This is a genomic window from Alteriqipengyuania sp. (genome assembly GCF_964222115.1).
In the GTDB taxonomy this organism is placed as follows: domain Bacteria; phylum Pseudomonadota; class Alphaproteobacteria; order Sphingomonadales; family Sphingomonadaceae; genus Alteriqipengyuania.
In genome coordinates this window covers 1-54,475 of the sequence record NZ_CAXQBM010000065.1, presented here as the reverse complement: position 1 = coordinate 54,475, position 54,475 = coordinate 1, and the positions used below count along the sequence as shown (strand labels likewise).

The 54,475-nt window shown below is 62.8% G+C and carries 60 protein-coding genes and 1 tRNA gene; 31 read left to right on the top strand and 30 right to left on the bottom strand.

The features are described from left to right. Positions 1 to 17: 17 nt before the first annotated feature. Positions 18 to 1,763 (top strand): acyl-CoA dehydrogenase, encoded by a 1,746-nt coding sequence (locus tag ACEQXE_RS10135; protein WP_370178998.1) that lies wholly within the window; start codon positions 18 to 20, stop codon positions 1,761 to 1,763. A gap of 8 nt (positions 1,764 to 1,771) precedes the next feature. Here ACEQXE_RS10135 and ACEQXE_RS10130 read toward each other — a convergent pair whose 3' ends face one another. Next, positions 1,772 to 3,235, bottom strand: coding sequence for a sorbosone dehydrogenase family protein (locus tag ACEQXE_RS10130; protein WP_370178997.1), 1,464 nt, complete (start codon positions 3,233 to 3,235; stop codon positions 1,772 to 1,774). A 70-nt stretch (positions 3,236 to 3,305) separates the two neighbouring features. Here ACEQXE_RS10130 and ACEQXE_RS10125 point away from each other — a divergent pair, with 70 nt between their 5' ends. Together ACEQXE_RS10125 and ACEQXE_RS10120 are read left to right on the top strand one after the other, a co-directional pair. Further along, entirely contained in the window at positions 3,306 to 3,788 is a 483-nt protein-coding gene (locus tag ACEQXE_RS10125) for a GAF domain-containing protein (protein ID WP_370179052.1), read from the top strand. A 133-nt stretch (positions 3,789 to 3,921) separates the two neighbouring features. Then, entirely contained in the window at positions 3,922 to 4,809 is an 888-nt protein-coding gene (locus ACEQXE_RS10120) for a hypothetical protein (RefSeq protein ID WP_370178995.1), read from the top strand. 46 nt (positions 4,810 to 4,855) lie between these two features. Here the strand turns inward: ACEQXE_RS10120 and ACEQXE_RS10115 are convergent, their stop codons facing one another. The 6 genes from ACEQXE_RS10115 to ACEQXE_RS10090 all read right to left on the bottom strand — a co-directional run bounded on the left by ACEQXE_RS10115 (position 4,856) and on the right by ACEQXE_RS10090 (position 10,719). After that, positions 4,856 to 5,842, bottom strand: coding sequence for a ParB/RepB/Spo0J family partition protein (locus tag ACEQXE_RS10115; RefSeq protein ID WP_370178993.1), 987 nt, complete (start codon positions 5,840 to 5,842; stop codon positions 4,856 to 4,858). Then, entirely contained in the window at positions 5,839 to 6,618 is a 780-nt protein-coding gene (locus tag ACEQXE_RS10110; protein WP_370178991.1) for a ParA family protein, read from the bottom strand. Before ACEQXE_RS10110 ends, ACEQXE_RS10115 begins: the two co-directional genes overlap by 4 nt. Next, on the bottom strand, positions 6,615 to 7,253 hold the full coding sequence (rsmG, locus tag ACEQXE_RS10105) for a 16S rRNA (guanine(527)-N(7))-methyltransferase RsmG (RefSeq protein WP_370178989.1): 639 nt from the start codon (positions 7,251 to 7,253) through the stop codon (positions 6,615 to 6,617). Before rsmG ends, ACEQXE_RS10110 begins: the two co-directional genes overlap by 4 nt. Next, positions 7,250 to 9,109, bottom strand: coding sequence for a tRNA uridine-5-carboxymethylaminomethyl(34) synthesis enzyme MnmG (gene mnmG / locus ACEQXE_RS10100; protein WP_370178987.1), 1,860 nt, complete (start codon positions 9,107 to 9,109; stop codon positions 7,250 to 7,252). The genes rsmG and mnmG overlap by 4 nt, the downstream gene beginning before the upstream one ends. A gap of 61 nt (positions 9,110 to 9,170) precedes the next feature. Then, positions 9,171 to 10,451: a tRNA uridine-5-carboxymethylaminomethyl(34) synthesis GTPase MnmE gene (mnmE, locus tag ACEQXE_RS10095; RefSeq protein WP_370178984.1), complete on the bottom strand. Its 1,281-nt coding sequence runs from the start codon at positions 10,449 to 10,451 to the stop codon at positions 9,171 to 9,173. Between the two features lies 1 nt (position 10,452). After that, positions 10,453 to 10,719 carry a DUF6489 family protein gene (locus ACEQXE_RS10090; protein WP_370178981.1) on the bottom strand — a complete coding sequence of 89 codons (267 nt, stop codon included), beginning with the start codon at positions 10,717 to 10,719 and terminating at the stop codon, positions 10,453 to 10,455. Positions 10,720 to 10,810: 91 nt separating this feature from the next. On the opposite strand from ACEQXE_RS10090, the gene ACEQXE_RS10085 reads away from it, so the two are divergent. Both ACEQXE_RS10085 and ACEQXE_RS10080 read left to right on the top strand, forming a co-directional pair. Continuing rightward, positions 10,811 to 11,509, top strand: a complete 699-nt coding sequence (locus tag ACEQXE_RS10085; protein WP_370178978.1) for a dienelactone hydrolase family protein — start codon at positions 10,811 to 10,813, stop codon at positions 11,507 to 11,509. After that, positions 11,506 to 11,907, top strand: coding sequence for a nuclear transport factor 2 family protein (locus ACEQXE_RS10080; RefSeq protein WP_370178976.1), 402 nt, complete (start codon positions 11,506 to 11,508; stop codon positions 11,905 to 11,907). The genes ACEQXE_RS10085 and ACEQXE_RS10080 overlap by 4 nt, the downstream gene beginning before the upstream one ends. On the opposite strand, the gene ACEQXE_RS10075 is transcribed toward ACEQXE_RS10080, so the two are convergent. The 4 genes from ACEQXE_RS10075 to hemE form a co-directional block, all read right to left on the bottom strand. Continuing rightward, complete coding sequence (locus tag ACEQXE_RS10075) at positions 11,902 to 12,414, bottom strand: AAA family ATPase (RefSeq protein WP_370178975.1); 513 nt, start codon at positions 12,412 to 12,414, stop codon at positions 11,902 to 11,904. The two genes, ACEQXE_RS10080 and ACEQXE_RS10075, sit on opposite strands and share 6 nt — an antisense overlap. A 9-nt stretch (positions 12,415 to 12,423) precedes the next feature. Beyond that, positions 12,424 to 13,689 (bottom strand): transcription termination factor Rho, encoded by a 1,266-nt coding sequence (gene rho / locus ACEQXE_RS10070; RefSeq protein WP_370178973.1) that lies wholly within the window; start codon positions 13,687 to 13,689, stop codon positions 12,424 to 12,426. Positions 13,690 to 13,850: 161 nt separating this feature from the next. Next, the gene (locus ACEQXE_RS10065; protein WP_370178972.1) at positions 13,851 to 14,294 is read right to left on the bottom strand and encodes a CopD family protein; all 444 of its coding nucleotides are present in this window, start codon (positions 14,292 to 14,294) and stop codon (positions 13,851 to 13,853) included. 17 nt (positions 14,295 to 14,311) lie between these two features. Further along, complete coding sequence (gene hemE, locus ACEQXE_RS10060) at positions 14,312 to 15,343, bottom strand: uroporphyrinogen decarboxylase (RefSeq protein ID WP_370178971.1); 1,032 nt, start codon at positions 15,341 to 15,343, stop codon at positions 14,312 to 14,314. 315 nt (positions 15,344 to 15,658) lie between these two features. Between hemE and ACEQXE_RS10055 the strand changes: the two genes are divergently transcribed. The 10 genes from ACEQXE_RS10055 (at position 15,659) to ACEQXE_RS10010 (ending at position 22,142) form a co-directional block, all read left to right on the top strand. Next, positions 15,659 to 16,495 (top strand): pyruvate, water dikinase regulatory protein, encoded by an 837-nt coding sequence (locus ACEQXE_RS10055; RefSeq protein ID WP_370178969.1) that lies wholly within the window; start codon positions 15,659 to 15,661, stop codon positions 16,493 to 16,495. Then, entirely contained in the window at positions 16,495 to 17,079 is a 585-nt protein-coding gene (locus tag ACEQXE_RS10050; protein ID WP_370178968.1) for a Maf family protein, read from the top strand. Before ACEQXE_RS10055 ends, ACEQXE_RS10050 begins: the two co-directional genes overlap by 1 nt. After that, entirely contained in the window at positions 17,076 to 17,933 is an 858-nt protein-coding gene (aroE, locus tag ACEQXE_RS10045) for a shikimate dehydrogenase (RefSeq protein ID WP_370178966.1), read from the top strand. The genes ACEQXE_RS10050 and aroE overlap by 4 nt, the downstream gene beginning before the upstream one ends. Next, a complete protein-coding gene (gene coaE, locus ACEQXE_RS10040; protein WP_370178965.1) occupies positions 17,930 to 18,538 on the top strand; it encodes a dephospho-CoA kinase in 609 nt (202 codons plus the stop codon). The genes aroE and coaE overlap by 4 nt, the downstream gene beginning before the upstream one ends. Positions 18,539 to 18,575: 37 nt before the next feature. Then, positions 18,576 to 19,274 (top strand): DNA polymerase III subunit epsilon, encoded by a 699-nt coding sequence (gene dnaQ, locus ACEQXE_RS10035; protein WP_370178963.1) that lies wholly within the window; start codon positions 18,576 to 18,578, stop codon positions 19,272 to 19,274. Between the two features lie 51 nt (positions 19,275 to 19,325). Then, entirely contained in the window at positions 19,326 to 19,892 is a 567-nt protein-coding gene (gene hpf / locus ACEQXE_RS10030) for a ribosome hibernation-promoting factor, HPF/YfiA family (protein ID WP_370178961.1), read from the top strand. Positions 19,893 to 20,089: 197 nt separating this feature from the next. Then, positions 20,090 to 20,473, top strand: coding sequence for a PTS sugar transporter subunit IIA (locus tag ACEQXE_RS10025; protein ID WP_370179049.1), 384 nt, complete (start codon positions 20,090 to 20,092; stop codon positions 20,471 to 20,473). Then, positions 20,460 to 20,930 carry a PaaI family thioesterase gene (locus tag ACEQXE_RS10020; protein ID WP_370178960.1) on the top strand — a complete coding sequence of 157 codons (471 nt, stop codon included), beginning with the start codon at positions 20,460 to 20,462 and terminating at the stop codon, positions 20,928 to 20,930. Before ACEQXE_RS10025 ends, ACEQXE_RS10020 begins: the two co-directional genes overlap by 14 nt. Further along, positions 20,927 to 21,265: a DUF1491 family protein gene (locus ACEQXE_RS10015; RefSeq protein ID WP_370178958.1), complete on the top strand. Its 339-nt coding sequence runs from the start codon at positions 20,927 to 20,929 to the stop codon at positions 21,263 to 21,265. Before ACEQXE_RS10020 ends, ACEQXE_RS10015 begins: the two co-directional genes overlap by 4 nt. A gap of 214 nt (positions 21,266 to 21,479) precedes the next feature. After that, positions 21,480 to 22,142 (top strand): cell wall hydrolase, encoded by a 663-nt coding sequence (locus ACEQXE_RS10010; RefSeq protein ID WP_370178956.1) that lies wholly within the window; start codon positions 21,480 to 21,482, stop codon positions 22,140 to 22,142. A 33-nt stretch (positions 22,143 to 22,175) separates the two neighbouring features. Here ACEQXE_RS10010 and xth read toward each other — a convergent pair whose 3' ends face one another. The 3 genes from xth to ACEQXE_RS09995 are packed head-to-tail and all read right to left on the bottom strand — an operon-like array spanning position 22,176 to position 23,788. After that, a complete protein-coding gene (gene xth / locus ACEQXE_RS10005; RefSeq protein ID WP_370178954.1) occupies positions 22,176 to 22,952 on the bottom strand; it encodes an exodeoxyribonuclease III in 777 nt (258 codons plus the stop codon). A 38-nt stretch (positions 22,953 to 22,990) separates the two neighbouring features. Beyond that, positions 22,991 to 23,320 carry a HesB/IscA family protein gene (locus ACEQXE_RS10000; RefSeq protein ID WP_370178952.1) on the bottom strand — a complete coding sequence of 110 codons (330 nt, stop codon included), beginning with the start codon at positions 23,318 to 23,320 and terminating at the stop codon, positions 22,991 to 22,993. 36 nt (positions 23,321 to 23,356) lie between these two features. After that, positions 23,357 to 23,788 (bottom strand): CBS domain-containing protein, encoded by a 432-nt coding sequence (locus ACEQXE_RS09995; RefSeq protein WP_370178950.1) that lies wholly within the window; start codon positions 23,786 to 23,788, stop codon positions 23,357 to 23,359. An 89-nt stretch (positions 23,789 to 23,877) separates the two neighbouring features. Between ACEQXE_RS09995 and ACEQXE_RS09990 the strand changes: the two genes are divergently transcribed. After that, the gene (locus ACEQXE_RS09990; protein WP_370178947.1) at positions 23,878 to 24,168 is read left to right on the top strand and encodes a hypothetical protein; all 291 of its coding nucleotides are present in this window, start codon (positions 23,878 to 23,880) and stop codon (positions 24,166 to 24,168) included. On the opposite strand, the gene ACEQXE_RS09985 is transcribed toward ACEQXE_RS09990, so the two are convergent. Genes ACEQXE_RS09985 through ACEQXE_RS09965 form a run of 5 tightly spaced genes read right to left on the bottom strand, consistent with a single transcriptional unit; the run spans position 24,165 to position 29,348 of the window. Continuing rightward, on the bottom strand, positions 24,165 to 24,551 hold the full coding sequence (locus ACEQXE_RS09985) for a ferredoxin (RefSeq protein WP_370178945.1): 387 nt from the start codon (positions 24,549 to 24,551) through the stop codon (positions 24,165 to 24,167). The genes ACEQXE_RS09990 and ACEQXE_RS09985 overlap by 4 nt on opposite strands. Beyond that, positions 24,548 to 26,677, bottom strand: coding sequence for a prolyl oligopeptidase family serine peptidase (locus tag ACEQXE_RS09980; protein WP_370182673.1), 2,130 nt, complete (start codon positions 26,675 to 26,677; stop codon positions 24,548 to 24,550). The genes ACEQXE_RS09985 and ACEQXE_RS09980 overlap by 4 nt, the downstream gene beginning before the upstream one ends. Before the next feature lie 58 nt (positions 26,678 to 26,735). Next, entirely contained in the window at positions 26,736 to 27,200 is a 465-nt protein-coding gene (locus tag ACEQXE_RS09975) for a DUF2497 domain-containing protein (protein WP_370178941.1), read from the bottom strand. 28 nt (positions 27,201 to 27,228) lie between these two features. Further along, positions 27,229 to 28,728, bottom strand: coding sequence for a TolC family outer membrane protein (locus tag ACEQXE_RS09970; RefSeq protein ID WP_370178939.1), 1,500 nt, complete (start codon positions 28,726 to 28,728; stop codon positions 27,229 to 27,231). A 2-nt stretch (positions 28,729 to 28,730) separates the two neighbouring features. Next, on the bottom strand, positions 28,731 to 29,348 hold the full coding sequence (locus ACEQXE_RS09965) for a protein-L-isoaspartate O-methyltransferase (RefSeq protein ID WP_370178937.1): 618 nt from the start codon (positions 29,346 to 29,348) through the stop codon (positions 28,731 to 28,733). Between the two features lie 166 nt (positions 29,349 to 29,514). Here ACEQXE_RS09965 and ACEQXE_RS09960 point away from each other — a divergent pair, with 166 nt between their 5' ends. The 3 genes from ACEQXE_RS09960 (at position 29,515) to ACEQXE_RS09950 (ending at position 33,107) form a co-directional block, all read left to right on the top strand. Then, a complete protein-coding gene (locus ACEQXE_RS09960; RefSeq protein WP_370179046.1) occupies positions 29,515 to 31,032 on the top strand; it encodes a fumarate hydratase in 1,518 nt (505 codons plus the stop codon). A gap of 73 nt (positions 31,033 to 31,105) precedes the next feature. Further along, the gene (locus tag ACEQXE_RS09955; RefSeq protein ID WP_370178936.1) at positions 31,106 to 32,371 is read left to right on the top strand and encodes a sensor histidine kinase; all 1,266 of its coding nucleotides are present in this window, start codon (positions 31,106 to 31,108) and stop codon (positions 32,369 to 32,371) included. Then, complete coding sequence (locus tag ACEQXE_RS09950; RefSeq protein ID WP_370178934.1) at positions 32,361 to 33,107, top strand: LytR/AlgR family response regulator transcription factor; 747 nt, start codon at positions 32,361 to 32,363, stop codon at positions 33,105 to 33,107. Before ACEQXE_RS09955 ends, ACEQXE_RS09950 begins: the two co-directional genes overlap by 11 nt. A gap of 98 nt (positions 33,108 to 33,205) precedes the next feature. Here ACEQXE_RS09950 and ACEQXE_RS09945 read toward each other — a convergent pair whose 3' ends face one another. The 9 genes from ACEQXE_RS09945 to ACEQXE_RS09905 all read right to left on the bottom strand — a co-directional run bounded on the left by ACEQXE_RS09945 (position 33,206) and on the right by ACEQXE_RS09905 (position 41,355). After that, a complete protein-coding gene (locus tag ACEQXE_RS09945; protein WP_370178933.1) occupies positions 33,206 to 33,616 on the bottom strand; it encodes a DUF3035 domain-containing protein in 411 nt (136 codons plus the stop codon). 2 nt (positions 33,617 to 33,618) lie between these two features. Beyond that, positions 33,619 to 34,146, bottom strand: coding sequence for a signal peptidase II (lspA, locus tag ACEQXE_RS09940; protein WP_370178931.1), 528 nt, complete (start codon positions 34,144 to 34,146; stop codon positions 33,619 to 33,621). Beyond that, positions 34,146 to 37,076: an isoleucine--tRNA ligase gene (gene ileS / locus ACEQXE_RS09935; RefSeq protein ID WP_370178930.1), complete on the bottom strand. Its 2,931-nt coding sequence runs from the start codon at positions 37,074 to 37,076 to the stop codon at positions 34,146 to 34,148. The genes lspA and ileS overlap by 1 nt, the downstream gene beginning before the upstream one ends. A gap of 314 nt (positions 37,077 to 37,390) precedes the next feature. After that, positions 37,391 to 38,320, bottom strand: coding sequence for a bifunctional riboflavin kinase/FAD synthetase (locus ACEQXE_RS09930; protein WP_370178928.1), 930 nt, complete (start codon positions 38,318 to 38,320; stop codon positions 37,391 to 37,393). Next, entirely contained in the window at positions 38,307 to 38,807 is a 501-nt protein-coding gene (locus tag ACEQXE_RS09925; protein WP_370178926.1) for a dihydrofolate reductase, read from the bottom strand. The genes ACEQXE_RS09930 and ACEQXE_RS09925 overlap by 14 nt, the downstream gene beginning before the upstream one ends. Beyond that, positions 38,807 to 39,877, bottom strand: coding sequence for a 5-(carboxyamino)imidazole ribonucleotide synthase (locus ACEQXE_RS09920; protein ID WP_370178924.1), 1,071 nt, complete (start codon positions 39,875 to 39,877; stop codon positions 38,807 to 38,809). Before ACEQXE_RS09920 ends, ACEQXE_RS09925 begins: the two co-directional genes overlap by 1 nt. A 96-nt stretch (positions 39,878 to 39,973) precedes the next feature. Further along, positions 39,974 to 40,462, bottom strand: coding sequence for a 5-(carboxyamino)imidazole ribonucleotide mutase (gene purE / locus ACEQXE_RS09915; protein WP_370178922.1), 489 nt, complete (start codon positions 40,460 to 40,462; stop codon positions 39,974 to 39,976). Continuing rightward, complete coding sequence (gene gpmA, locus ACEQXE_RS09910; protein ID WP_370178921.1) at positions 40,462 to 41,148, bottom strand: 2,3-diphosphoglycerate-dependent phosphoglycerate mutase; 687 nt, start codon at positions 41,146 to 41,148, stop codon at positions 40,462 to 40,464. Before gpmA ends, purE begins: the two co-directional genes overlap by 1 nt. Before the next feature lie 33 nt (positions 41,149 to 41,181). Then, entirely contained in the window at positions 41,182 to 41,355 is a 174-nt protein-coding gene (locus ACEQXE_RS09905) for a hypothetical protein (RefSeq protein ID WP_370182681.1), read from the bottom strand. 124 nt (positions 41,356 to 41,479) lie between these two features. Between ACEQXE_RS09905 and ACEQXE_RS09900 the strand changes: the two genes are divergently transcribed. The 3 genes from ACEQXE_RS09900 to ACEQXE_RS09890 all read left to right on the top strand — a co-directional run bounded on the left by ACEQXE_RS09900 (position 41,480) and on the right by ACEQXE_RS09890 (position 43,781). After that, a tRNA-Thr gene (locus ACEQXE_RS09900) sits at positions 41,480 to 41,554 on the top strand. A gap of 122 nt (positions 41,555 to 41,676) precedes the next feature. Next, complete coding sequence (locus ACEQXE_RS09895) at positions 41,677 to 42,183, top strand: PH domain-containing protein (protein WP_370178917.1); 507 nt, start codon at positions 41,677 to 41,679, stop codon at positions 42,181 to 42,183. Then, complete coding sequence (locus tag ACEQXE_RS09890; RefSeq protein WP_370178915.1) at positions 42,180 to 43,781, top strand: PH domain-containing protein; 1,602 nt, start codon at positions 42,180 to 42,182, stop codon at positions 43,779 to 43,781. The genes ACEQXE_RS09895 and ACEQXE_RS09890 overlap by 4 nt, the downstream gene beginning before the upstream one ends. Positions 43,782 to 43,787: 6 nt before the next feature. Here ACEQXE_RS09890 and ACEQXE_RS09885 read toward each other — a convergent pair whose 3' ends face one another. Next, positions 43,788 to 44,123 (bottom strand): GNAT family N-acetyltransferase, encoded by a 336-nt coding sequence (locus ACEQXE_RS09885; protein ID WP_370182683.1) that lies wholly within the window; start codon positions 44,121 to 44,123, stop codon positions 43,788 to 43,790. A gap of 29 nt (positions 44,124 to 44,152) precedes the next feature. Here ACEQXE_RS09885 and ACEQXE_RS09880 point away from each other — a divergent pair, with 29 nt between their 5' ends. Both ACEQXE_RS09880 and ACEQXE_RS09875 read left to right on the top strand, forming a co-directional pair. Beyond that, entirely contained in the window at positions 44,153 to 45,160 is a 1,008-nt protein-coding gene (locus ACEQXE_RS09880) for a low specificity L-threonine aldolase (protein ID WP_370178911.1), read from the top strand. Between the two features lie 13 nt (positions 45,161 to 45,173). Beyond that, a complete protein-coding gene (locus ACEQXE_RS09875) occupies positions 45,174 to 46,130 on the top strand; it encodes a DMT family transporter (RefSeq protein WP_370178909.1) in 957 nt (318 codons plus the stop codon). 146 nt (positions 46,131 to 46,276) lie between these two features. Here ACEQXE_RS09875 and ACEQXE_RS09870 read toward each other — a convergent pair whose 3' ends face one another. Further along, positions 46,277 to 47,059, bottom strand: coding sequence for an SDR family NAD(P)-dependent oxidoreductase (locus ACEQXE_RS09870; protein ID WP_370178907.1), 783 nt, complete (start codon positions 47,057 to 47,059; stop codon positions 46,277 to 46,279). 44 nt (positions 47,060 to 47,103) lie between these two features. Between ACEQXE_RS09870 and pepN the strand changes: the two genes are divergently transcribed. The 7 genes from pepN to ACEQXE_RS09835 all read left to right on the top strand — a co-directional run. Next, positions 47,104 to 49,746: an aminopeptidase N gene (gene pepN, locus ACEQXE_RS09865; protein ID WP_370178905.1), complete on the top strand. Its 2,643-nt coding sequence runs from the start codon at positions 47,104 to 47,106 to the stop codon at positions 49,744 to 49,746. After that, complete coding sequence (pgeF, locus tag ACEQXE_RS09860; RefSeq protein WP_370178903.1) at positions 49,739 to 50,506, top strand: peptidoglycan editing factor PgeF; 768 nt, start codon at positions 49,739 to 49,741, stop codon at positions 50,504 to 50,506. The genes pepN and pgeF overlap by 8 nt, the downstream gene beginning before the upstream one ends. Before the next feature lie 208 nt (positions 50,507 to 50,714). Next, positions 50,715 to 51,293 (top strand): ubiquinol-cytochrome c reductase iron-sulfur subunit, encoded by a 579-nt coding sequence (petA, locus tag ACEQXE_RS09855; protein ID WP_370178901.1) that lies wholly within the window; start codon positions 50,715 to 50,717, stop codon positions 51,291 to 51,293. A 12-nt stretch (positions 51,294 to 51,305) separates the two neighbouring features. Beyond that, positions 51,306 to 52,595, top strand: a complete 1,290-nt coding sequence (locus tag ACEQXE_RS09850) for a cytochrome bc complex cytochrome b subunit (RefSeq protein ID WP_370178899.1) — start codon at positions 51,306 to 51,308, stop codon at positions 52,593 to 52,595. A gap of 43 nt (positions 52,596 to 52,638) precedes the next feature. Continuing rightward, positions 52,639 to 53,514: a cytochrome c1 gene (locus ACEQXE_RS09845; protein WP_370178897.1), complete on the top strand. Its 876-nt coding sequence runs from the start codon at positions 52,639 to 52,641 to the stop codon at positions 53,512 to 53,514. A 25-nt stretch (positions 53,515 to 53,539) separates the two neighbouring features. Next, entirely contained in the window at positions 53,540 to 54,091 is a 552-nt protein-coding gene (locus ACEQXE_RS09840; protein ID WP_370178895.1) for an adenine phosphoribosyltransferase, read from the top strand. A 90-nt stretch (positions 54,092 to 54,181) separates the two neighbouring features. Next, positions 54,182 to 54,475: cation:proton antiporter (locus ACEQXE_RS09835; protein WP_372524237.1), on the top strand; the 294-nt coding region annotated here is incomplete at its 3' end.

Sequence of the window (54,475 nt, the reverse complement as noted above, 5' to 3'; positions counted from 1 at the left end):
GAGAATTCCAAGAGGACATGCCCATCGTGAGTACCTATCGCCCCGCCACACCGGACCAGCTGCTCGCTATCCGAGCCAATGCAGGTATCGCGGAAATCGCCCAGAGCGAGCGGTACGCCGCCGCCGAGCCCGATCTGGTCGAAGCAATCGTGGAGGGCGTCGGCCAGTTCGCTGCCGGAGAATGGGCGCCGCTCAACCGCGCCGGCGACCTCGAGGGTGCAAAGCTGGAAAATGGTGTGGTCCGCCTGCCCGATGGCTTTGCCGAGGCATACCATAGCTACGTCGATCAGGGCTGGAACGCGATTGCCGGCAGCGCAGAGCATGGCGGGCAGGGCCTGCCCTTCACGCTCGCCTGCAATGTCCTCGAGAACCTCGGCACCGCCAACATGGCCTTCAACTTGCTGCCGATGCTGTCTGTCGGCGCGATCGAGGCTCTGGAGGCGCATGGTACGGACGTTCAACAGGCGCGATACCTCCCAAACCTGATCAGCGGGCAATGGTCGGGCACGATGAACCTGACCGAGCCGCAGGCGGGCAGCGATGTCGGCGCCCTGCGCACAACCGCACACCCGATCGAAGATGGCGAACACGCTGGCAAGTACCGGATCAAGGGCCAGAAGATCTACATCACTTGGGGCGAACACGATCTGGCCGAGAATATCATCCACCTCGTCCTTGCACGTCTCCCAGACGCGCCCGAGGGTAGCCGCGGAATTTCGCTGTTCCTCGTGCCTAAATACCACCTGAAGGACGATGGCACGCCCGGTCCGCGCAACGATCTGCGTTGCGTCAGCATCGAGCACAAGCTCGGCATCAATGCCTCGCCTACTTGCGTGATGTCATACGGCGATAATGACGAGTGCATCGGCGAGCTGGTCGGGGCCGAGAATCGCGGTCTCGCCGCCATGTTCACGATGATGAACAATGCGCGGATCAATGTCGGCTCGCAGGGCGTGCAGATAGCCGAACGCGCAACCCAGCAGGCGGTCGCCTATGCACTGGAACGCGTGCAGTCGGCGCGTGCCGGAGCCGGAGACCGCACGCCTGTTGCCATCAGTGAACATCCCGATGTGCGCCGTATGCTGGTGCGCATGCGCAGCCTGACCGAGGCGATGCGCGGCCTGCTGTACTATACCGCAGGGCAGGTCGATCGCGGCGATATCGGCGATGCGGCGGCAGGTGCCCGCGCAGAAGTGCTTGTCCCCATGCTGAAAGCCTGGGGGACCGATGCCGGGATCGAGGTCGCCTCGCTCGGCATCCAGGTGCATGGCGGGATGGGCTTTATCGAGGAAACCGGCGCCGCGCAGCACTGGCGCGACAGCCGGATCGCCCCGATTTACGAAGGTACTAACGGAATCCAGGCGGCCGACCTCGTGACCCGCAAGCTTGGCCTGGACGATGGCGAGGCCTTGCAGTCGCTACTTGCCGATATTGCCCGGGAAGCAGCGGAGGAGCCGCATCTCAAGGCATTGGCCGGAGAATGCGCGGCGATCGCCAAGTGGATGCGCGAAGACGCGTCGCTCGACGATCGACTGGCTGGCAGCGTGCCCTTCACCCAGATGTGCGCGGTGGCGGTGGCGGGCTGGTGTCTGCTCCAGCAGCTGGGCACTCTTGGCGACGGTGATCCGCGCAAGCCCGCAAAGCACGTTACTACACGCTATTTCATCGACCACGTGGTGCCGGAGGCTGTCGGTCTGAAAGCCTCGGCGACAGCCGGTGCGGCGGTCTTGTACGAGCTGGCTGCGGATGCGCTTGCGGGCTAAGCCCAGGCTCAATTGCCCATCGGGTTGAATTTCTTCGCAAATTCATCGGTGAAGGCTTCGCGCGGATCGCCTTTAAGCTCGGTCTGCGGTTTAAGCGACTTGCCGCGCACCTGCTTCACAGCTGGCGCCGGTTCAGCCTTGGGCGCAATTACGTGCCAGATGATTCCGGCGGTATCATCGCTGACCAGCAGGCCACCTTTGTCAGTCCACTCGACCCATGTCGGCCGGCCGCGCGTTTCGCCATCGCCGTTCAGGAAACTGCCGAGGACAGGCACTGGCTTGCCGACAGGATTTCCGCGCTCGTCGAACCGGATGAACACCACATCGTAGCCCGACGGAGGCTTGCGATTCCATGATCCGTGGCGCGCGACAAAGGCTCCACGTGCGAATCCGCTCCCCATCCGGTGGCCCTCATTGGTGAAGGTCAGGCCCAGTGCCGCCACATGCGGACCCAAAGCATATTCGGGATAGCGCGCGTACTCGGTCAGGAAATTCGGCATCGGCGCCTCGACCCGGCGGTCGATCGTGTTCTTGTAGTAGACCCAGGGCCAGCCGTAATTCGCACCAATGGGCACATTGGTGAGATAGTCGGGCACCAGATCGCCGCCGAGCATGTCGCGTTCGTTCACCGTGGTCCACAACTCGCCCGACAGCGGGTTCCAGGCGAGCCCGTTGGCGTTCCGCAGGCCGGTGGCATAGGGGCGGCTCGATCCTTCTTCCAGATCGTGCTCCCAGATCATGGCGCGGCCTTCCTCAGCCTCCATGCCCTGCTCGCCAATATTGCTGGCAGAGCCGACCGCGACATAGATCTTGCTGCCATCGGGCGAGAGGATGATGTTGCGCATCCAGTGATTACCCGCGGCAGGGAGGTCCATCAGTTTGCGCGGCTTGCCCGTGATCGTGGTTGAGCCAAGCTCGTAATCGAAGGCGAGCAGCGCGTCGTGGTTGGCAAGATAGAGCGTGCCGTCCCGCCAGGCGATGCCCGACGGGGAATCGAGACCGCCCTCGCGCAGCACCTGACGCGCGTCTGCACGCCCATCGCCATCCGAATCGCGCAGCAGCACCAGCTGGTTGGGCGACGGCTCGCCCGCTCCTGCGCGCCCCATCAGGGTCTTCATGATGAAGCCCTCTATCCCGCCGACATCGCGCGGCGGGCTGTTGGTTAGCGTGACCAGGATATCGCCATTGGGCAGGCGATAGATGATGCGGGGATGGTCTAGCCCTTCGGCAAAACGCACGACCTGCAGGCCTTTTGCGGCCTCCGGTTTCTCTCCGTCGGCCCAACCCACCGGTTCGGCCACTCTTATGGTCGGAAACCACTCCGAGTTCGGTTCGGCCAGTGTGGGATCGGTCCCGGTCACTTCCTCGACCGTCAATTCTGCCTTCGATCCGCGGAGCAGAAGGGCAATGCCGATCGCAGCGAGGACGAGGATGACGAGTACGGCAATGCCGATATTGCGAAGTATGGTCATGCACCCGAAATAGGGGGCGACAGTGCCTGCGGCAATCGCCAATGCCCGCACCTTCCATTCAGGAGATACGATGTTCGATTTTTCGTTTCCCGCCGATACTCCCGATGAAGAGCGGTACCGCGAACTTGCCAATGCTGCCGATGCACTGACCGAGGGTGAAGCCGATGGCGTGGCGAATATGGCCAATCTCGCGGCACTAATCTGGAGTTTTGTACCCGATCTCAACTGGGCGGGGTTCTATCGGGTGGTCGACGCCGAACTTGTGCTCGGCCCGTTTATCGGGCGCCCCGCCTGTATTCGCATACCTCTGGGCCAGGGGGTCTGCGGCACCGCTGCTGCGACGGGAGAGACGCAACTGGTGGCCGACGTTCATGCCTTCCCCGGCCACATTGCATGCGATTCAGCCAGCGAATCGGAACTGGTCGTCCCGGTCGTCAGGGATGGCATGGTGGTGGCAGTAATTGACCTCGACAGTCCGCGCAAAGCCCGCTTCAAAGAGGCCGACGCGAAAGGGATAGAAGCCTTGGCAGCACGGATTGCCACGCGAATTTAGCCGGTCAGGCGCTGCCCCAGCGCGGGACAGGGGATTTCTGGTGGCATTCGTATCCGGATCGAAAATGGTAACCCTTTCTTAAGACATTGTGAGGGGCCGCTTCGAAGTCCTTCGCAGGAAGGGCTCACCGATCATGCGTAAGATCATCCTCACCAGCAGCATTGCGCTCACCTGCATAGCGGCGCCTGCGTCCGCACAGTATTATCAGGCCCCTACGCAGTACTACGCGGCGCCTCCGGCCTATGCGCAGCAGCCCGTTCATGCCTATCCGACGCCGACAATGCCGCCGGCCTATGATCGGGACGATTGGGTCAAGCAATGCCGTGCCTTTTTGCGCGACCGGCGTCGGCGGGGTGAAACCGGCGGTGTTATTGGCGGCCTCATCGGCGGGACCGGTGGTGCAATCCTGGGCGACGAGCTTGCCGAAGATGGATCGCGGCTGGCCGGATCGCTGATCGGGGGCGGAATTGGCGGGATCGCCGGCGTCGCGATCGGCACGGCGATCGGGCTCGCCGGCCGCGACGAGGAACGCCGCGACTGCAAGGCGTGGTTGCAGCACTACGAACGTGCCGCCGCAGCGCAGTCTGCGAATGGGTACGGGTATCAGTATGGCGATGGATATGGCCATCGTGGTGATGGCTACTCAGCCGATGGATACGCCTATCAGGGGCACTACCCGCGCAGAGGAGAGTACAGCTACGGATACTCGTCACCCCCCGCTTACCGCGGAAACTACGGCTATTCCCAAGGCGGCAGCTATGGCGGAGGATACGCCTACGGTCATGGCGGCGGTTACACGACCACGACCCAGTCAGGTGGTGTGGTGGTCGTGATAGAGGAGCAGCGCGGCGAGCGCTATGTTCCTGTTATTGTTGAGGAAATAGTCGAAGAAGTCTACGAGGTCCAAGAGACCGAAATCATCCGCGAACGGGTGATCGAGGAAGTACCGGTCGAGTACTATCCGCAGCCGCAACCCCAGCCGCGGCGCGACAAGCGGATCAAGTATAGCAAGCAGCGCTAGGCGCGAGTACGCGGAGCAACCTGAAGCACACCTCTCTGACTGAAGCTCAGATTTCGCCGCCTGTCAGACGCTGACAAAGCAGGTCGAGCTGGTCGAGCGTCTTGTACCGGATCGTAATGGCGCCCGAGCGAGGATCAGCATCGGGTTTGATATTGAGCGACATCCCGAGAAATTCTTCCAGATGGCGCTCCACCGCCTCGATATCGGCGTTCGTGCCCGCAGCAGCGCCATTTTTGCCCTTGGACGAGGGCTTTGCCCCGTCTCCCTTGGCGCGCGCACGCTTTTCGACTTCGCGAACCGACAGGTTCTTGGCCACCGCTTCTTCGGCAAGGGCTTCAGCCCGATCATGCCCGATCAGAGCGCGAGCATGGCCCATGCTGAGCTTGCCCAGTTCCACCAGCTGGATCACAGCTTCGGGTAGTGTGAGCAGCCGCTGCAGGTTCGCCACATGGCTGCGCGACTTGTCGACGAGTGCAGCGATCTCCGCCTGACTCATCTGCTCTTCTTCCGCGAGGTGATGATAGGCACGTGCCTCTTCACTCGGGTTGAGATCTTCGCGCTGGATATCCTCGATCAGCGCGCTCGCCATGACTTCGCGCTGGTCGAGGTCGCGGATGATTGCCGGAATCTCATGCAGCTTCGCGCGCTGGGCCGCCCGCCACCGGCGCTCGCCAGCTACCAGTTGATAACGGCCCTTACGCGCCAATGGGCGAACGATGATCGGCTGGATGACCCCGCGCTGCGCGATGGACTGCGCCAGCTCTTCCAGTGCCTCATCGTCGAAGATCTTGCGTGGCTGACCGGGCAGTGGCTCGATTCGCGCAACCGGGATGGAGGAGAGCCCGCTCTGCGGCGCCTTGCCAGGCTCACCGCTCTGGCCAGTGCTGGAGATGGTCGTGCCACCCTCGGCCGGAGCAATGCTCTCCTCGCGCTGGGTTTCGCCCAACAGGGCACCCAGCCCCCGGCCCAGCTTGCGCTTGGATCGGTCAGGTACGGCCTGACTGTCAGTCTTGCTCTGCGCGTTCGTGCTCACGCCGCTTTCCTTTCCGCGGGCAACCGGCCCAGCAATTCGCGCGCCAGCGACATGTAGGCTCGGCTACCGGCACAGGAATGATCGTAAATAAGGGCTGGCAGGCCATGGCTCGGAGCCTCGGACAGCCGGACGTTGCGCGGGATCACCGTATCGAACACAAGCCCGCCCAGCACCTCGCGCACATCCTGCGCCACCTGATCGGTCAACCGGTTACGGCGATCGAACATGGTCAGGGTAACACCGATGATCTTGAGCGAAGGGTTGATGCCTTGCTGCACCCTTTCGACCGTCTGCAAGAGCTGGCTCAACCCTTCCAGAGCAAAGAACTCGCATTGTAGCGGGACCAGCAGCGAATCGGCGGCACTCAGGGCGTTGAGCGTCAGCAGGCCGAGCGATGGCGGACAATCGATGAAGCAGACGTCATAAGACCCGTTCACTTCGGAGAGCGCGCTCTTCAGTCGATCGATCCGGTCTGCCTCACCCACTAGCTCCACTTCAGCGCCACTCAGATCCTGAGTCGCCGGGATGATGTCGAGCTTGGGGATACGGGTCTTCTGGACACACTGGGCTGCAGATCCCTCGCCCAGCAGCAGATCGTAAGTGGAATAGTCCCGATCATGCGAGGGAATGCCAAGGCCAGTCGACGCATTTCCTTGTGGATCCATATCGATCAGGAGCGTGCGCCAGCCTGTCGCCGCAATCGCTGTCGCGATGTTGATTGCCGTAGTGGTCTTCCCCACCCCGCCCTTCTGGTTGGCAATCGCTATGCGAATCATCTGCGGCTCCCGGTTTTGGGCCGACCGGTGCCGACCAGAATTGCAGCGTCAGAGCTGGTGACCGATTGTTTCACGTGAAACATCCTGCGCCACGCAGAATCGAGCTCATCCCTTTCTTGCTTTGCCGAGCGGCCCTTCGGCAAGAGCCAAGTGGTCCGGTCGGTGGAAAAGCGTGCGGACAAGCTGATGAGTTCTTGTAGCGGCGCGAATGCCCGCGCGGTGATGACACCCGCTTCGAAGCTCTCGACGAGCTGCAAACGCGATCCCAACACCTTGCAGTTCGGCAACTCAAGAAGGGCGATTGCGCGCTCAAGCCATTCGATACGCCGCTTGCGCGATTCGACAAGGACATGCGGAACGTCAGGCCGCATGATTGACGTCACCAGACCCGGAAAGCCGGCACCAGTCCCAAGGTCGAGCCAAAGCCCATCCGTTTCACGTGGAACATGGTCCAAGAGCTGTGCACTGTCGGCAAAATGCCGTTGCCAGAGCAAAGGCATCGTCGAGCGGGAGATCAGGTTCTGTCGTTCCGCTTCGATCAGCAACGCATCAGCGAACCTATCGAGTAAAGCCAACGCATGGGCCGAGCATCTCTCTGCGACGAACTGCCGCGCCTCTTCCTCGGAACCGATCATGCAGCGGTCTTCTCGGCGTGCTGCCGCGCGAAGACCAACAGCGCTGCCATAGCAGCGGGGGTGATGCCCGGCACCCTGGCGGCCTGTGCGAGTGTTTCCGGTTGCGATAACGTCAAGCGCTCGACCATCTCATTCGACAGTCCCGGCACCTTGGCGAATGGAAATCCGCGCTCCAGACCGACCCGCTCATTGGACCGAAGTTCACGGAGTTCCGCATCTTGTCGCGCCACATAGGGCGCATAGCGGATATCCTCTGCGATTTCGTTCCTCAGTGACGCCTCTGTTTCACGTGGAACGAGACCCAATTGCCCAAGCCGTTCGAGATCGTAATCCGGATACCGCATCCAGTCCGCAAGGCTTTGGCGCCCCGCGTCGTCGGGTGCAGTCAAGCCAAGGTTGCGCATATCTGCCGGGGCGTATTCGGTCTGGAGATGATCTTCGAAAGATGCTCGGGCTTGCTGGCGATCATCAAACCACTTGCGGCGTTTTCCAGAAATGCACCCGATATCCTCCGCGAGTGGCGTAAGACGTGTCGTGGCATTGTTGGCCCTCAGCCGCAGCCTGTACTCGGCCCGCGCCGTAAGCATGCGGTAAGGTTCGCTAACACCGTGCAAGGTGAGATCATCCACCATAACCGCGATGTAGCTGTTCGCGCGATCCAAGGCGGGCGGTTCCCTGTCCATCGCTACGCACGCGGCATGCAATCCAGCGACCAGCCCCTGCGCAGCCGCTTCTTCATACCCGGTCGTGCCATTGATCTGGCCCGCGCAATACAGACCTTTGAGGCCCCGCATCTGCAACCAGCGATCGAGCGAGCGAGGATCCACGTGATCGTATTCGACCGCATAGCCGGGCTCGGCAACCCGAACACTCTCGAGACCCTCAATCGCGTGCAGGAAATCCTCCTGCACATCCACCGGAAGAGACGTGCTGATACCGTTCGGATAGACGAGATGCGTGTCGAGCCCTTCTGGCTCAAGGAATATCTGATGCCCATCACGATCCCCGAACCGGTCGATCTTGTCCTCGATCGAAGGGCAATATCGCGGCCCTTTCGCGTCGATCGCCCCCGAGTAGAGCGGTGACCGCGCAAGATTGGCACGGATGATATCGTGACAGGCAGGATTGGTTCGGGTAATCGCGCAATAGATCTGCGGGTTGCGCCGCTCACGAACCAGCGGCGACATAGTCCACTGGTCCTGGTCGGAGGGCTGTTCGACAAGCCGCGCCCAATCGATGGTGCGTCCATCCAGCCGCGGCGGAGTGCCGGTCTTCAGCCTCGCCATGGGCAAGGCAGCTTCGCGCAGTTGTGCTGCAAGAACCGAAGCTGAGCCCTCCCCTATCCGCCCACCTTGGAACCTCTCCTCACCCCTGAAAAGAACACCGCCCAGGAATGTGCCTGTGCACAGGATCGCAGCGTCGCAAGCCAGTTCAACCCCGCTGCCCAACCTGACACCATGCACCGATCCGCTCTCGATGCTCAGGCTCGCGACCTCTCCCTCAATAACTTCGAGCGTTTGCTCCGCCGCTACCTGCGCTCGCACTGCGGCACCGAAGAGTTTGCGATCGGCTTGTACCCGCGGGCCCCAGACCGCACTGCCCTTCGACCGGTTGAGCATCCGGTAATGAATTGCGCCTGCATCTGCAGCGACACCCAACACGCCATCGAAAGCATCGACCTCTCGGACGAGATGGCCCTTCCCCAAGCCACCAATAGCCGGATTGCAGCTCATCGCGCCGATCTTGCCTGCGTCCATCGTCACCAGTGCGACACGCACACCCATCCGGGCTGCGACGCAGGCCGCTTCCACGCCGGCGTGGCCGCCGCCGATAACAATGATCGGGTAGTGCTGCATGGCACCCCTATAATGGGTGCTACAGGCTGCCGCTAGGGGTCGATCTGTTCCACGTGGAACATTACTTGCCGATGCAGAAGCGGCCGAAAAGCGAGTCGAGCATATCCTCGGTCGCGACATTTCCGAGCATCGCATCCATGTCGTGTCGCGCCTGTCGCAAGCCCTCGCCCGCAAGCAGTAGGTCATCCATCTGCGCCGCACTGTCCAACGCCTCACACGCATCCCCCAAGTGTTCGCGGTAGCGCTGCGAGATCGCTACCTGACCCGGCTGCGGAAGGAGATCGCGACCGAGGGTGGAAATCGCCTGCATCAACTCCGCGATCCCTTCACGCGTCTCCGAAGAAACATTCTTCGCGCCCGCGCCCTTCGGAGCGTGCTCCGGCAGATCCTTCATGCTGGCTACTTCGAGAGCGTGTTCTGGGCCCTCCCCCTCAGGCCCCAGCCACAGCACGATATCGGCACGTGCGACCTCGGCCTCGGCACGCGCGATGCCGATAGCCTCGATCTCCTCGGCTCCCTCATCTCGCAAGCCCGCAGTATCGACGAGAATGAATGGAACGCCGTCGATAGCAATAGGACGCTCGATCGCGTCACGCGTCGTGCCGGCAATCGGAGAGACAATCGCGGCAGCTTCGTCCAGCAGCGCATTGAACAGGCTCGACTTGCCCGAATTCGGAGGACCCGCCAGCACGATGCGCAGGCCTTGCCTCAACCGGTCTGCAGAGGGCGTTGCAAGCCATACGCGCATCTCGTCGACGGCTTCCAATACCGTTTCTCGCCAAGCAGAAGCAGGAGCAACCCCCTCCTCATCCTCATCGGAGAAATCCAGTTCCTGCTCGACCGCCGCAGAAGCTGAAAGAATGGCCTCGCGCCACCCGGCAACCTGTGTTGAGGCTCCTCCGCCCAAGGCACTCGCCAAGACCGCCCGTTGCAGCTCGGTCTCAGCCGAAAGCATGTCACCCAACGCATCGGCTTGCAGCAGATCGATCCGACCGTTGGAAAAGGCCCGGCGAGTAAACTCACCCGGCGCAGCCCGGCGCAATCCGGGAATGGCTTCAAGCGCATGCTCGATTGCGCGAATGACAGCGCGGCCACCATGGCAGTGGATCTCCGCGCAGTCCTCTCCCGTCGCACTGTTCGGCCCGGGCAACCACAAGACCAGCGCCTCATCCAGCCAGCCCGCTTCCGGGCTGCGCACCTGGCGCAAGCTAGCACGGCGGGGGGTCGGCAGCGATCCGGTCAATATTTCGAGAGCGGTACCAGCATCGGGCCCGGAAACGCGTATGATCGCTACGCCGCAGGGCGGCGCCCCCGATGACAGCGCAAATATCGTGTCGCGCACTTCAGTCGTCAGATTTCATCTCACCGGACTTGGTGCGCGTCATGTTTGCGGCGCTCGTTTCCATGAAGCTCTGGAACATCTTGAGGCCCATCTGCCCCATCGGTGCCATCGTCTTGGCAAGCTCCTGCAGCTGGTCGGGGTTGGATACGCCGCGCATCGCCTTCTCCATCCCTTCGGAATAAGCAGCCTGCGCCTTCGAGAGATCGGGCAGGCCCATGAAGGCCCTCGCCTCCTCGGGCGAACAATCGATTTCCACGTGGACCTTCATTGCGCTTTCTCCGTTACAAATCGTACAGGCTATTTGGGCCGGGCGCATGCGCCACGCAAGCGCGCGGTTCGACGAATGACGGGAGATATCGATGAGCGAGACGACACGGATCAGTACCCTTGATGGCAGCAAAGACTTCATGGCCTATGTCGCGCGGCCTGAAGGGGAACCGCGAGCTGCGATTATCGTGATCCAGGAGATCTTCGGAGTGAATGCCGGGATTCGCCGCAAGTGTGATCTGCTGGCCGAAGGCGGCTTTCTGGCGGTCGCACCCGACCTGTTCTGGCGGCTGGGCGAGGGAATCGAACTGGACCCCGATATCGAACCCGAATTCAAGCAGGCGCTCGACCTGATGGGCAAGTTCGATCAGGACGGCGGCGTCAAGGATATCGAAGCAAGCATAAAATGGGCGCGCAGCCACAGCGGTGGCAAGAATGTCGGCGCAGTTGGCTACTGTCTGGGCGGGCGCCTAGCCTACATGACTGCGGCGCGCACGGACTCGGATGCGACCGTCGGCTATTATGCAGTCGGGATCGATGAGTTGCTGGGTGAGAAGCATGCGATTGCCAATCCGCTGATGCTCCACATCCCGACCGAGGACGGCTTCGTCGACAAGGACACGCAGAAGGCGATGCACGACGGCCTGGACGATCACCCGAAGGTGACCCTCCATGACTACGAAGGAATGGACCACGGCTTCGCGACCCAGTTCGGCAAGCGGCGAGACGACGAAAACGCCGAACTGGCCGACAAGCGGACGATGGACTTTTTCGCCGAGCACCTGGGATGACGCCAACCAAGCAAGGCCTCGCCGAGTGGCACGCTCTCGCGACAGCGCCCGATCCTGCGCGGCTGGCACAATTGGTAACCGAGGACGCGGTGTTCCACTCACCGGTGGTGCATACACCGCAGGAAGGACGCGCACTCGTGGTTGCCTATCTCAGCGCTGCAGCGGCAACGCTGGGGCAAGGCCAGTTTGGTTACGTTCGCGAGCTCGTCGACGGTGAGCACGCGATGCTCGAGTTCACTTGCGTGCTGGACGACATCCAAGTGAACGGTGTCGACATTATTACCTTCGATGAAAGCGGAAAAATCAAGGATTTCAAGGTGATGATCCGCCCGATCAAAGCGGTGAACAAGGTCTGGGAGATGATGGCGGCGCAACTTGGAAAAACGTCCGGCTCATAATCTCTCGAGCACGAATTGCGCACGGGTGACCGGGTCGGCAAGAGGCAGTGTGATCGGGCTATAGCCATAGTCGCGCCAGGCCTGGACCACCGCTGCATCGCTCTCGACCGCTTCGTCCCAAGTCTGAATTCGCTGCTCGTCCTGCCGGAAGATTTCACGCCACGGCGGTGCGTGAAACACTGGCCCTTCGTAACGGCATTCACGGCATGCCGCATCGATCTCCCGTGGAATGACAAGCCCCTCTATCCTGAGGAAACCTACAATATCGGCAAAGCCACGGTCGAACAGGACGGGCATCTGCCCGCCGCGATCCCAACACGCCCTCTGCGCGTCGAACATCGCAAGCGCAAAATCTAACGGCCTCTCCGCGCGCATTTCCATGCCGCCCGATGACTGCAGGATGTCACGAGCAACCTCGGGGACGGTGGCAATGCCGTGCTGCGCCACCTGAGCCAGCAGGGTCGACTTGCCCGACCCCGGGGCCCCGGTAACGACGGCGCGACGCACCGCCGCAGCCTACTGGTTCATCGTGTCGAAGAAATCCTCGTTGGTCTTCGAATCCTTCATTTTGTCGAGCAGGAATTCCATCGAATCGACGGTGCCCATCTGCATGAGGATCCGGCGCAACACCCACATCTTGGAGAGCTTGTCCTTCTCGACCAGCAGCTCTTCCTTGCGCGTGCCGGACTTGCCCACATCCAGTGCGGGGAAGATGCGCTTGTCCGCAACCTTGCGATCAAGCACGATTTCCGAATTGCCGGTGCCCTTGAACTCTTCGAAGATCACTTCGTCCATGCGGCTGCCGGTATCGATCAGTGCTGTGGCGATGATCGAAAGCGAACCGCCCTCTTCGATATTACGCGCGGCGCCGAAGAAGCGCTTCGGGCGCTGCAATGCGTTGGCATCGACACCGCCGGTCAGCACCTTGCCCGATGACGGGACGACGGTGTTATAGGCGCGGCCCAGGCGCGTGATCGAGTCGAGCAGGATCACAACATCTTTCTTGTGCTCGACCAGGCGCTTGGCCTTTTCGATCACCATTTCCGCCACTTGCACATGGCGCTGCGCAGGCTCATCGAAGGTCGAGGAGATCACCTCGCCCTTCACGCTGCGCTGCATGTCGGTGACTTCCTCGGGCCGTTCGTCGACCAGCAGGACCAGCAGGAACACCTCGGGGTGATTATCCGTGATAGCCTTCGCAATGTTCTGCAGCAGCACGGTCTTACCCGTACGCGGGGGCGCCACGATCAGCGCACGCTGGCCCTTGCCCTGCGGCGAGATGATATCGATCACTCGCGCGCTCTTGTCCTTCACGGTCGGGTCGAGCGTGTCGAGGTTGAGCTTCTGTTCAGGATAGAGCGGCGTCAGGTTGTCGAAATTGGTGCGCATCCGCACCGCTTCGGGATCGTCGTAATTGACCGAGCTCAGCTTGGTCAGCGCGAAATAGCGCTCGCCTTCGCGCGGGGCCCGGATCTCGCCTTCCACCGTATCGCCGGTACGCAGGCCCCATTTGCGGATCTGGTTGGGCGAAACGTAGATATCATCAGGCCCGGCGAGATAGTTCGCTTCGGGCGAACGGAGGAAGCCAAACCCGTCCTGCAAGACCTCGATCGTGCCGATCCCCATGATCTGCTCGTCGTAATCTTCGTCTTCAGCGAGTTCGCGCAGGATGCAGAACATCAGGTCCTGGCGCCGCATCGTGCCTGCGGCTTCAACGCCTAGCTCTTCCGCCATGGAAACGAGTTCGGCCGGAGCCTTCTGCTTTAAATCTTTGAGATGCATGTGTTTTATTATCCGAAAAGTGCCGTGCCGGGGACTTCGAAAGGCTTGGAGAAAGCTTGAGAGTGTAACGGCAGGACGCCGCAAATGCCCGGCTGGGTCGCGGCGTGAAATAAGTCCGTCCGCTGCTCAGGTCAATCGAACTAAGCGGACAAAATTCTCGATCAGAACGGTTTCACGATCACCAGAACGACGATCAGCGCAAGCAGGATCGCCGGGGCTTCACCAACGAGGCGGAGCCGCTTTTCTGCCAGGGGACGTTCCCCCCGCGCCATCTTCTTCGACAGCGCGACCATGTATCCGTGATAGCCGCTGAGGATCAGCACCAGAAACAGCTTGGCGTGAAACCAACCCTGATCCCACGCACCGATTGTGATGGCGAGCGTGAGGCCGAAAACCCAGGTCACGATGATGCTGGGGAGCAGGATGATTTTCGAAAGCTGCCGCGTGCGCTCCGCCCAAAGCGTCTCCTCGGTCGAACCCGCAGCCGTAGCGTGCATGTAGACCAGCTGGCGCGGCAACATGAACAGCCCAGCCAGCCAGAAGACCATGAAGATGATGTGCCCGGCTTTCAGCCAGAAATAGAGCATTCCAAGCGTTTCCTGCATGCCTAAGCCCCTAGAGCCTATGCCGGACGCTGCCAACCGCGCAGCACACCGAGCGCATGCTCGACATGGGCTATCGGTGTATGGCGATCAATCCCGTGCCCGAGATTGAAGATATGTGGACGACGCGCAAACGCGTCGAGAATCTGGAGAATTGCTGCGTCCAACCGATCCCCGCCCGCAAGCAGCAGCATCGGATCGAGATTGCCCTGCACAGGCAGGTTCTTCGGCAAATTTGCGTCGGCCCATGCGGGATCGATCGTTTCGTCCAGCCCGACGGCATCGACACCGGTTCGCTGTACGTAGCGGGGCAGCTTCTCGCCCGATCCCTTCGGGAAACCGATGATCGGAATATCGGGGTGCGATTCCTTAAGGGCACCGACAATAGCTGCATTGGGCGCAATCACCCAGCGATCGAACTCGTCAGGAGCAAGACTGCCTGCCCAGCTGTCGAAGAGTTGCACGGCTTCCGCACCCGCTTCGATCTGCCCGCGAAGATAGCCTATCGTGTGGTCTGCAATCGCACCGAGCATATCCGTCATTCTGGCAGGATCGCGATAAGCCAACGCGCGCGCAGCGTGCTGGTCGCGACTGCCCTCCCCTGCGATCATGTAGGTTGCGACCGTCCATGGGCTGCCGGCAAAGCCAAGCATGGTGATCTCGACTCCCAGCCGCTGGCGGCACAGGCGCACGGTGTCATAGACAGGATCGTAGCGAGCGCTGTCAGCCTGCAGGTCGCGAAGATCGTTCTCGATCAGTGGAGGAGACAGTCTGGGCCCCTCCCCTGCGAGAAATTCAAGCTTTTGGCCCATCGCGTGCGGGACGATCAGGATATCCGAAAACAAGATCGCACCGTCGAAACCGAACCGTTCGATCGGCTGCAACGTCACTTCGCACGCTGCCTCGCTGTCATACATGAGGTCGAGGAAGCCACCCTTCTCCAGCCTGAGAGCGCGATACTCAGGCAGGTAACGGCCTGCCTGGCGCATGAACCAGACAGGCGGCGTAGGGTGTATCGCACCTTGCAGGCATTCGAGAAGCGGACCGGGCATGGCTCTCTCTAATCCAATAAATTATATTATTAATAGATGGTTGAAGAATGTTGGCCCTGTGGACAGCGGTGATAAGCCGAGAGCGCACAGGCGGATCCCAAACATTCTCGTATGGCCTGCCGCATCGACTCGGCACGGCCCCGTCGTCAACCGAAACTTATCCCGGTTGTCAGACCACTGTCGAGAAAGCCACGCTCTGTTGGCAGACTCCCCGGGCATCTCCGACGCCGAACCGGCATGAAAATCGTGCCGGACTTGTCCTCGCATTAGTGAAGTGGTTTATCCCAAGGCCTCTCCACAGCCTGGAACCAGCCATTGGCGCGCACCCATCTCCACCTGTTTTCGGATTCGACCGGCGAAACGCTGCAGATGGTCGCCAATGCTGCGCTTGCCCAGTTCGAAGGCGTCGATGTGGTCCGGCATTTCTGGCCGATGGTGCGCTCTCGCCAGCATCTGGAGCGGATCGTGCCAGAGCTGGAAAAGGCACCAGGGCTGATCCTCTATACGCTGGTCAACGAGGAAACGCGCAAGGCACTGGAAGAAAAATGCCGGCAACTTGCGCTTCCAGCCGTGGATGCGCTGGGTGAAGTGACAGCCGTGCTCGAAACTTGCTTCGGCCAAGAGGCGCATGGCCGCCCGGGCCGGCAGCACAGGATGGACGACGCCTATTTCCGGCGCGTCGATGCGATCCACTATACGATCGCGCATGATGATGGGGTGGGGAGCGAGGATTGGCACAAGGCCGATATCCTTCTGACCGGGGTTTCGCGAACATCGAAGACGCCCACCAGCATCTATCTCGCCAATCGGGGCTACAAGGTCGCCAACATCCCGCTGGTGATGGAAAGCCCTCCTCCATCAGTGCTGTTCGAACTGACCGGCCCGCTGGTAGTGGGCCTGACCACTGCGCCGGAGAGGCTGGTGCAGATCAGGCGGAACCGGCTGCTTTCGCTGAACGAAGGATCTGAATCGACTTATGCCGAGCATGAAAGGGTCGAGGAGGAAGTTCGCTTCGCTCGCCGCATGTTTGCCGACAACAACTGGCCTGTGATCGATGTGACCCGCCGGTCCATCGAAGAAACGGCTGCCGCGATCATCAAGCTGATCACCGATCACCATATCCGCATCAAACCTCAGGAAAAGCCCATCTGATGCTGGTGCTCGCATCGAACAGCGCATCGCGCCGGGCAATGCTGGAGGCGGCAGGGCTCACTATCGAGGCTGCCGGTGCCGAGATCGACGAACGCGCACTCGAAGCGGAGATGGCGAACGCGGAACCGTCGGAAGTCGCACAGGCGCTCGCGGCGGCGAAGGCCAGCGCTGTCTCCATGCTTCGTCCCGAAAAGCTCGTCCTTGGCGGCGATAGCCTGGTGGTCGTCGACGGGCGGAGGTTCGACAAGCCTGGCAGCAGGGAGGAAGCCGCGCAGCACCTGCGTTTCTTCTCCGGCAAGGTAATGCACCTTTACAGCGCGGCTGCCCTCGCCCGGGATGGCCGGATTGCATGGTTGGGCGAGGACTCCGCTGCGCTCCATGTGCGCGGGCTGAGCGAGACCTTCATCGAGCAGTACCTTGCGGCCGAGTGGCCCGAGGTGGGAGCGACAGTGGGTGTGTTCCGCATCGAGGCGATAGGTGTGCAGCTTTTCGAACGGATCTATGGCGATCACTTCACCATCCTTGGCATGCCCTTGCTGCAGGTTCTTGACGCATTGCGCGACGAGGGAGAGCTTCTGCCATGAGCATACCTTATGCTGAGGTGATCGGCGATCCGGTTGCGCAGTCCAAATCGCCCGCGATCCACGGCTTCTGGCTGGAAAAGCTCGGAATCGAGGCGGAATATCGCGCGACTCCTGTGCTGGAGGACGAACTCGCGGATTTCCTCTCGGGCCGGAAGAATGATCCTCACTGGCGCGGATGCAATGTCACCATGCCGCTGAAACAGGCAGTCATCGGGCATCTCGATACTATGGACCCCGCGGCGACAGCAATTGGCGCGATCAATACGGTGACGCGCGATGACGACGGAAAGCTTACAGGCAGCAATACAGATCTGGCAGGCTTCCTTGAGCCCCTGTCCCACTATCTGGAAATCACGCATCTTTTCCGGATGGCACGTATCATCGGGGCGGGCGGAGCGGCACGCGCCATCGCCCATGCACTTGCGGCGGAGAATTTCACCCTGGTGATCGCTGCCCGGCGGACGGAACAGGCCGACGAACTGGTTGCGGGCCTCCCCAAGGGCACGCAGCACCATGTCGTTCCGCTCGATTATTTCGCTTCGCCAACCGATTTTGCATTCGATGACCGGAACGGTCTGCTGGATCTTGTGGTGAATGCCAGCCCGCTTGGCATGCGGGGCAAACCGCCGCTCGCATTCGACTGGAGCCATGCCCCGCCCGGAGCGATCGCCTACGATATCGTTACCGATCCGCTCGATACCCAATTTCTGCTGCGCGCGAGAGAAGCAAATCACCGCACGATCGACGGCCTGGAAATGCTGATCGGTCAGGCCGCGCGAGCATTTAGCCAGTTTTTCGGAATAGAGCCGCCGCGCGAGCATGATCCCCAGCTGCGCGCGCTCCTGACGGCATGACCAAGCCAATGATTATCGGCCTGACCGGATCGATCGGGATGGGAAAATCGACCGTTGCCGAGATGTTCGAAGCGCTTGGCATCCCGGTCTTCGATGCCGATGCGCAAGTGCGCGCGATGCAGGGGCCAGGGGGCAGTGTACTTCCAGCAATCGAGGCGGCATTTCCCGGTACGACGGGGCCTGACGGAGTGGACCGCAACGAACTGGGTCGAAGGGTTTTCGGCGATGCAGCAGCACTCGCAAGGCTAGAATCCATCATGCACCCCGCAGTGGCGGAGCGCCGTGCGGCATTCCTTGCCGCCAATACCGGTTCGCCCATGCTGGTCTTCGATATCCCGCTCCTGTTCGAAAAAGGGGGAGCGGCGAGCGTGGACCGGATCGTGGTCGTCTCCGCCCCGGCGGATATCCAGCGCGAACGGGTGCTCTCCCGACCGGGAATGACCGAGGAAAAGTTCGCCCAGATCCTGAAGTTGCAGACACCCGATCCCGATAAACGGGCGCAAGCGGATCATGTGATCGATACGGGCCAGACCATCGAGCGGACACAGGAAGATGTCGCCGATCTCGTCACCCGCCTGAAAGGCGAGGCGGCGCAACAGACGTGATCTTGCCAGCAGCGCCGGAGAGGTCGATAGTCTGCGCATGCGTGAAATCATATTCGATACGGAAACCACCGGGATCGACCCCAAACAGGGTCACCGGATGGTGGAAATCGGCTGTGTGGAGCTGATCGACCGGATGCCGACCGGTGAAACCTTCCACGCCTATTACAATCCTGACCGCGATATGCCTGCCGAGGCGGAAGCGATCCACGGGCTGAGCGCCCAGTTCCTCGCCGACAAGCCCCGCTTTTCCGACAAGGTGGACACTTTTCTGGCCTTCGTGGGTGAAGACAAGCTGGTGGCGCATAACGCCGGGTTCGACTTCGCCTTCCTTAATGCAGAACTCGAGCTTTGCGCGCGCGAGCCGATCTGCTTGTCGCGCAAGATCGATACGCTGGAGCTGGCGCGGCGGAAGAATCCGGGCGGCAAGCATTCGCTCGACGCCTTGTGCAGCCGCTACGGGGTCGATCGCAGCCACCGCGTCTTCCATGGTGCACTACTCGACGCCGAGCTGCTTGCGCAGGTGTACATAGAGCTGACCGGCGGTCGGCAGATCGCGATGGGCCTGGTTGCGGAAGAGGTTTCGGACGCTGGAGACGCTGCCGAGGCCATCGTGGCGCTTGCCCCATCGCCCGACCGCCCGAAGCGCCCGATCCGCCCTCATTCTGCAACTATGCAGGAACTTGAGCGCCACGCGGCCTTTCTTGAGCGTATCGCAAGACCTATCTGGAACAGATAGGCGCAGCCCCCGACCCCCGAGGGCGCCATAGCAAAGGGAGAATTGCAGAGCATGGACGTGCGAGTCTCAGGTCACCAAATCGATACCGGCGCATCGCTGCAGGACAACGCGACCGATCGCCTTTCCGGCATTGTCGAAAAATATTTCAGCCGCGCGATTTCCGCACATGTCACATTCGGCAAGGAGCCGGGCGGGGCATTTTCCTGCGACATCGTGGCGCACATCATGCAAGGCCTGATCCTGAAGGCGCGCGCGGAAGCACATGATATCCACCAGGCACTCGACGCGGCAGCGACCAAGCTCGAAAAACAGCTCCGTCGCTACAAGCGCAGGTTGAAGGATCGGCACGAGGCACATGCCCACTCGGCTGCAGCCGAAGAGGCCGCATACCGCGTGTTTGCGGCCGAACCTGACGAAGACGATGCCGAGGTTGCGGATGCGCCGGCGGTGGTTGCTGAGACGAAAACCGATATCCCCGAAGCATCTGTCGCGGATGCGGTGATGCTGCTGGATCTACGCGATACAAGCGCCCTGTTCTTCAAAAATGCTGGCACTGGCCGTCATAATATGGTGTATCGACGCCATGACGGCACGATCGGATGGGTCGAGCCGCATTGACGAGGCTGGTAGCGCGTTCTTCATGAGCGGCCGAGCCTCGCCTCCTGTCGCATAATTTGTGACACCCCGCTCACATGCGGGATCAAGAGCATCAACGCGTAGCAAGGCAGACAACCCCCGTGTCGACCCCTTTCCGATTACTTCCCCAAGCCGTGCGATGCGCGTCTTGCGCTGACAAATCTGCTATTTTGAACGAAGTGGCCCAAGGCTTTGCAGCTGCCTATTCGCTCGACTGCGATGAAGTGCTCGACGTGCTGAAGGAGCGCGAGACGCTGGGCAGCACGGGGTTTGGCCGCGGGGTCGCGATGCCCCACGCGCGCATGGATGCAGTGGAAGAGCCGCTCGCGATGCTCATCCACCTCGATCGCGATGTCGATTTCGATGCGGCGGATGGAATTCCCGTACGGCTGGTGATGGGGCTCATTTCTCCTACGGATGCGGGCGCCCAGCACCTCCACGCGCTCGCGGCGATGTCTCGCCTCACCCGTGACGAACGTGTGCTGCATCGCCTGTTCGATTCGAAGAGCGAAGAAGAACTGTTCGCGATCATCGCCAATTCGGGTTTGCGTGAAGCCGCCTGAACCCTCGCCGGGCCCGGCAGCGCATTTTCGTGCGCTCGAACGGCTCTATCGCTCTGCCCCTATCAATAGTGCCTTTGCCTCCGAGATTGCGATCGAGGCAGAGGGGCGCGCACGCATCACATTCGATGTAACGGAAGATGTGTACCATGCGGCGGGTGCCGCGCATGGCACCATCTATTTCAAGATGCTCGACGATGCGGCTTTCTATGCCGCGAATACGCTGGTCACCGATCGGTTCCTGCTGACGACGGCCTTCAATGCACACTTCACCAAGCCGGTTCGTAGCGGCCGGGTAACTGCAGATGGCGTCTGGATCAGCGGGCGACGGCGCGTCCTAGTGGCCGAATCGCGGCTTGTGGATGAGGAAGGCGACGAGATCGGGCGCGGAACCGGCACGTTCATGCGCTCGCGAATCGCGCTGTCCGGCCTCGATGGATATGCGAATGATCGGCCATGAGTGATTCGCGCCTGCCGACTCACCTCGTCGTAAGCGGCATTTTGCGACAGGTTTCGGCAGAAGGCGGCACCGGAGTTATCCTTGCCAAAGGTGACCGAGACGCCGGAACCTATGTTCTATTGCTGCGCGATCGTGGCGAGCGGCTGAAATTAGTCGAAAGAAGGCCTTCGGCCGATTTCTCCTTCGAGTGGCAAGTTACGCAAGACGAACCTTCTGAAAATGAGGGAAAAATCTACGATTATTGCAATCGCAGGCGCGATCAGGATGCGGATTTGTGGATCGTTGAATTACAGATCGATAATGCAGAACGGTTCGTCGCAGAATTGCAGCCTTAACTTGACCTAAAGCCGGACAAGGGCAAAGGGCGCGCAACTTCGAGTTTGCGCAGGCGGTCGAGGCGACAATGAGGTCGCGCCGATTAGCACGCAGTCGGGGAACGGCCGGCAGGCCATTTCGAACCCTCACATTTATACATTCGATGAATGCGCTTTTGCGCGTGATGGTTCCAGCCTGCGTCTGTGTTCGTTCACCGCCCTATGAACGGGATCAATGGGTACCAAGACGAAATTCGGCTTCGCGGCGTGTGTCGCTGCCGGACTGATCGCTTCTGCAGGCTTCAGCTATGCAGGCGCGCAAGCCCAACAGGGCGAAACTGAAATTCTCATCGCGCCGCAGGCTGACGCTGCGGACGAAACGGTCTTCCTGTCGGAAGAAGTGGTTCAGCCGCTTCCCGAGGAAGCCGAGGCGGATATCGCCGCGAATACCGAAACTGACGATGCGAATGTGCCGGCTGCGGATTCGCTGCGCGAGCTGATCGCGCAGGTCGACGCACCGCAGACGCTTTCGCGCCAGCTCGAGTGCCTTGCAGGCGCCATCTATTTCGAATCGCGTGGTGAGCCGATCGAAGGCCAGCTTGCTGTGGCCCAGGTTGTTATCAACCGCGCCGATTCCACGGTCTTCCCTTCTGACTATTGCGGCGTTGTCACTCAGCGCGCGCAGTTCTCCTTCGTGAAGAACGGACACATCCCGACCCGGCGCAGCAATGCCGCCGCTTGGGAACGCGCGCGCAAGATTGCCCGCATTGCCCATGAAGGCCTGTGGGAGAGCGAAGCACGCGACTCGCTCTATTTCCATGCGAATTACGTGAAACCGCGCTGGGCTCGCACCAAGCAGGCGCGCGCAACCATCAAGACGCACATTTTCTATCGCTAATCGGGTGACGAGCGGAAGCTCGCACCCAAACGATCAGGCAGCGACCTTCACCCACACGGGTGCATGGTCGCTCGCCTTTTCCTGGCCGCGGGCATCCTTGTCGACGCCTGCCGCTTCCAGTCGGTCCGCCAGTTCGGGCGAAAGCAGGCAATGGTCGATCCGGAACCCGTGATCGCGTTGCCACGCGCCCCTCTGGTAGTCCCAGAAGGTCCATACGCCGCCGCGCGGGTTGAGCGTGTTTAACGCATCGACCCATCCGTCTGCCAGCAGGCGGGCATAGGCATTGCGCGAGGCGGGCTGCATCAATGCATCGTCCTCCATCGCGAGCGGCGACCACACATCCTTGTCCTCAGGGATGACGTTGAAGTCGCCAAGGACGATGGCGGGCTTCTCTTCCGCCCATATCGCAGCCATGCGGGCGCGTAGCCGCTCCATCCATGCCAGTTTATAGTCGAATTTCGGCCCCGGCTGCGGATTGCCGTTGGGTAGGTAGAGATTGGCGATAACCACGCCATTGACCTCGGCTTCAAGATATCGCGCCTGTTCGTCGCTATCGTCACCCGGCAGGCCACGCTGGCGCTCGCTTACGTCGAGGCCGTTGCGGACGAGGATGGCAACGCCGTTGAAGCTCTTCTGGCCGTGCCAAAGCGCCTGGTAGCCGACCTTCTCGAACTCGCTGGCGGGGAAGCCTTCGTCCTGCGATTTGATTTCCTGCAGGCACGCGACGTCCGGCTTCGTTTCCTCGAGCCATTCGAGCAGGCGCGGAAGCCGCGCCTTGATGCCGTTGATGTTGAAAGTGGCGATACGCATGGGGCTCTTCGTGCCCGATGCGCGTGCGCTAGTCTAACTCAAATACCGAAGCTTGAGCCGCAGCCGCAGCCCGCGGCCGCTTGCGGGTTCTCGACCCGGAATGCCGCACCGCCCAGCGATTCGACATAATCGACCGAGCTCCCCGCGACGAGATCGAGGCTCACCGGGTCCACCACCAGCCGCACGCCGTCGGTTTCGCTCGTCGCATCGTCATTCTCGGCATTGCTTGCCAGCTCGAAACGATACTGGAACCCAGAGCACCCGCCCCCATCCACCGCGAGGCGCAGGATCGCGGGCTTGCCCTGCTTTGATGCAATGGCCGCCACGCGTGTAGCGGCCGCAGTGGTGAGAGTGGGGGGTGTGCTCATGTCATCGATATGGGCGTAACGGCGGCCCGTCTCAAGTCAGGCGGTCTGGATATAGCTGCGCATGTCCTGCGCTTCCTGCTGCACTTCGTCGAACCGGGATTTCACCAGATCGCCGATCGAGACAAAGCCGATCAGTGCGCCATCCTCCACCACGGGGAGGTGGCGGATACGCCGCCGGGTCATGAGAGAGAGGGCTGCATCGACCTTTTCGGAGCGATCGACGGTGATCGCGGGTGCCGTCATCACCTCGCGCACGGGGCGATCAAGGCAGGAGGGACCCTGCTGCGCCATGCAGTAGATCACGTCGCGTTCCGAGAAGATGCCGGCCACCTGACCGCTCTGCATCACGGGCAAGGCGCCGATCCGCCTTTCGGCAAGAATTGCAATGGCATCGCGCATAGTCTGCCCTACATCGCAAGTGAGAATGGCGCTTGCATTGCGAGATGCGATTAGCTGTCCGATGTCCATCTTTCGTGCTCCTTTCCCCCGGGGCAGGATAATGGCACGAGTGATCGCGTTTGGCGAATCGGCACAGAGTTTCAGTTCAGGAGGGTCGCTTGGCGCCCAAATCCCCGCTCGACGATCCGGAAAAGGCGGCCTTTGCGTGGGCTCGCTACAAACGGATCATGCGATTCATGCTGCTGCTGACGATCCTGGTCGTGGGCGCGGCCATGCTCGCTATTTTCTGGAGCGAAGCCGAAGTCAGCCCGCATTTCTTCATAGCAGTTGCGTTGGGCATCGGGATGACGATGCTGCTGGCAAGTGCGCTGATGGGGCTGGTCTTCCTGTCCAACGGGACGGGCCACGATGAATCGATCCACAACCCGCTGGAGGATGACGAGCGCTAATTGACCGGATGCAGTCGGTAGGCTTCGACCGGCTCGCCGCCAATCAGGTGCTGCTGGATGATCTCTTCCAGCACCTGCGGCGTGCAGGAGTGGTACCAGACCCCGTCTGGCTGGACGACCGCAACCGGGCCTGCTTCGCAGATTTGCCGGCAATCGGCCTTGGTCCGCCGGATCAACAGCCCCTGCTCCCCGTTTTTCGACGGACCGATCCCCAGCTCTTTCAGCCGTTTCTTGAGATAGTTCCATGATTGTGCACCCTGTTCCGGGTCGCAGCACTTGGCCTTCTTAGGCATCGCGCACAGGAAGATATGCCGTGCGGCACGCTCACCGCCGGTCTTTGCCAGGGCAGCCTGCGCTTTCCTGAGCGCCTTGGCTTCGCTCATTCGGAGTCGTCGCCCAGCCAGCGATCGAGCCAGGTGAACACCGTATCATGCCACTGGAGCGAATTCTTGGGCTTCAGCACCCAGTGATTCTCGTCCGGGAAGACAAGCAGTTGCGAAGGAATCTGCCGCTCCTGCAAAGCAGTGAAGCTCTGGATGCCCTGCGTGTAGGGAACGCGATAATCCTTCTCGCCCGTGATCACGAGCATCGGGGTTTGCCATTTGTCGACGTGGTTGACCGGGTTCCAGCGCTCGTAAAGTGCCTTCTGTTCGGAGTAGGAGCCGCCGAAATCCCACCGCGGAAACCACAATTCCTCGGTCGCGTAATAGAAGCTGCGCATGTCGAACAGGCCATCGTGCTGCACGAGGCAGTCGAAACGGTCAGGCCAGTTCCCCGCGATCCAGTTCATCATGTAACCGCCATAGGAGGCACCCATGGCGCAGGCCTTGTCGCCATCGATTTGGCTGTCGAGCGCCAGCGCTGCCGCAAGGCCTTTCTGCAGGTCTTCCAGCGGCTTGCCACCCCAGTCGCGGTTGATCGCGTCGGTGAAGGCCTGCCCGTAACCGGTCGACCCGTGGAAATCGACCGAGATGACTGCGTAACCCTGGCTCGCGAGGACGCGCGGGTTCCACCGGCTGGACCATCCATCGTTGAACGATCCCTGCGGGCCGCCATGGACGTAGAGGATCGCGGGAAGCTTACCATCGATCCCGGAAGGCTTGGTGATCTGCCCCCATACCGTGTCGCCGTTTGCGCCAGCGAAGCTGAAGCGTTCCGTTTCGACCGGAGCCAGTGCCGACATGCGGCTGGCAGCAACGTCGGTCAGGCGGGCGGCCTCACCCCAGCCATCCGAAACGTAGAGTTCCGAGGGGGCTGCAATGGAGTCGCGTGTGAATACGATGCGATCATTACCTGCGGGCGTGACACTGCCAATATGCGCTTCGTTGCCGCGCATCAGGTCAAGTTCGTTAACGGTGCCGTCGCGCGGGTCGATACGGAACGCCGGAGTGTCGAGCACGCTTTGCGCTGTCGCAATGATCCAGCGGGAGTCCGGCGTCCATGCCAGCGAGCCGAAGCTGCGATCGAAGTCATCGGTCAGCGATCTTGTCTGTCCGGTAGCGAGATCGCGCAGCATCACTTGCATGCGATCCGATTCGTACCCCGGTCGTTCCATCGCCAGATACGCCAGCCACTTGCCGTCGGGTGAAGGCGTCGGCGCTCCGTCGCTGGCCTCGTTCGCAGCCGTGAGGTTGGTCGGCACGCTTTCGCCCATGGCGAGGCGATAGATATCGGTATTGGTAGAGGTAGGCTCGGTGGCCCCGGACTGTCGCGCGACGAAATAGAGCGCATCGCCCTTTGCCCCCCAGGCCATGTCCTCCAGTCCGCCGAAGGGCTGCACCGGCGTGTCACCGGTCAGCGCACCTTCGCCGTCAGGCCCGTCCGCGGCGATACCGGGCCCTTGTGCACGGCCATTCTCGATCGGGAAAACAAAGACGCGGCTGAAGGTCCCCGGCGTCTCGTAGGAATCCCAGTGCCGCACGAAACCATCCGATCCATCGTACAGCATCCCGGTGCCGGGTCCGGGCATATGCCGGGGTGTTTCGCTGGAGCAGGCAAACACGCTGCATTCGCGCGGCACGCTGCCAATCACGGCGACACTACTGCCGTCGGGCGAAACCTTGAAACCGTCTATACTGCGGTTGACCCGGGTAACCTGGCTTTCCTGCGCCACTACGCCGTTCGACAGGAGGATGCCGGTAAAAACCTGCATGCCCTTAGAGTTGCGACCACCGGGTGCGAGGAAATAAATCCGTTCGTCATCGAGGAAGACGATGGAGGATGCGTCCTCCCGGATCCGGACGTCGCGCTCCTCACCTGTCGCCAGGGTCTTGACCTTGTATGTCGTGCTTCGTGTGAGCGCGGCCTCATCTGTCAGCGTGACAGTATAAATCGCACGGGTACCGTCCGGGCTCACGCTGGAGAGGCCGAGTCGCGGCATGGTCACGAGATCTCGTGCCGACATGGGCACGGGCTCGCCGGTTTCCGGCGAGTCCTGGGCGATAACTGGAGAGGTCAGAAACGCTGCCGAAGCAGCGAGAAGGGCGAGCGGTTTGAAGGCCTTGCGCATGGCGCGCGAACCTACGCTTGTGCACGCCGCCCGCAAGCGAAATTTCTCGGTAAAGCTGTCAGCCCTGCTTCTTGACGATCCGCGCGATTTCCTGCCGGACGAGGTCTTCGACCATTGGCGGCAGGTTGGTATCGAGCCATTCGGCGAGCATTGGGCGCAGCATTTCGCGCGCCAAACCTTCCAGCGATGTCTCGCCCGACCGCACGATCTGCGGAGGCGTGCCGGGTTCGGCGAGCAGGGCCAGCGTTGCGAGGTTATCCCGCATGGCATCGCGTGAAGTCGCGCTCAGCAGCGATTCCGTCTCGCTTTCGGGCTCGTCGAGCGTATCGATCTGCTCTGCATCGGCGAGGTCGAACACCTCGTCAGCCTCCTCATCCGACACGTCATTCTGCGGCAATGGTGCGCTCTCTTCGCGACGCTCGCGCCGTCGGCGCGCTTCCATTGCGCCTGCGCGATTGTCCCGCGCGATCACCTTCTTGATGGAGTCGAGAATCTCCTCGACCGACGCTTCGCCGTCCCGCACCTTTGCCCGCCCCTTAGTCCCTGATCACTCAGTCCGCGTCCGGCTCCAATACCGGTCCATAGACATCGCGGATGTCCGCGTTGGCGGGAGGAATGTCAATGGTGCGCGTGCCCTGGGCCTCGGGCTCCGGGTCCCGATCCCAGTCGTTCCAGCGCCCGGAAACGCGATCGTAATTAACCAGCGGGTCGTACAGGGCGCCGCCCTCGATCCCCAGGTCGCGCGCTTCGGCAAGGCCCATGGCGGCGAGCAGGCTGAAGCCGGCGACGTAGGCATTGCGACGGGCCGTCACGAGGTCGACGCGGGCGAATAACAGCTCCTGTTCGGCATTGAGCACGTCGAGCACGGTGCGATTGCCGATCGAGTTTTCCGCCCGCACGCCTTCGAGGCTCAGCTCGGCCGAGGCGACCGCTTCGCGCGAGCTGTCGATGATGGCAAGCGCAGCCGAATAGCTGGCGAAAGAAGCGCGAACCTGCGCGATCACATCGCGCTCTGTGGCAATCACCTGGTCGAGCGCGGCGGATGCGCGCGCCTGCGCTTGGCGTTGCAGCGCCGCGGGGCGCCCGCCCTGGAAGATCGGAATGGAGAGCGAAATGCCGGCCGAGGAAGCTCGCGCATCCTGATCGCTCGGGATGATGGCGCTGTTCGGATTGGTTGGGTCGGAAAGCGATCCGGGAATCGAGCCGAGGAAGTTCTGGTAGTCGTACCCGGCAAACGCGGAGATCCGCGGCAGGCGCGAGGCACCCGCGACATCGATATCGTACCCTGCCGCCTGGGCGCGTTCCCGTGCGGCAATCAGGTCGGGGTTATTCTCCAGCGCCACATCGACCGCGCTTCGCGGATCGTCGGGCAGGTTGGGGAGCGGGGGCGGGGGTTCGAGCTCGCCCGGAGCCGAGCCGACCAGCTGGATATAGGTTTCGCGTGCCTGGATCAGGCCCGCTTCGGCAGAACGCAAGTCGCCGCGTGCCAGAGCCAGGCGCGATTGCGATTGCGCCACGTCGGTGCGGGTCAGATCGCCGATTTCGAACCGGTCGCCGGTTGCCTGCAGGTTGACTTCCAGCACCTGCACCTGATTGGCACTCAAGCCCACCAGCGCTTCGCCGCGAAGCACGTCCATATAAGCGGCAACGACCTGGGTGAAGATGGCACTTTCGGTCCCGCGCAGGTCGGCACGCCCGGCCTCGACCCGTTCTTCCGCCGCGCGAATGGAATTCTTGACCGATCCGCCCGAATAGAGCGGCACGCCCAAGTCGACCCCGCCGGTGAACGCGCGCTGCGGCGCGAAGAAGTTGGTCGAGTTCTGTTGCACGAATTCGGTGACGGCGGCCTGCGCAGTTACGCTCGGGCGCCCATCCGCCTTCTCGATCGGCACGGTTTCGTCGGTAGCACGCAGCTGTGCGCGTGCCGACTGCAAGGTCGGGTTCGTGCGGTAAGCCTCCGCCAGTGCCTCGCGCAGCGTGTCTGCCTGCGCGGGCGTGGTCAGCGCAAATGCGCTCGTCAGGGCAAGAGACAGGATGGCGGGGCGCAGCATGGTCAGAAACTCCAGCCTTGCGGCTTGTCGAATTGAGGCAGCCGCGGAAGCTGCGTTTCGGTGATGGCCAGCAGCGACAGGTCGTCGCCGCTCCGGCGCCCGACTTCGAGCCGGGTCACACCCTTGCGGATCACTCCGGTGACGAGGCGACCGGCGGGCGCGAGTGTTGCGACCAGCTGGACTGGTACATCCTCCAGCGCGCCATCGACGATGACGAGGTCGAATGTGCCATCGACATCGTTCGCGAGCAGCATGTCGGGTGTCGCCTCGCGCACTTCGGACACCAGCGGCCGGATCAGCGCGGCGAGATAGCCCGTCGCAGGGCCGATCAGCAGCACTGTGTCGCCCGATTGCGGCCGCGCATGCGTCAGGATCTCGCCATAGGCGAGCGGAGAGCCCAGCGCCGCACCCCCGCCAAGCGGAATCGTGCGGTCGATATAGGCGCTTGCCCGCGATGCTTCGGGCACGAAATCTTCGCGCGGAACCTCGGCCATCCGCTCGAGCACGAAAGCATCGTTGATCCCGCTGGTGCGCAGCTGGCTTTCGATCATGTGGCGGCGTGCGGCCGCGAAGTCAGGCGCTTTTTGCGCGATAGCGATCATCTGTCTTGTCTCGTCCATCTGTGCCATCCGCCTGGGTAGTCGGCAGCGGCGGATGCGGGCCCTGGCGGACGCCTTATAGGGGGCGGAAAGGCTCGCCAAGACCCGCATCACTTGTCGCATAGGCTTTGGCTGCTCTAGTGGCGCTTCGGTTTCGATCAGCAGGAGGTGCCCGTCGATGAGCGACATGACGACTATCAAGGAAGACGATCTCATCGAAAGCGTCGCCGACGCGCTTCAATTCATCTCCTACTATCACCCGATGGACTATATCCGCGCGCTGGGAGAGGCCTACGAGGCCGAACAGGGTCCTGCCGCGAAAGACGCGATTGCGCAAATCCTGACCAACAGCCGCCTGTGCGCCGAAGGGCACCGGCCGATCTGCCAGGACACCGGCATCGTCAATGTGTTCGTCAAATGGGGGCAGGATTGCCGGCTGGACAGCAATCGAGCGCTGCAGGAAATCGTCGATGAAGGCGTGCGGCAGGCCTACAACCACCCGGACAACAAGCTGCGCGCATCGATCCTTGCCGATCCTGCCTTCACCCGCCGCAATACGCGCGACAACACGCCCTGTGTGCTGTCGGTCGAGATGGTCCCGGGCAACACCGTGAGCATCGATGTCGCCGCCAAGGGCGGTGGCAGCGAAAACAAGAGCAAGTTCAAGATGATGAACCCGTCTGACAATATCGTAGACTGGGTGGTCGAACAGGTGCCTTCGATGGGCGCGGGCTGGTGTCCGCCCGGGATGCTCGGCATCGGCATCGGCGGCACGGCGGAGCACTGCGTGAAGCTCGCCAAGCAGAGTTTGATGGACCCGATCGATATGGGCCAGCTGAAGAAACGCGGTGCGCAGACCGATATCGAGCAGTTGCGAATCGACATTTTCGATGCAGTCAATGCGCAGGGGATCGGCGCGCAAGGGCTGGGCGGCCTTTCGACCGTGCTCGATGTGAAAATCCTTGACTGGCCGTGCCATGCGGCGGGCAAACCCGTGGCGATGATTCCGAATTGCGCGGCAACACGCCATGCGCATTTCGCGCTGGACGGATCGGGCCCGGCGTATCTGGAGAAGCCCGATCTCGACCAGTGGCCCAAGGTCAATTGGCAGCCCGACAGCGCGGCGAAGCGCGTGAACCTCGACACGCTCACGCAGGAAGAGGTCGAGAGCTGGAACCACGGCGATCGCCTGCTGCTCTCGGGCAAGATGCTCACCGGGCGGGACGCGGCGCACAAGCGCATCAAGGACATGCTTGAGCGTGGCGAGGAGCTGCCGGTGAGCTTCGAGGGGCGTGCGATCTATTATGTCGGCCCGGTCGACCCGGTGATGGGCGAGGTCGTCGGCCCGGCAGGCCCGACCACCGCCACCCGGATGGACAAGTTTACCGAGATGATGCTCGATCTTGGCCTGCTGGCGATGATCGGCAAGGCGGAGCGCGGGGCAGATGCTGTGGACGTCATCAGCCGCTTCAAGACGGCCTACCTGATGGCGACAGGCGGCGCGGCCTACCTCGTTGCCCGCGCCATCAAGGAAGCAAAAGTCGTCGCGTTCGAGGAACTGGGCATGGAAGCGATCTACGAATTCACGGTCGAGAACATGCCGGTGACCGTCGCCGTCGATGCGGCGGGCAACAACGTCCACACGCTGGCCCCGGCGCAGTGGCGCAAGCGGATCGCGGACGAAAAGCTGCTCGAAAACTCGTGATGTCCGCTCGACCGGCGCAGTTCCGGCATCGACCGGCGGCATGGCCTTCGCGCGCGCGGGCAGGCAATCAGGCATGATGGCGAAAGACATTCCGTCCGACACAGAATTGCGAAGCGAATCCAGCCGCCTGCCGTTCAAGGCGGTGCTGATTTCGATCGCCGGTCTGTGGGCGACCTATTTCGTGCTGCTCACCCTGCGCGGTGTGATCGTCGGGCTCGAGATCCACGATGCGCTGCTCTGGCGGCGCCTTGTCGTGTGCCTTGTGGGTGTCGTGATTACGCTGGGGATGTGGCTCGTTCTGCGACTGGTCGATTCGCGAAGCCTGATCATCAAGACGGCTACCGCCCTGCTCGTCGCCCTGCCGGCCTCCCTGATGATCGCGCAGGTCAACCAGATGGTGTTCGCGCCGGTGCAGGACACGATGTTCCGCAAGATCGGGGAGCAGCAGGGCGTGGTGTTTCGCCGCGACGAAGCGGGCAACCTGCTGGTCGACGTTCCGCCAGTACCAACCCCGGCAGAGGGGTCCCGCAGGGGCGCCAATGCGGGCGACGATCTCGATGTCCGAACCTTCGTCATTGCCCCTGCGCCGGTAGGGCTGGAGCGCTGGCGGCAGCTGACCGATATTGCGATCGGGCGGTACTTCCTGCTGCTCGCCTGGGCAGCGCTGTACCTCGCGTTGCTGGCGGGTGCGCAGGCGCGCGTGGCGCAAGCCCGGGAGGAGCGATTCCGTACGGCCGCCAAGGCTGCCGAGTTGCGATCCTTGCGTTACCAGATCAATCCGCACTTCCTGTTCAACACGCTCAATTCGCTGTCGTCGCTGGTGATCACCGGCAAGGACGACCGGGCGGAGGCGATGATTCAGGCGGTGTCCAATTTCTATCGCCACAGCCTTGCCGAGGAACCGACCGAGGATGTCGCTCTGGAAGACGAGATCGCGCTGCAACGCGATTACCTGGCCATCGAAGAGGTCCGCTTCCCCGAGCGCTTGCTGGTCGAGATTACCCTGCCGGATCGGCTGGAACGCGCTCGGGTGCCGGGCATGATCCTGCAGCCGCTGGTCGAGAATTCGGTGCGCTATGCGGTCGCACGCTCGACCACGCCGGTGCATGTCTCGATCGAAGCCTTCGCACAAGGCGAGCAATTGCACCTCGTGGTGGCCGATGACGGCCCGGGCCTGGCTGACAATATTGGCGGCGGATTCGGCATTGGCCTGTCGAACGTGCGTGACCGGCTGCGTGCACGGTTCGGCGACCGCGCCAAGGTGCTGACGGGGCAGGCCGAAGACGGGGGCTACCGCACGGAACTCATCATGCCGCTGGATTTCAACAATGGACGATAAAACACCTCCCCAATCTTCATTGCGCGTCGCGCTGGTGGACGACGAGCCTCTTGCAATCGAACGACTGGAAACGCTGTGCGGCCGGATCGCGGGTGTCGAGGTGGTGGGCACTGCCGACCATGGCGAGGCAGCACTGGACATTATCGCCAGCGAAACGCCCGATCTCGTCTTGCTCGATCTCACCATGCCGGGGCTTGGGGGGATCGAGGTCGCCAAGAAACTGGCGCGCAAACCCAATCCGCCTGCGATCATCTTCGTCACCGCGCATGAAAGCTTTGCCGTGGAGGCATTCGATCTCGACGCGGTCGATTACGTGCTTAAACCCGTCGCCGCCGAACGGCTGGAGCGGGCGATCGGCCGGGCCCTGGCCAAGCGGGGCGAGACGCCGGAAATCGGCGACGAGAAGTGGCTGCAGGAACTGTGGGTACCCCACCGTTCGGAACTGGTGCGCGTGTCCGTATCGGACGTTCGCCGGATCGATGCGGAGCGCGACTATGTGCGGCTTTACGTCGGCGACAAGACGTACCTGCTGTTGCAGACCATCGCCGGGCTTGAAGAAAAGCTCGACCCCGAATCCTTCATCCGCATCCACCGCAGCACGATCCTGCGCAAGGACCATATTGCAGGCCTGCGCCACGATGGACTGGGGGTCTGGTCGGTGGAGCTGGAAGACGGCGAGACGCTGCGCATCGGGCGCACGTTCCTGCCCAAGGTAAAAGCCATGGCCGGGCGCTAGGGCGCGCTCGCCACATACGACTCGACCCGACAAATGCCGGGTCGAGAGGATCGAGCCATTACTGGAAACTTGTCGGGCGGCAGGCCCTGATCGGGAAATCAGCCCGGGATAACCGCCTGCGCCGAACCGCCGTCACCTTCGGGCGCGGCGATAATATCGCGCGTCACGCGGCCCTTGGCCACGGTCTGCGTCTGGGTATCGCCCACCGAGGATCGGATACCCGGTGCCGCTTCACCCGCACGGCTGAGCGCTGCTGCTTCGACTTCGCTGCGTGCTGCCGGGCCACCGAAGAGCGCTTCGAGAGCCTGTTCCGCGGCCGTGCCTTCGGTCGGGCGCGGAGCGCCGGGATCGGGCGGAGCGAGGCTGAAATCGGGCGGCACCACCAGCGGGGCCTGGCGCTGGACCGCGAACTCGTCCGGCCGGTCGCGACCGAGAATTCCGCCACCACTGCCGCAGGCAGACAGGCCCATGGCGAAGGTGGCGAGGATCAGGAGGTTCTTGTGGCGCATGGTCAACTCTCTTTCGCAGCCAGGTGCATATCGTCGTCTTCGGCGTCCTTGTCGCGCAGGAAGAACGAACGGGCAAGGATGATCAGCACACCGATGGTGATTGCCGCATCGGCGATATTGAAGATCAGGAACGGGCGGAAGGTGCCGAAGTGCAGGTCCGCATAGTCGATCACATAACCCCAGAGCACGCGATCGAGGATATTGCCGAGCGCACCGCCGAGGATCAGGCCGAGCCCGAATATGTCGCCCGTGGTGCGTTCGCGCAGCATCCACAGCAGGACGATGACCGCGATCAGCGCGGTGCCGAAGACAAGGATCCAGCGCGCCTCCACGCTGTCCGCTTCGAACAAGCCCAGCGAAATGCCGAAATTCTGCGTCCAGCGCAGGTCGAAGAAGGGCAGCAGCTCCACCACCGCGCGCTGTTCCAGCTGCATCGGTACGCGCACCAGCCATTTCACCAGCTGGTCCAGCCCGAAGACGATCAGGGCCAGCAGCAGCCCGGTTATCCGGCGATTCCATGCACCGTCCATCAGTTTACAGCCTCCTCACAGCGGTCGCATAGAGCGCCCTCTACCGAAACGCTCGGCAGCAGGCGCCAGCAACGGCCGCACTTGTTATTCGAAGAGCGCGAAACTTTCACGTCTTCCCCATCGTGGGCAGACACTGACGCGGCGATGAACAGTTCGGCAAGGTCTTCCATCCCGAAACCTTGCGGGATTGCCTGCTGTGGGACGGACACGGCAGCCTCGTTGCTCGACCGGATGGTCTTTTCGCGCCGCAGCGGCTCGATCGCTTCGGTCACATCCTCGCGCAGCGCGCGCAGCTCCGCGAATCGTGCGGCCAGCGCCTCGTCAGTCCACTCGCCGGGCAGGGGGTGGAGCTGTTCGAGATGGATGCTTCCGCGATCCGGGAAGCGCGTCGTCCACACCTCCTCTGCCGTGAACACCAGCACCGGCGCGGCGTAGCGCACCAAGGCCTGGAACAGGATGTCGAGGCAGGTGCGATAGGCGCGGCGTTCGACCCATGCGGGATCGTCGCAGTAGAGCCGGTCCTTGCGGATATCGAACAGGAAGGCCGAGAGATCTTCATTGGCGAATTCGGTCAGCAGGCGGGTATATTCGTTGAAGTCGTAATCGTGGATCGCCTGCCGTAGCTTGCCGTCCAGCTCTGCCAGCCTGTGCAGCGTATAGCGCTCCAGCTCGGGCATTTCGGCATAGGCGACACCCTCTGCGTCGTGGTCGTAACCCTCGAGCGCGCCGAGCAGGTAGCGGAAGGTGTTGCGCAGCTTGCGATACTGGTCCGCCACGCCCTTCAGGATCTCGTCGCCGATGCGGTGGTCCATCGTCGAATCGACGCTCAGCGCCCACAGCCGCAGGATATCCGCGCCATACTGGTCGACGATCTTGAGCGGATCGACCGTGTTGCCGATGCTCTTCGACATCTTGCGCCCGTCGGCGGCCATGGTGAAGCCGTGGGTCAGCACCTGGTCGTAGGGCGCGCGACCGCGCGTGGCACAGCTTTCCAGCAGCGAGGACTGGAACCAGCCGCGATGCTGGTCGCTGCCTTCGAGGTAGAGATCGGCGGGCCAGCTGAGCGCAGGCCAGCGACCACTCTCCAGCGTGAAAACATGCGTGCAGCCCGAATCGAACCACACGTCGAGGATGTCGTGCACCATCTCGAACTCTGACGCATCGTGGTCCGGCCCGAGGAATTCGGCCTTGCGCGCTTCGTCCCACGCATCGACGCCACCCTCGCGGATCGCATCGACGACGCGCTGGTTCACGGCTGGGTCCTGCAGGTAGGTGCCATCCTTGCGCACGAACAGCGTGATCGGCACGCCCCATGCGCGCTGGCGCGAGAGCACCCAGTCGGGCCGCCCCTCGACCATCGAGCGAATGCGGTTGCGCCCGCGTTCCGGCACGAAGCGCACGCGCTCGATTTCGGACATGGCGCGGTTGCGCAGCGTATTCTCCCCCTCCCCGCTCGGGGAGGGGGTCGGGGGGAGGGGCTGGCCGAGGGCATCGTTCGAGGCCCCCTCTCCCAACCCTCTCCCCTCAAGGGGAGAGGGCGATAGGGGCCTGTCCATCGGCACGAACCATTGCGGCGTGCAGCGGTAGATGATCTTCGCCTTGGACCGCCACGAGTGGGGGTAGGAGTGCTGGTAGTCCGCGCTCGCGCTGAGCAGCGCGCCGGCCTCGCGCAGGTCCGAACAGATCGGCCCGTCCGGCGCGTTGAAATTGGCGTTGATGACAGCGCGGCGGCGCTCCTTGCCCTCTTCATCAACGTCGTCACCGCCCAGCCACGGCCAGTCGTCGCGATACACGCCGCCGTCATCGACCGCGAAGACCGGGTCGATCCCGTTTTCGCGGCACAGATAGAAATCGTCCTCGCCGTGGTCGGGCGACATGTGGACGAGGCCGGTACCGCTATCGGTGGTGACGAAGTCGCCCGCCAGCATGGGGCGGAGGGTTTCATAGAACCCGCCGAGATGGTGCATCGGGTGGCGGACCTTGGTCCCGGCGAGGTCGGAGCCGATGGTAACACCATCATGACCCTTCAACAGCACAGTTGTGCCGAAGGCTTTGTCTAAACGGTCGTTGAACTGGCGCACTAAATCGCGAGCAATTAGGAACTTGCACCCAGTGAGTTGCGGAACGTTCTCTGCCTCGACGATGCCGTACCGTACGTCCGGCCCATAGGCCAAAGCCTGGTTGACCGGGATCGTCCAAGGCGTGGTGGTCCAGATCACCGCGTGCGCGCCGACCAGTTCCGGGATCGGCGACTCCACGATCTCGAACGCCACGTCGATCTGCGTGCTCGTGATGTCTTCGTATTCGACCTCGGCTTCGGCGAGTGCGGTCTTCTCCACGGGCGACCACATCACCGGCTTCGATCCGCGATAGAGGTTACCGGCTTCCGCAAACTTCATCAGCTCGGCCACAATCGTGGCTTCGCTGTCGAAATCCATCGTCAGGTACGGATTGTCCCAGTCGCCCAGGCACCCGAGCCGCTTGAGCTGTTCGCGCTGGGTATCGACCCATTTCTGCGCATAGGCGCGACATTCGGCGCGGAATTCGGCGCGCGGAACCTCGTCCTTGTTCAGCTTCTTCTTGCGGTACTGCTCCTCGACCTTCCACTCGATCGGCAGGCCGTGGCAGTCCCACCCGGGCACGTAGGGGGCGTTCTTGCCGAGCAGGCTCTGCGTGCGGCAGACCATGTCCTTCAGGATGTGGTTGAGCGCGTGGCCGGTATGGATATCGCCATTGGCGTAGGGCGGGCCATCGTGGAGGATGAACTTCTCCGCACCGCTACGCGCGGCGCGCAGCTGCCCGTGCAGGTCGCCCTGCTGCCACCCGGCCAGAATGCCCGGCTCCTTCTGCGGGAGCCCGGCCTTCATGGGAAAGTCGGTTTTCGGCAGGAAGACGGTGTCCCGCCAGTCTGTCTTTGTATCGTCGCTCATCAGGCGCGAGGCCTTAGCGGGGCCTTGTGCATCGCGCAATTTCTCGATTGTCGTGCCCGACGTCGGTTCACGCACAGATCGCGAAGAGGCAGGCTGCGCGGTGATGCCGCAAGCGGCGAAGTTCCAGGCTGTCCTACACGCCCCCGGCCCGCTAATCTCACCGGCGATCTTTCCTATCGTCGGTCCCGCACCTCGCGCCTTTCGCATGAGCCGCATGCGCGATGAAATCCACCCTCTAAAATGGGGCCGGTTTTTGACCCTATAACACTGTGTCAGGTGTGTCAGGAGCGCGCTTCGCGCCCTCTGCGCGAACCCTACTTCGCCAATAGCGCTTTCGCCTGCTCGCAATCCCGGTCCATCTGCGCGATGAGCGCATCGAGGCTGTCGAACTTCGCTTCGGGCCGGATGAAGTGGTGCAATGCCACCTCGATCTCCTGCCCGTAGAGGTCGCCGGAAAAATCGAAGAAGAAAGGTTCCAGCAGCTCCTTGGCCGGTTCGAACTGCGGGCGGATGCCGATATTGGCCGCGCCTTGCAGGTCCTGCCCGGTGGCGAGGATGCGCCCCGTCACGGCGTAGATCCCGTATTTCGGACGCAGGTAATCCTCGAGCGCGAGATTGGCGGTGGGGTACCCGATTTCGCGCCCGCGCTTGTCGCCATGCTCCACGATCCCGCGAATCGCGAAAGGCCGGGTGAGCAGCTGTGCGGCGGCTTGGGGCTCGCCATTTTTCAGGAGGTCGCGAATGCGGCTGGAGGAGACGACCGCATCGCTTTCGCTGACGACCGAGACTGTGCGTGCTTCCAGCCCGAACTGCGCGCCGTGTTGCTTCAGAAGCGCGGAATTGCCCTTCGCGCCTTTGCCGAAGGTGAAATCCTCGCCCGTCAGTACGCCATGCGCGCCGAACCGCTCGACGAGGATTTGCTCGATGAAGTCCTCGGCGCTCGTCCCGGCAAGCTCGGCATCGAAGTGGAACACCAGCATCGCGGTCGCCCCGAAGGCGAGGTAGAGTTCGTGCCGCTGTTCGAGGCTGGTGAGGCGGAAGGGCGGCGTATCGGGACGGAAGAACTGCACCGGGTGCGGATCGAAGGTCGCGACGATCACCGGGCGCTCTTCCTCGCGCGCCCAGCGGATCGCTTCGCCAGCGACCGCCTGGTGCCCCTTGTGAAAGCCATCGAAATTGCCGAGCGCGACGATGGCTCCGCGCAAGGGTGCGGGCACGGGTTCGCGGTGATCAAGCCAGCGCATCTGCTCGCTCGTATGTGATGAAGGAATATGCAGGCGTATCGCCGGAGGCTTCGCGATCTTCGCGGGCGACCTCTTCCCAGCGCGTAGGATCGGGCGCATCCATGAAAGTATCGCCGTTGTAGTCGGCGTGGATCTGGGTCAGTTCGATCCGCTCGGCCTGCGGCTCGAACAGCAGGAATACGTCCGCCCCGCCGATTACCGCGGTTTCCTCGCCCCCAGCCGCTGCCAGCGCCTCGAGCACAGACAGGACGCGCTCGGCACCGTCTGCCTGCCAGTCGCTGTCGCGGGTCAGCACGATATGGCGGCGACCGGGCAGGGGCGAAGGGAAGCTTTCGAAGGTCTTGCGACCCATGATCATCGGCTTTCCCATCGTCAGGCGCTTGAAGTGCTTCAGGTCCGCCGGGAGGTGCCAGGGCAGCCCGCCATCCTTGCCGATCGCCCCATTCGCGGCGCGCGCGTAGACGAGGAACAGCTTGTCTTCGAGCATCAGGCAGGGCCCTCTTCAGGCCATTCCAGCCGCGTGATGTGCCCCATCTTGCGGCCCTCGGGCGCGTCGGTCTTGCCGTAGAAGTGCAAGTGCGCGGCAGGGTCGTGCAACGCTTCGTATGCTGTCGCAGAGGCGGGGCCGATCACGTTTTCCATCACCACGCGCGGGGCCACGCGGCGGGTATCGCCCAGCGGCAGCCCGCAAATCGCGCGGATATGGTTCTCGAACTGGCTCGTTGCCGCGCCCTCGATGGTCCAGTGGCCCGAATTGTGCACACGCGGCGCCATTTCGTTGAAGATCGGGCCGTGCTTGCCGGCAAAGAACTCACAGGTCAGCACGCCGACATAGCCGAGCTTGTCGGCAATCGCCTGCGCAAGCCTGCGCGCTTCGCCCACCTGCTCCCCGATGATGGCCGCGCCGGGCAGGGTGGAGCGCGCCAGGATGCCGTCAGCATGATCGTTCTCGGCGCTTTCCCAGAAGGCGATCGCCCCGTCGGCGCGCCGTGCGAGGATGACCGAGAATTCGCATTCGAAAGTGACGAACCCTTCGAGCACGCAGGGCGTGCCGGGGAAATCCAGCGCCTCGGCCTCTTCGCGCGAGCCGATCCGCCATTGGCCCTTGCCGTCATACCCGTCCCGCCGGGTCTTGAGGATGGCCGGCGTGCCGAGCCTGTCGATCCCCTCAAGTAGGGCGTCTCGCGATTCGACTGCATGATACGGCGCGGGCGTACCTCCGAGCTCTTCGACAAAGCGCTTCTCTGCCAGCCGGTCCTGCGCGATGGCGAGCGCGCGGGGGTGCGGGGCGAGCTTGTCGGCGATTGGCTGGAGCGGCGCGGCGGGCACGTTCTCGAATTCCAGCGTCACCACGTCGCAGGCATCGGCAAAGGCCTTCAGCGCTGTTACATCGTACCAGTCCGCGCTGATATAGCGGTTACAGACCTGGGCGATGATCGGGTCCGCGTCGGGCGCGAAAGCATGCACCCGATAGCCGAGATAGGCAGCCGACATGGCCAGCATGCGACCGAGCTGACCGCCGCCCAGGATGCCGATGGTGCTGCCGGGAAGGATCATGGATTTAACCCTGCCGTTCGCATCGAGCGAAGTCGAGATGCGTGGTGCCTACGTGTCTCGACTCGGCTCGACACGAACGGATCTGGCGCACTTTGCTCAATCCTCAGGCCGCTCCGCCACGGCCTCGCTGCGCTTCGCGCGCCACGCGGCCAGTCGCTGCATCACGGCGGGATCGTGCGAGCCGAGGATCGAAGCGGCGAGCAGACCTGCGTTGGTCGCGCCCGCTTCACCAATGGCCAGTGTGCCGACCGGGACGCCGGCGGGCATCTGCGCAATCGACAGCAGGCTGTCCATGCCGCTCAACGCCTTCGACTGCACCGGCACGCCGAGCACGGGCAGCGGGGTCATGGAGGCGATCATGCCGGGCAAGTGAGCCGCGCCGCCAGCGCCCGCGATGATGACCTTGAACCCGTAATCCGCTGCGCTCCTTGCGAAATCGTACATGCGATCAGGCGTGCGGTGGGCCGAAACGATGCGCACATCGTGCGCGATGCCCAGCTCGCCCAGCACGTCTGCGGCGCACTTCATCGTCGGCCAGTCGGACTGGCTGCCCATGACGATGGCGACGAGGGATTTCTCCGACATCATGTCTCGTCCAGGTAGCGGCGTTCACCGACAGGTGCACCGCCCTCGAACCGGTAGACAATCGGGCGACCTGTCGGAATCTCGAGCCCGGTGATCTCATCGTCCGAAATGCCCGAAAGGTGCTTCACCAGCGCACGTAATGAATTTCCGTGGGCGGAAACGATCACGGTGCGATCGCCCGTAAGCTGGGGCAGGATATGCTCTTCCCAATAGGGCAGCACGCGCTCAATCGTGAGCTTCAGGCTTTCGGTATAGGGCACGTCGATCCCGGCATAGCGCGCGTCCGCACCCGGATCGAATTCGCTGCCCGGCTCCATCGCCGGGGGCGGCGTGTCAAAGCTGCGGCGCCAGATATGGACCTGCTCGTCGCCGTGCTTGTCGCGCATCTCCTGCTTGTTCAGCCCGGTGAGCCCACCATAGTGTCGCTCGTTCAGGTGCCAGTCCTTGGTTACCGGCACCCATAGACGCCCGCATTCCTCCAGCGCGAGGTTGAGCGTGCGGATTGCGCGCGATTGCAGCGAAGTGAAGGCGACATCGGGCAGCACGCCCTTGTCTTTCAGCAGGCGTCCGGCTGCGCGTGCTTCCTCCACACCCTTGTCGGTCAGGTCCACATCCCACCATCCAGTGAAGCGGTTGGCGAGGTTCCATTCCGACTGCCCATGGCGGACGAGGATCAGCGTCGACAAGTTTCTGCTCCCATAAACGCGAGGTGCGAGCCGTTAGCGGGCCCCGTTATCCTTGGGAAGGGCATCTTTGGGAAGATCGCCGATGGAGGCATCAGCAGGCTTTGCGCGCGCCTGCGCCTTGCGCCGCCTCAGATTGGCGCGCAGCTGAGCGGCAAGGCGTTCCTCCTTGGAAGAGACGCTGGGTCGAGGCGGGGCAGGGTCGTTCACGTTCATCGAAATGCTACCTGTGCACCCTATACGCAAGCTTTGCTTGACTTGCGCGCCGCGCGCGACAATAGCGCGCGGCCTGTAGCGGGCATCCCTTTTCGGGGGCGCCCGCGAATCCCCATATGCTGCTGTAGCTCAGTGGTAGAGCGCACCCTTGGTAAGGGTGAGGCCGGGAGTTCAATCCTCCCCAGCAGCACCATCCCCCCTTGTTTCGTCGGTGTGTTTCATCGATTCGCCTCGGCACCCTGGCCGAAAGGGCTTGCCGGGTGGCAGGGCCTTGGCCATGCATTATCGTAGGACGAGCAGGGGGAGCAGCCGGTCATGGCCAGCGGGATCAATCCGAAACTCGATGCCGGTGGCGGGGGCGACGACCAGCCGCTGGTGCAGGGCCATCCCAACCATCCCAAGGCGATGCGCGTGGAAGCTTTGTTCGTGGTGCTGCCGTTGCTGATCGGTGCCATTGTGGCGGAGTATGCCACATCCTTCGTGCCGTTTGTCATTCTGGGACCGGCCGCTGCGATCCTGCTCGCATTCCTCATCTTCCTGCCGCATCGGCGATATGCTGCACGTGGTCACGCGCTCAGCGACGATCGCCTGCGCGTGGTCAAGGGCATCCTGTTCCATTCCGATACCGTGGTGCCGTTCGGGCGGGTCCAGCATATCGACGTCGATCGCGGTCCGATCGAGCGGTATTATGGGCTTGCCACGCTCCAGCTCTATACAGCCGGGTCGCACGGCGACGTGGTGACCCTGCCCGGGCTTGCGCATGAGGACGCGCTCGCCATGCGCGAGACGATCCGCGCGCATATCAAGCGCGAATCGCTATGACCGAGAATCCCGGCAATGCCCCGATCCGGGAGCCGGACCCGGTTGGCGAGCCCGAGGCTGCAGACGGCCTGCCCAGGCGGACCGATCCGCGTACGTTCGTGGTCCAGGCGCTGCAGGTTATCCCGCGTACGATCCTCCCTTTGGTGGCGGTCGCTTTCGCGATGCGAAACGATGCGCCCTTCGGTCCGATCGCGATGCTCGGCGTTGGCGCCGTGATCCTCGTGGCCAGCACTTTCTTCACCTTCCTTGGCTGGTGGCGGCAGACCTATCGTGTGGGTGAGAGCGACATCCGGCTGGAAACGGGCGTGCTGTCGCGCGCTGCGCGATCCGTTCCCTACGATCGCATCCAGGATGTGAGCCTTGAGCAGGGTTTCATTCCGCGCCTGTTCGGCCTGACGCAGGTCAAGTTCGAAACCGGCGCAGGCGGCTCCGAGGAAATCAAGCTTGCCTACCTGACGACCGAAGAGGGGGCACGCCTGCGCGAACTGGTGCGCGAACTGCGCGACGAAGCAGAAGGGGTTTCGCGCGTTCCCGCAGCTGGCGAGGGCGACGACGAGGCACCCGAAGCCGATGCGCCGGTGCTGTTCGCGATGGGCCCGCGCCGGCTGTTCACCTTCGGCCTGTTCGAATTCTCGCTGGCGCTGGTCGCATTCCTGGGCGCAGCAGCCCAGCAGCTGGATTTCCTGTTGCCATTCGATATCTGGGAATTCGAGACCTGGCAGCGGCTGTTCGCCGGCCCGGGGGAGCAGATCGCCCAGCTGGGCCCGGTCGGACAGGCGCTGGGTGCGATAGCAGCCATTGCCTCGCTGCTGCTGATCGGCCTGCTTAGTGGCATCGTGCGCACCATTACTCGCGACTGGGATTTCCGGCTGGAACGCACACCCAAGGGGTTCCGCCGCCGGCGCGGGATGTTCACCCGCACCGATGTAGTGATGCCCGTGCACAGGGTGCAGGCCGTGCAGATCGGAACCGGGGCGGTGAGGCACCGCTTTGGCTGGAAGAGCCTGAAGCTGGTCAGTCTGGCGCAGGATTCGGGCAATGCGAGCCATGTGGTCGCCCCTTTCGCGAAGGCGACAGAACTGACGCCGATCCTCAAGGTGGCAGGCTTTCCGCTGCCACCACGCGGGCTCGACTGGCATCGCACCACGGCGGCCTATCGGATCCTGTCGGCGCTTTCGGGGATGATCGGCTATCTGGCGTTTGCCGCTGCCGTCGCCGCGGCCGTCACTTATTTCGACGATCCGCGCTATGAATGGGTGTGGCTGGTCGTGTTGCTGCTCGTCGGCCTGTCCGCCTTCGCCGCGATCCTGCAATTGTTCCTGTGGCGGGTGGAGCGCCACGCACTCTCACCCAGCCATCTCTACAAACGTAGCGGCTGGCTGGCCCCGGGTTACATGATAGGGGACCGGGTGAAGCTGCAGTCGGTCACAATCGCGCGCGGGCCGTTGGGGCGCCTGTTCGGCTACGTGACACTGCATCTGGGCCTGGCGGGCGGGCATTTCGCGCTGCCGGGCATTCCGGCCTCGGAAGCCACGAGGCTCCGCCGTGCGTTGCTGGCAAGCATGGTGGAGACGGATTTCTCCCGCCTCGTGAAATGAGTGGCCTCAAGCCCTCAGGTCGCTCCATTCCGCATTTCGCTTGAATTTCGCGTCGACGTAGGAACAGCGCGGGTCGATCAGGAAGTCCTGCTCGCGCGCATCAGCAACGAACCGCTCGACCAGTTCCGCCGCGACACCGCGATTGCCGATTTCGTTGGGCACGATCGTATGCGTCGCGACACGAATTTCCTTGCCGCCGCGCTCTCCGCCAGGCTCCCACTCGAGTGTGCCCTGCGCCGTTTCTCCTTCGAGATGCGCGATATATTTGCCGCCCTGGCCGACGACGTGGTGGGTGATCGTGGTACTGCCCATGCTGGCTTGCTCCTGTCGATATGCTTGCATCGAACGCAGGCGGGCTTACGGGCGTTCCAATGCAATTCCTCTCCGACAATGCCGCCCGGGTGCACCCCAAGGTATGGGAGGCGATGCGTGCGGCCGATGGCGTCGACGCGCCGTATGACAATGATGCGCTGTCGCAGCGGCTGGACGAGACATTCGGTGCGCTGTTCGGGCGCGAGGTGACCGTTTTGTGGGTGGCGACCGGCACGGCAGCCAACTGCCTTGCGCTGGCGCCTATGGTGCCGCCGCACGGCGGCGTGGTCTGCCACCGCGAGGCGCATATCGAGATGGACGAGGCGGGCGCACCGGGCTTCTACCTCCATGGTGCCAAGCTGATGCTGGCTGGCCAAAAAGATGGGGGCGATGGTGCGAAGCTGACACCCGATGCCATCCGCGCCGTGATCGATCCGATCCGCGACGATGTGCACCAGGTGCAGCCGCACGCAATCTCGATCACGCAGGCGAGCGAATATGGCCGTGCCTATCGTCCTGGTGAGATTGCAGCGATTGCCGAACTGGCGCGCGGCAAGGGCCTTGGCCTGCACATGGATGGCGCACGCTTTGCCAATGCGGCAGCGTTTCTTGGTCTTTCGGCGGCTGAAGCGGCGGGCGATATCGATGCGCTGAGCTTCGGATGCGTCAAGAATGGCGCGATGAACGCCGAGGCGATCATCTTCTTCGATCCTGCACTCGCCGATGTTGTGCGCTATCGCCGCAAGCGGGCAGGGCACCTCCAGAGCAAGGGCCGCTTCCTCGCAGCCCAGCTGCTGGCGATGATCGAAAACGATCTGTGGCTGGAGAACGCGCGCGCCGCCAATGCCGCTGCGCAGGCCATCGTCGAGGGCGCGAGCGAACGGCTGATGCATCCGGTGGAGGCGAACGAGGTCTTTATCCGCCTTACCGCGCAGGAGCGCGAGACGCTGCGCAGTGCGGGCTACCAGTTCTATGACTGGGGTGCAGATGCTGCGCGCTTCGTCGCCTCGTGGGATAGCGACCTGGGCGAAGCGCGCTCGCTCGGCCTGCAAATCGCCCGCCTATGAGCGAGGGCCCATCATGAGCGGCGATGGGGGCGGGATGCTGCGGCCCCGCGTAATCCTGCCGTTCCTGATCACCGGTACGATATGGGGTTCGACCTGGCTGGTCATTACCGGCCAGATCGATGGTGTCCCGGCTGCATGGTCGGTGTTTTACCGGTTTGCCCTTGCAACCCCGGCGCTGTTCCTCGTCGCGGCGCTGATGAAGCGGCGGATGAAGCTGACCCGGCCCGAACACCTGCTGGCGCTGTTCGTTGGCATCTTCCAGTTCAGCGGCAACTTCCTGTTCGTCTATCATGCCGAACTTTATGTGACTTCGGGCATCGTCGCCATGATGTTCGGCCTGATGATGGTGCCCAACGCGCTGCTTGCGCGCGCCTTCCTGGGCGAGCGGGTGAAGGGCGGCTTCGTGCTGGGAAGCACAGTCGCGATTATCGGCGTCTCGTTCCTGCTGGTGCACGAATGGCGCGCCAACCCCGATGCGGGCGTGATCGGCGGCAACGTGGTGCTGGGGATCGGGCTGGCGATGCTGGGCATCCTTGCTGCATCGATCGCCAATGTGGTGCAGGCGAACCCCACCGGGCGCGCGGTACCGATGGTCAGCCTGCTCGCCTGGGCCATGCTTTACGGCACCCTGTTCGATTTCGGCTTCGCGTGGCTCACCGCCGGCCCCCCTCCGGTGCCGAGCGCGCCGGGTTACTGGGCGGGGATCGTCTATCTCGCGCTTGTCGGATCGGTGGTGACCTTCCCGCTACACTATAACCTCGTGCGAGAGATCGGCGCGGGGCGCACCGCCTATAATGCGATCCTGACCATTTCGGTGGCGATGCTCCTGTCCACCCTGTTCGAAGACTATCGCTGGACGTGGCTGACGGCGAGCGGGATGGTGCTTGCGGTTATCGGCATGGTGCTGGCGCTCAAGGCGCGGCGGCAGAAATCGGTGCAGGTCCAGCAGTCGGGGGCGTTGAGAGAGTGAGATTTTCTCACGCGAAGACGCGAAGATGCCGCGCTTGCGGTGAAGCCGCATTCCGCGTTCCGGGGTCACACCAAAAGTAAGGGGGCAAACATGATGCCTGCGGCGCTTGCTGGCGTGGCATCTTAGCGTCTTTGCGTGAAACAGTACTAGCGCAACGCCCGCAACCCCTCGCGATAGGTCGGATATTTCGGCACCCATCCCAGCGCGCGCTTCCCCTTGCCGTTCGCGACTCTCCGATTCTCGGCATAGAAGCCGCGCGCCATCGGGCTGAGATCCGCCTCCTCCAGCGAGAGCAGGGATGGTGGTTCGATGCCGAGCAGGGTGCAGGCGTGTTCGACAACCGCATTCTGGCTCGCGGGGAGATCGTCACTCAGGTTGTATGCTCCTTCCGGAGCGTTGCTTTCCAGCGCTGCGACCACTCCGCCGACGATATCGTCGACGTGGATACGGCTGAAGACCTGCCCGGGCAGGTCGATCCGATGCGCCTTGTCATCGCGAATGCGGTCGAAAATGCTGCGACCCGGCCCGTAGATACCCGGCAGGCGGAATACCCGCGCACCCAGCTCCAGCCAGAGCGCATCTGCATCGGAGCGTGCGGTGCGACGACCCGTGCCCGTCGGCGAATGCTCGTCCACCCAGGCGCCCCCCGCATCGCCATAGACTCCGGTGGAAGAGAGATAGCCGTACCAAGCGCGCCCGAAATCGCCGCCATAAGTGCTGAGCACGGGGTCGAGGCCGCTTTCGCGGTCCGGCGGCACGGAGGAGAGGACATGCGTTGAAGATGCCAGCGCGGTGCGCACGCCATCCACATCGTCGAAAGAAAGGTTGCCGTTCCGCCCCGTCGCGACCACTTCCCATCCAAGCGATTGCAGCGCGTTTGCGATCCGCTTGGCCGTATAGCCGAGCCCGAAGATGAAGAGTTTTGGCATTGTGTGCGGTGCTGCCACAAGACCGGAAAGGAAACGAGGACAAGATGGACCAGCCCAGCGACTTGCCGACAGCCGCGACCACGCCATCGGGCGCACCGGTGCTGCCCGATGCCGCGCCCGAGCCGCAGTCGCCCGCGGTAATCCGGCGCGAAGACTACAAGCCGTTTGCCTGGCTGGTCCCCGAAATCCGGCTGGAATTCGATCTGGGGGTCGACACGACGCAGGTGCAGGCGGCTTTGAAAGTCACGCCTAATCCCGAAGCCGAAGGTGCCGACGAGATCCGCCTCGACGGGGATGGGCTGGTCCTCGAAGGTGTGGTCGTCGATGGCGTAGAGTGCACCGACTGGCGCCGCGAGGGCGAAGCTCTGGTCATCCCGCTGACGCGCGACGAGCATACGCTGACCATCGTCACCCGCATCGCGCCATCGGCCAACACGCAGCTGATGGGGCTCTATGCCAGCAATGGCATGCTGTGCACCCAGTGCGAGGCAGAGGGCTTTCGCCGGATCACGTTCTTCCCCGACCGGCCCGACGTGCTGTCGGTCTACACCGTGCGGATGGTGGCCGACAAAGCGACCTTCCCAGTGCTGCTGTCCAACGGCAACCCGGTGGAACAAGGCGCGCTCGACGGCGGACGGCACTTTGCCGAGTGGCACGATCCCTGGCCCAAGCCGAGCTATCTCTTTGCGCTGGTCGCGGGCGATCTGGTCGCGCGGACCGACAGCTTCACCACCATGTCCGGGCGCGAGATCGAGCTGGGCGTATGGGTCCGCAGCGAGGACCTGCCGCGCACGCAGCATGCGATCGATTCGCTCAAGCGCTCGATGAAATGGGACGAAGAAACTTTCGGGCGCGAATACGACCTCGACCGGTTCAACATCGTCGCCGTGGGCGATTTCAATATGGGGGCGATGGAGAACAAGGGCCTCAACATCTTCAACACGAAATACGTGCTGGCGGACGAGGACACCGCGACCGATGACGATTTCGACGCCGTGGAAGGCGTGATCGGGCACGAGTATTTCCACAACTGGTCGGGCAACCGCGTGACCTGCCGCGACTGGTTCCAGCTGAGCCTCAAGGAAGGCTTCACCGTGCTGCGCGACCAGCTTTTCAGTCAGGACCTGCACGGCCACGCGATCAAGCGGATCGGCGATGTGCGCGTGCTGCGCGCGGTCCAGTTTCCCGAAGACAGCGGGCCGTTCGCGCATCCGATCCGGCCCAATAGTTACAAGGAAATCAGCAACTTCTACACCGCCACCGTCTACAACAAGGGCGCCGAAGTCATCCGCATGATGCGCAGCATGGCGGGCGAAGAAGCCTTCCGTAAGGGCAGCGACCTCTATTTCGAGCGGCACGATGGCGAGGCCGCGACCTGCGAGGATTTCATCACCGCGATGGAAGACGGGGCAGGGCTCGACCTCAAGCAGTTCCGCCGGTGGTACGAGCAGGCAGGCACGCCGAAAGTGACCGTCGAGCAGCGCCATGAGGGCGACACAGTGACGCTTTCGATGCGCCAGGAAGTCCCTGCGACACCCGGCCAACCGGACAAGGCGCCCGTCCCGATCCCGTTCAAGATCGCGCTGTTCGACCGCGAAACCGGCCAGCATTCGGGCGAGCACCTGATCGTGCTCAACGAGGCGGAACAGGAGTTTACGTTCGACGGACATGCAAGCGCGCCCGTCCTTTCGATCAACCGGCAGTTCACTGCACCCGTGGCGATCGAGCGGGATATTTCGCGCGACGACCTCGTGTTCCTTGCAGCGCATGACGACGATGCCTTCGCGCGTCACGAATCGATGCAGGAATTGCTGCTGACCTACCTGCTCGGGGACGGAGACGATGCATCGCGCGAGGCAATCGGTACTGCAGCCGGGGCGATTCTGGCGGACGATATGCTTGACCACGAAATGCGCGCCGAGCTTCTTACGCTGCCGCCCTTCGCCTATCTCGCCGAACGGTCCGAGACTTACGATCCGGGCGCGATGGTCGATCAGCGCGAGGGCCTGAAACGCTGGCTGGGCGAAAATTTCCATCACCGCTTTGTCGACCTGCACGACAGGCTGGCAGATGACGCGCGTCAGGAGGGGCCTCTTGGCAAGCAGGCGCGGCGGATGCGTTCGCTCGCGCTGGCCTATATTGCCGCAAATGATGCGGGCGAGGGCGCGAAGCGGGCGCTGGAGCAGTATCGCAAGGCGAAGAGCATGACCGAACGGCAGGGCGCGCTTGGCGTTCTGGCAGGTCTCGACAGCCCTGAAAGCGAGGAGGCGCTGGCGGACTTCTACAGCCGGTTCGCGGACAATGCGCTGGTGGTGGACAAGTGGTTCACGCTGCAAGCCACAGCGCTGAAGACGGAGGTGCTCGCCCATATCGAGCAGTTGTGCACGCACCAGGCCTTTACGATGTCGAACCCCAACCGGGTCCGCTCGCTCTACGGCGCGATGGCAGGCAACCCGATGGCGTTCCACGATGAAAGCGGCGCAGGCTACCGCATGATTGCCGACCTGATCCTGGAGCTGAACCTCAAGAACCCGCAGCTGGCGGCGCGCTTCGTGCCATCACTGGGCCGGTTCGGGCGGGTCGAGCCGAAGCGTTCCGCGTTGATGCGGGCCGAGCTGGAGCGGATTTCCGCTGCAGGAAAGCTGTCGCGCGACGTCGCCGAGCAGGTCGAGGCCGCGCTTGGCTGAGGCGCCGGCGCCGATACTCGCTAGCGTGCTCGAAGGCGTGCCACACGGCTTCTTCGGGCGTGAAGGCGGGGTGTCGACCGGCGAAGTGGCTGGATTGCAGGTCGGCTTTGGCGCGGGCGACGATCCGGCGACGGTCGCAGAGAACCGGGCGCTAGCTATTGCGGCCATACTGCCGGGCGCAGGGCTTGCCATGCCATACCAGATCCATTCGCCGGACGTGGCGCTTGTCAGCGACCCGGTCGAGGGCGATGACCGGCCACGGGTCGACGCACTCGTGACTGCGACTCCCGGCCTATTGGTCGGCGTGGTGACCGCCGATTGCGCGCCGGTCCTGCTTGCGGATGCGCAGGCCGGCGTCGTTGCTGCGGCGCACGCGGGCTGGCGCGGGGCCAAGGGGGGCGTGCTGGCGAACACGGTGGAGGCGATGGTCTCGCTCGGCGCCGACAGATCGCGGATTGCCGCTGCGGTCGGCCCGACGATTGCGCAGGCCAGCTACGAAGTCGACGAGGCGATCAAGGATGCGTTCGTGGCGGACGACCCGGGAAATGCCCGGCATTTTCGCGACGGACGGCAAGGCCATTGCCAGTTCGATCTGCCCGCATTCGTCATGGCGCAATTGCGCGGCGCGGGTGTCGCGATGGTAGAGGACACCGCGCTCGACACCTATGCCGATCCGGGGCGCTTCTACTCTTTCCGGCGCGCGACCCACCAGGGCAAAGCGACCTACGGGCGCCAAGGTGCGTTTATCGGACTGGAGTAGCGCATCCACCGGCGCGCAACAGCAATCGCACAAAAGGCCATTGGCAGGGTGCACCTTACACGCTAACAGCCCCCGCACATGGGAAGGGGGCCCGCTCCCCCCGCTCTTCGGCGCACCTCCGGGGCAGAGTGGATCACCCGATTTCCCAGAGACTGAAGCAACACGGGCACGCGGCATCTGCCGCAATGCACGCGACAAGGCAGGAACGATGGTAGACGCAACCGGTGCCGCAACTGCGGAACCCCATGAAAATGGCGAAACAGGCGTACGCCGCCGCGACTTCATCAATATTGCAGCATTGAGCGCCGCAGGCGTCGGCGGGGCCGCGGTAATCTACCCGCTGGTCAGCCAGATGGCGCCTTCGGCCGACGTGCTTGCTGAAAGCACCACCGAAGTGGACGTTTCGGCGATCCAGCCGGGGCAGGCGATCAAGGCGGTCTTCCGCAAGCAGCCGCTATTCGTGCGTCGCCTGACGCCCGCAGAGATCGATGCGGCCAATGCGGTACCGACCAGCAGCCTGCGCGACCCGCAGACGCTGGCCGAGCGTACCAAGGAAGGCCACGGCGACCTGCTCGTAACCATGGGCGTGTGTACCCATCTGGGCTGCGTGCCACTGGGTGCAGCCGAAGGCGAGAACAAGGGCGAGTTCGGCGGCTATTTCTGCCCCTGCCACGGTTCGCAGTTCGATACTGCAGCGCGCATTCGCAAGGGCCCTGCGCCGACCAACCTGGAAGTGCCCGACTATTCGTTCACTTCCGACACTACGATCGTCGTCGGACAGGCTTAAGAGAGAAGAAGCATGAGTTTTCCCTGGGCCAAGGAATATACCCCGGCGAGCGGGTTCACCAAGTGGATCGACGAGAAGCTGCCGCTGCCGCGCTTCGTCTATAATGCGGTGGGCGCGGGCTATCCCGTGCCGCGCAACCTCAACTACATGTGGAATTTCGGCGTCCTTGCCGGGTTCTGCCTCGTGCTGCAGATCGTCACCGGCGTGGTGCTGGCGATGCATTATGCCGCCAATGCGCAGGTTGCCTTCGGAACGGTCGAGCACATCATGCGCGACGTCAACTGGGGCTGGATGATCCGCTACATGCACGCCAATGGGGCGAGCTTCTTTTTCCTCGTGCTGTACCTGCACATCTTCCGTGGCTTCTTCTATTCATCCTACAAGGCCCCGCGCGAGATGATCTGGCTGCTGGGCGTGGTCATCTTCCTGCTGACCATGGCGACCGCCTTCATGGGTTACGTCCTGCCGTGGGGTCAGATGAGCTTCTGGGGCGCCAAGGTCATCACCGGGCTGTTTTCGGCCATTCCGCTGGTGGGCGAGCCGATCCAGATCTGGCTGCTGGGCGGCTATGCGCCCGACAATGCAGCGCTCAACCGCTTCTTCAGCCTGCACTTCCTGCTGCCCTTCGTGATCGCCGGCGTCGTGATCCTGCACATCTGGGCGCTGCACATTCCCGGATCGTCGAACCCGACCGGCGTGGAAGTGAAGAGCGAGAGCGATACCGTGCCGTTCCACCCGTACTATACTGCGAAGGACGGGTTCGGGCTGGGCGTGTTCCTGATCCTCTACTGTCTGTTCGTGTTCTTCATGCCGAACATGCTGGGCCACCCGGACAACTATATCGAGGCGAACCCGCTCGCCACCCCGGCGCACATCGTGCCCGAATGGTATTTCTACCCGTTCTACGCGATCCTGCGCGCCTTCACCTTCGACTTCATCCTGCCGGCCAAGCTGTGGGGTGTGCTCGCCATGTTCAGCTCGATCCTGCTGTGGTTCCTGCTGCCGTGGCTCGATCGCTCGAAGGTCCGCAGCGGCCACTACCGCCCGCTGTTCCGCGTGTTCTTCTGGATTTTCGTGGCCGACATGCTGCTGCTGTTCTGGCTTGGCGGCAAGGAAGCGGCAGAACCCTACGTGATGATGAGCCAGATCGCGTCCGCGTACTACTTCCTGCACTTCCTGGTGATCCTGCCGATCGTCTCGTCGATCGAGAAGCCCAAGCCGTTGCCCTACTCGATTACCGAGGCGGTGCTCGGCTCGGACAAGAAGGCCGTGCTGGGCGAAAACGCCAGCCCGGCCACCTGAAGACGCGACCTGAGACGACGGACAAGAGACTAAGGACTATCCGATGATCCGCATTCTAGCAGCCCTGGCCGGTCTCGTCTTTGCAGGCGTGGCACTGCTTTCGTTCGGTTTTGGGGCCTATGCCTTCCTGACCGAAGAGGCGGTTCATTCCGCCGAGCATGAGTTCCACGCGCATGCGCACGGCCCCGAGGGCGGGTTCAAATTCGACGGCCCTGCGGGCAAGTGGGACGTTGCCCAGCTCCAGCGCGGCTACAAGGTTTACAAGGAAGTGTGCGCGGCCTGCCACAGCCTGAAATACGTGGCGTTCCGCGATCTGGAGCAGCTCGATTACTCCGAAGCGCAGGTGAAGGCCGAAGCGGCAACGTGGACCGTGCCGGGCATCGACCCGAACACCGGCGAAGCGAGCACGCGCCCGGGCGAGCCGACCGACTACTTCCCCTCACCCTATCCCAACGCAGTTGCGGCAGCAGCGGCGAACAACAACGCGATCCCGCCCGATCTTTCGCTGATGACGAAGGCGCGTCACGGCGGTAGCGATTATGTCTATTCGCTGCTGACCGGTTACACCGATGCCGAGACGTATGAGAAGGACGGCAAGCGGCTGATGGAGGAATTCCCCGAGTTCAGCACGCCCGAAGGCCTCTATTTCAACCCGTATTTCGCGAACCTCAACCTTGCGATGGCCCCGCCGCTTACCTCCGAAGGCCAGGTGACCTTCGACGATGGAAAGAAGGCGACGATTTCGCAGATGTCGAAGGATGTCTCGGCGTTCCTGACCTGGACTGCCGAACCCAAGCTGGTGAAACGCCAGCAGACGGGTTGGGCCGTGCTCGTTTTCCTGCTGTTCGCCACCGGGCTTGCCTATTTTGCGAAGAAGCAGATCTGGGCCGACAAGAAGCCGAAGAAGAAAAAGGCCTGATCCGATAGCTTCGGATGCTTCTGTCATGGCGCGCGAGCTGCTCGACCTGACGCAGTTGCGCGCCAGCATCCGTACGGTGCCGGACTTTCCGAAGCCCGGCATCCAGTTCCGTGACATAACCACGCTGCTGGCCGATCCGGCGGCCCTGCACACCAGCATCGAATTGATGGCACGGCAAATCCGCGCTGTCGGAGCCGATATGGTCGCGGGAATGGAAGCGCGCGGCTTCATCTTCGGTGCCGCCGTGGCGGCGTCGGCAGGCGTCGGGTTCATTCCGATCCGCAAGCCGGGCAAGCTTCCGGGCGAAACCATCGGCGTCGATTACGAACTCGAATACGGCATGGACCGGCTGGAGCTCGATCCGGGCACGATCACCGGCAATGCGAAAGTTTCTCTGGTGGACGATCTGGTCGCCACGGGCGGCACCGCCCTCGCTGCAGCAGAACTGGTTCGCAAGGCCGGGGGCGAGGTTGCATCGGCGCTGTTCGTGATCGACCTGCCCGATCTGGGTGGCGCCAATCGCCTGCGCGAATCGGGTATAGAAGTGCATTCGCTCGTTTCCTTCGAAGGCGACTGAGCGACCGCGTGCTAACCGACTGGTAGCGATGCCCGGAACAGATTGGGTGTCCGTGCCGTTCAAGGCGGGTCTAAGGGGGCTGACTTGGCCATGGAATCGTCTGCATTGGTGATCGCCGCGATCGGCGCGCTGGGTATCGGCGCGCAGTGGATTGCGTGGCGCACCGGCTGGCCGGCGATCGTGCTGATGCTGGCCGCAGGGTTCCTCGCAGGGCCGGTGCTCGGCCTGTTCGATCCAGAGGAGACCTTCGGGTCCTTGCTAGAGCCAATGATCGGGATCGGGGTTGCCCTGATCCTGTTCGAAGGCGGCCTCAGCCTCGATTTCAGGGAATTGCGACATTCGGGCAGAGATCGGAAGAGCACACGTCTGAACTCCAGTCACTCT

Excerpts from the sequence above, each read along its gene's own strand:
- ACEQXE_RS10135 (WP_370178998.1), top strand. The coding sequence starts at position 18 with ATGCCCATCGTGAGTACCTATCGCCCCGCCACACCGGACCAGCTGCTC.
- ACEQXE_RS10130 (WP_370178997.1), bottom strand. The coding sequence starts at position 3,235 with ATGACCATACTTCGCAATATCGGCATTGCCGTACTCGTCATCCTCGTC.
- ACEQXE_RS10125 (WP_370179052.1), top strand. The coding sequence starts at position 3,306 with ATGTTCGATTTTTCGTTTCCCGCCGATACTCCCGATGAAGAGCGGTAC.
- ACEQXE_RS10120 (WP_370178995.1), top strand. The coding sequence starts at position 3,922 with ATGCGTAAGATCATCCTCACCAGCAGCATTGCGCTCACCTGCATAGCG.
- ACEQXE_RS10110 (WP_370178991.1), bottom strand. The coding sequence starts at position 6,618 with ATGATTCGCATAGCGATTGCCAACCAGAAGGGCGGGGTGGGGAAGACC.
- rsmG (WP_370178989.1), bottom strand. The coding sequence starts at position 7,253 with ATGATCGGTTCCGAGGAAGAGGCGCGGCAGTTCGTCGCAGAGAGATGC.
- mnmG (WP_370178987.1), bottom strand. The coding sequence starts at position 9,109 with ATGCAGCACTACCCGATCATTGTTATCGGCGGCGGCCACGCCGGCGTG.
- ACEQXE_RS10090 (WP_370178981.1), bottom strand. The coding sequence starts at position 10,719 with ATGAAGGTCCACGTGGAAATCGATTGTTCGCCCGAGGAGGCGAGGGCC.
- ACEQXE_RS10085 (WP_370178978.1), top strand. The coding sequence starts at position 10,811 with ATGAGCGAGACGACACGGATCAGTACCCTTGATGGCAGCAAAGACTTC.
- ACEQXE_RS10080 (WP_370178976.1), top strand. The coding sequence starts at position 11,506 with ATGACGCCAACCAAGCAAGGCCTCGCCGAGTGGCACGCTCTCGCGACA.
- rho (WP_370178973.1), bottom strand. The coding sequence starts at position 13,689 with ATGCATCTCAAAGATTTAAAGCAGAAGGCTCCGGCCGAACTCGTTTCC.
- ACEQXE_RS10065 (WP_370178972.1), bottom strand. The coding sequence starts at position 14,294 with ATGCAGGAAACGCTTGGAATGCTCTATTTCTGGCTGAAAGCCGGGCAC.
- hemE (WP_370178971.1), bottom strand. The coding sequence starts at position 15,343 with ATGCCCGGTCCGCTTCTCGAATGCCTGCAAGGTGCGATACACCCTACG.
- ACEQXE_RS10050 (WP_370178968.1), top strand. The coding sequence starts at position 16,495 with ATGCTGGTGCTCGCATCGAACAGCGCATCGCGCCGGGCAATGCTGGAG.
- aroE (WP_370178966.1), top strand. The coding sequence starts at position 17,076 with ATGAGCATACCTTATGCTGAGGTGATCGGCGATCCGGTTGCGCAGTCC.
- coaE (WP_370178965.1), top strand. The coding sequence starts at position 17,930 with ATGACCAAGCCAATGATTATCGGCCTGACCGGATCGATCGGGATGGGA.
- dnaQ (WP_370178963.1), top strand. The coding sequence starts at position 18,576 with ATGCGTGAAATCATATTCGATACGGAAACCACCGGGATCGACCCCAAA.
- hpf (WP_370178961.1), top strand. The coding sequence starts at position 19,326 with ATGGACGTGCGAGTCTCAGGTCACCAAATCGATACCGGCGCATCGCTG.
- ACEQXE_RS10015 (WP_370178958.1), top strand. The coding sequence starts at position 20,927 with ATGAGTGATTCGCGCCTGCCGACTCACCTCGTCGTAAGCGGCATTTTG.
- ACEQXE_RS10010 (WP_370178956.1), top strand. The coding sequence starts at position 21,480 with ATGGGTACCAAGACGAAATTCGGCTTCGCGGCGTGTGTCGCTGCCGGA.
- xth (WP_370178954.1), bottom strand. The coding sequence starts at position 22,952 with ATGCGTATCGCCACTTTCAACATCAACGGCATCAAGGCGCGGCTTCCG.
- ACEQXE_RS10000 (WP_370178952.1), bottom strand. The coding sequence starts at position 23,320 with ATGAGCACACCCCCCACTCTCACCACTGCGGCCGCTACACGCGTGGCG.
- ACEQXE_RS09995 (WP_370178950.1), bottom strand. The coding sequence starts at position 23,788 with ATGGACATCGGACAGCTAATCGCATCTCGCAATGCAAGCGCCATTCTC.
- ACEQXE_RS09985 (WP_370178945.1), bottom strand. The coding sequence starts at position 24,551 with ATGAGCGAAGCCAAGGCGCTCAGGAAAGCGCAGGCTGCCCTGGCAAAG.
- ACEQXE_RS09980 (WP_370182673.1), bottom strand. The coding sequence starts at position 26,677 with ATGCGCAAGGCCTTCAAACCGCTCGCCCTTCTCGCTGCTTCGGCAGCG.
- ACEQXE_RS09970 (WP_370178939.1), bottom strand. The coding sequence starts at position 28,728 with ATGCTGCGCCCCGCCATCCTGTCTCTTGCCCTGACGAGCGCATTTGCG.
- ACEQXE_RS09965 (WP_370178937.1), bottom strand. The coding sequence starts at position 29,348 with ATGGACGAGACAAGACAGATGATCGCTATCGCGCAAAAAGCGCCTGAC.
- ACEQXE_RS09960 (WP_370179046.1), top strand. The coding sequence starts at position 29,515 with ATGACGACTATCAAGGAAGACGATCTCATCGAAAGCGTCGCCGACGCG.
- ACEQXE_RS09955 (WP_370178936.1), top strand. The coding sequence starts at position 31,106 with ATGATGGCGAAAGACATTCCGTCCGACACAGAATTGCGAAGCGAATCC.
- ACEQXE_RS09950 (WP_370178934.1), top strand. The coding sequence starts at position 32,361 with ATGGACGATAAAACACCTCCCCAATCTTCATTGCGCGTCGCGCTGGTG.
- ACEQXE_RS09945 (WP_370178933.1), bottom strand. The coding sequence starts at position 33,616 with ATGCGCCACAAGAACCTCCTGATCCTCGCCACCTTCGCCATGGGCCTG.
- lspA (WP_370178931.1), bottom strand. The coding sequence starts at position 34,146 with ATGGACGGTGCATGGAATCGCCGGATAACCGGGCTGCTGCTGGCCCTG.
- ileS (WP_370178930.1), bottom strand. The coding sequence starts at position 37,076 with ATGAGCGACGATACAAAGACAGACTGGCGGGACACCGTCTTCCTGCCG.
- ACEQXE_RS09930 (WP_370178928.1), bottom strand. The coding sequence starts at position 38,320 with ATGCGCTGGCTTGATCACCGCGAACCCGTGCCCGCACCCTTGCGCGGA.
- ACEQXE_RS09925 (WP_370178926.1), bottom strand. The coding sequence starts at position 38,807 with ATGCTCGAAGACAAGCTGTTCCTCGTCTACGCGCGCGCCGCGAATGGG.
- ACEQXE_RS09920 (WP_370178924.1), bottom strand. The coding sequence starts at position 39,877 with ATGATCCTTCCCGGCAGCACCATCGGCATCCTGGGCGGCGGTCAGCTC.
- purE (WP_370178922.1), bottom strand. The coding sequence starts at position 40,462 with ATGTCGGAGAAATCCCTCGTCGCCATCGTCATGGGCAGCCAGTCCGAC.
- ACEQXE_RS09895 (WP_370178917.1), top strand. The coding sequence starts at position 41,677 with ATGGCCAGCGGGATCAATCCGAAACTCGATGCCGGTGGCGGGGGCGAC.
- ACEQXE_RS09890 (WP_370178915.1), top strand. The coding sequence starts at position 42,180 with ATGACCGAGAATCCCGGCAATGCCCCGATCCGGGAGCCGGACCCGGTT.
- ACEQXE_RS09885 (WP_370182683.1), bottom strand. The coding sequence starts at position 44,123 with ATGCAAGCATATCGACAGGAGCAAGCCAGCATGGGCAGTACCACGATC.
- ACEQXE_RS09880 (WP_370178911.1), top strand. The coding sequence starts at position 44,153 with ATGCAATTCCTCTCCGACAATGCCGCCCGGGTGCACCCCAAGGTATGG.
- ACEQXE_RS09875 (WP_370178909.1), top strand. The coding sequence starts at position 45,174 with ATGAGCGGCGATGGGGGCGGGATGCTGCGGCCCCGCGTAATCCTGCCG.
- ACEQXE_RS09870 (WP_370178907.1), bottom strand. The coding sequence starts at position 47,059 with ATGCCAAAACTCTTCATCTTCGGGCTCGGCTATACGGCCAAGCGGATC.
- pepN (WP_370178905.1), top strand. The coding sequence starts at position 47,104 with ATGGACCAGCCCAGCGACTTGCCGACAGCCGCGACCACGCCATCGGGC.
- petA (WP_370178901.1), top strand. The coding sequence starts at position 50,715 with ATGGTAGACGCAACCGGTGCCGCAACTGCGGAACCCCATGAAAATGGC.
- ACEQXE_RS09850 (WP_370178899.1), top strand. The coding sequence starts at position 51,306 with ATGAGTTTTCCCTGGGCCAAGGAATATACCCCGGCGAGCGGGTTCACC.
- ACEQXE_RS09845 (WP_370178897.1), top strand. The coding sequence starts at position 52,639 with ATGATCCGCATTCTAGCAGCCCTGGCCGGTCTCGTCTTTGCAGGCGTG.
- ACEQXE_RS09840 (WP_370178895.1), top strand. The coding sequence starts at position 53,540 with ATGGCGCGCGAGCTGCTCGACCTGACGCAGTTGCGCGCCAGCATCCGT.